The following is a 57,671-nucleotide window of genomic DNA, read 5'->3' on the forward strand; positions in this document are numbered from 1 at the left end:
ACCGTCAGCGTGGGCAGCGAGACGCTGACACTGGGCGACGCCGACACCGACGTCGTGACCTTCAATACCGCCGAAGGCGTGTTGACCGTTGGTCGCGATGGCAGCTGGACCTTCGAGGCGAACAACAACCTCGACCAGGCAGAGAGCCCGTCGGTCAACTTCACCATCGAGACCGTCGATAGCGATGGTGACACCGCTTCCGACAGCCACACCGTTACCATCACCGACGGCACTGGCCCGACAGTCACTGTCACCAGTGGCGACGATGATCCGGCAACCGAGAGCCTGGATCTTACGCTGGACGAAGTGGGTACCATCGGCGGCGCAGAGCAGGACTCTGGTGTGCTGACCTTCACTGCAGGCAGCGACAACCTGACCAGTTTCAGGTTTGCCAATATTGCAACAGACGGCAGCGTGTCAGGCATTACCACCGCTGGGCTGGAGCCAGGGCAGACGCTGGTATGGACAGCGAATGCGAATGGCCAGCTCGAAGGCCGCCTGGGTGGTAGCACTGCTGTCGCGGTGACCCTGTCCCTTGCTGCTCCAGCGTCAGTGGAAGCGGGTGAGAACGGTATCGTGCGGGTTACCGCTGAACTCAGCGAGGCCCTCCCGCATGAGGTGGCCGATGCGCTGGCGAACTCGCTTTCTATTAGCGGCATCGGAGTTGTTGCGACCGAGGCTGACGGTGACAGTGCCACGGCCCAGGTGACCGTCAACGTCGTTGATTCTGCACCGCAGGCCGTAGCAGACGTTAACGCCATTACCGAAGACACGGCCTCCGTCTCTGGCAACGTCATTGACGGTGCTGCAGATGATGCCGGTGCCGACACCCTGGGTGCTGACAGCACCACGGTCACCGCGGTGACCAGCAACAACGCCAGCGGCAACACCGCCACCACCAATGCGGCTGGTGAGCTGGTGATCCAGGGCGAGTACGGCACCCTGACCATCGCACCCGATGGCAGCTACAGCTACGCCCTGGACAACACCAACCCGGCAGTCCAAGGGCTGGACGGCAGCGAGTCGGTCACCGAGGTGTTCACCTACACCCTGACCGACGCCGACAGCGATGCCAGCAGCACCACTCTGACCCTGACCATCAACGGCCAGGAAGATGACCTGCCCACCATCACCGTGACCGACAGCGACGGGAACGTGACCGGCGCCGACAACAGCGTGGAGGAGGACAGCGGTGAGACCGTCACCGGCACCTTCACCGTGGGCGGCAGTGCAGGCATTGCGGGTGTGACCGTGGCTGGCATTGATGTCACCGGCGCCACCCAGGCGAACCCTGTGGTCATCACCACGGGCACCCAGGGAACCCTGAGCATCACTGGCTTTAACGCCGCGACGGGCGAGTTCAGCTACAGCTACACCGAGACCGGAGGCCCTGCAGAGCACAACGCGGCCAACGACAATATCGTCGACAGCTTCGCGATCGTGGTGACTGACAACGAAGGCGACACCGCCAGCGACAGCCTGGATATCCAGATCCTGGATACCGCGCCGCAGGCCGTAGCCGACGTGAACGCCATCACCGAAGACACCGCCTCCGTCTCTGGCAACGTCATTGACGGTGCTGCAGATGATGCGGGTGCCGACACCCTGGGCGCCGATGCCACCACGGTCACCGCGGTGACCAGCGACAACGCCACCGGCAACACCGCCACCACCAATGCGGCTGGTGAGCTGGTGATCCAGGGCGAGTACGGCACCCTGACCATCGCACCGGATGGCAGCTACAGCTACGCGCTGGATAACACCAACCCGGCCGTCCAGGGGCTGGACGGCAGCGAGTCGGTCACCGAGGTGTTCACCTACACCCTGACCGACGCCGACAGCGACGCCAGCAGCACCACTCTGACCCTGACCATCAACGGCCAGGAAGATGACCTGCCCACCATCACCGTGACCGACAGCGACGGTGACGTGACCGGCGCCGATAACAGCGTGGAAGAGGATAGCGGTGAGACCGTCACCGGCACCTTCACCGTGGGCGGCAGCGCGGGCATTGCGGGTGTAACGGTGGCAGGCGTTGATGTCACTGGTGCCTCCCAGGCGAACCCTGTGGTCATCACCACGGGCACCCAGGGAACCCTGACCATCACCGGCTTTAACGCCGCGACGGGCGAGTTCAGCTACAGCTACACCGAGACCGGCGGCCCTGCAGAGCACAACGCGGCCAACGACAATATCGTCGATAGCTTCGCGATCGTGGTGACCGACAACGAAGGCGACACTGTCAGCGATAGCCTGGATATCCAGATCCTGGATACCGCACCGCAGGCCGTAGCTGACGTGAACGCCATTACCGAAGACACCGCGTCCGTCTCTGGCAACGTCATTGACGGTGCTGCAGATGATGCCGGTGCCGACACCCTGGGCGCCGATGCCACCACGGTCACCGCGGTGACCAGCGACAACGCCACCGGCAACACCGCCACCACCAATGCGGCTGGTGAGCTGGTGATCCAGGGCGAGTACGGCACCCTGACCATCGCACCGGATGGCAGCTACAGCTACGCGTTGGACAACACCAACCCGACCGTCCAGGGGCTGGACGGCAGCGAGTCGGTCACCGAGGTGTTTACCTACACCCTGACCGACGCCGACAGCGACGCCAGCAGCACCACCCTGACCCTGACCATCAACGGCCAGGAAGATGACCTGCCCACCATCACCGTGACCGACAGCGACGGTGACGTGACCGGCGCCGACAACAGCGTGGAGGAGGACAGCGGTGAGACCGTGTCCGGCACCTTCACCGTGGGCGGCAGTGCGGGGGTGGCCAGCGTGACCATCGGCGGTGTGGAGCTGGTGGGAGCGGACTTCACCACTCCGGTGAGCATCCCCAACAACGGTGGACAGGGCAGCCTGACTATCACTGGCTTTAACGCCGCGACGGGCGAGTTCAGCTACAGCTACACCGAGACCGGCGGCCCGGCCGAGCACAACGCGGCCAACGACAATATCGTCGACAGCTTCGCGATTGTGGTGACCGACAACGAAGGCGACACCGCCAGCGACAGCCTGGATATCCAGATCCTGGATACCGCACCGCAGGCCGTAGCCGACGTGAACGCCATTACCGAAGACACCGCGTCCGTGTCGGGCAATGTCATTGACGGTGCTGCAGATGATGCCGGTGCTGACACCCTGGGAGCCGATACCACCACGGTCACCGCGGTGACCAGCGACAACGCCAGCGGCAACGCCGCCACCACCAATGCGGATGGTCAGCTGGTGATTCAGGGCGAGTACGGCACCCTGACCATCGCGCCCGATGGCAGCTACAGCTACGCGCTGGATAACACCAACCCGGCGGTACAGGGGCTGGACGGCAGCGAGTCGGTGACCGAGGTGTTTACCTACACGCTGACCGACGCTGACAGTGACGCCAGCAGCACCACTCTGACCCTGACCATCAACGGCCAGGAAGATGACCTGCCCACCATCACCGTGACCGACAGCGACGGGAACGTGACCGGCGCCGACAACAGCGTGGAAGAGGATAGCGGTGAGACCGTCACCGGCACCTTCACCGTGGGCGGCAGCGCGGGCATTGCGGGTGTAACGGTGGCAGGCGTTGATGTCACCGGTGCCACCCAGGCGAACCCTGTGGTCATCACCACGGGTACCCAGGGAACGCTGACCATCACCGGCTTCGATGCCGCGACGGGCGAGTTCAGCTACAGCTATACCGAGACCGGGGGTCCGGCAGAGCACAACGCGGCCAACGACAATATCGTCGACAGCTTCGCGATCGTGGTGACCGACAACGAAGGTGATACCGCCAGCGATAGCCTGGATATCCAGATTCTGGATACCGCGCCGCAGACCGTAGCCGACGTTAACGCCATTACCGAAGACACGGCCTCCGTCTCTGGCAACGTCATTGACGGTGCTACAGATGATGCCGGTGCCGACACCCTGGGAGCCGATGCCACCACGGTCACCGCGGTGACCAGCGACAACGCCAGCGGCAACACCGCCACCACCAATGCGGCTGGCGAGCTGGTGATCCAGGGCGAGTACGGCACCCTGACCATCGCACCCGATGGCAGCTATAGCTACGCGTTGGATAACACCAATCCGGCCGTTCAGGGGCTGGACGGCAGCGAGTCGGTCACCGAGGTATTCACCTACACCCTGACCGACGCCGACAGTGACGCCAGCAGCACCACTCTGACCCTGACCATCAACGGCCAGGAAGATGACCTGCCCACCATCACCGTGACCGACAGCGACGGTGACGTGACCGGCGCCGATAACAGCGTGGAAGAGGATAGCGGTGAGACCGTCACCGGCACCTTCACCGTGGGCGGCAGCGCGGGTGTGGCCAGCGTGACTATCGGTGGTGTGGAGCTGGTGGGAGCGGACTTCACCACTCCGGTGAGCATCCCCAACACCGGTGGACAGGGCAGCCTGACTATCACCGGCTTTAACGCCGCGACGGGCGAGTTCAGCTACAGCTACACCGAGACCGGCGGCCCGGCCGAGCACAACGCGGCCAACGACAATATCGTCGACAGCTTCGCGATCGTGGTGACTGACAACGAAGGCGACACCGCCAGCGACAGCCTGGATATCCAGATCCTGGATACCGCACCGCAGGCCGTGGCTGACGTTAACGCCATCACCGAAGACACGGCGTCCGTCTCTGGCAACGTGGTGTCTGACGGAACTGGTGCTGACACCCTGGGAGCCGATGCCACCACGGTCACCGCGGTGACCAGCGACAACGCCAACGGCAACACCGCCACCACCAATGCGGATGGTGAACTGGTGATTCAGGGCGAGTACGGCACCCTGACCATCGCAGCCGATGGCAGCTACAGCTACGCGTTGGATAACGCCAACCCGGCGGTACAGGGGCTGGACGGCAGCGAGTCGGTCACCGAGGTGTTCACCTACACCCTGACCGACGCCGACAGCGACGCTAGCAGCACCACTCTGACCCTGACCATCAACGGCCAGGAAGATGACCTGCCCACCATCACCGTGACCGACAGCGACGGGAACGTGACCGGCGCCGACAACAGCGTGGAAGAGGATAGCGGTGAGACCGTCACCGGCACCTTCACCGTGGGCGGCAGCGCGGGCATTGCGGGTGTAACGGTGGCAGGCGTTGATGTCACCGGTGCCACCCAGGCGAACCCTGTGGTCATCACCACGGGCACCCAGGGAACCCTGAGCATCACTGGCTTTAACGCCGCGACGGGCGAGTTCAGCTACAGCTACACCGAGACCGGAGGCCCTGCAGAGCACAACGCGGCCAACGACAATATCGTCGACAGCTTCGCGATTGTGGTGACCGACAACGAAGGCGATACCGCCAGCGATAGCCTGGATATCCAGATCCTGGATACCGCGCCTGTTGCTGCCGATGATCGCGTCGACGGTGTGCAGTCCTCGCAGGTTGTGTCGAAAGACGCCACCGAAGGACTGCTGTCCAATGATGATCAGGGAGCGGATGGCGCCAGAGTGACGGCGGTAGACCTTTCCTCGCTGCAAGGTAGCCTCGAGTGGAACGCCGACGGCAGCTTCGTCTACACCGCGACGGAGTCCGGCAGCTACACCGAAGTGGTGCGCTACACCATTACGGATGCAGATGGTGATACCAGCGAGGCTACGCTGACCATCCAGGTTGAGAATGGCGTGCCGAGCACCCAGCCCAGCAACGTGCAGGTCAATGAAGCAGGCCTGGATGGCGGCTCCCAGGCGGGGAATGGCTCGGCGACGGTCACCGGGCAGCTGGTCGCGACGGATCCCCAGAGCGACACCCTGACCTTCAAGGCGGAGACCATCAAAGGGGAGTACGGAGACATCGTGATCCGTGCCGATGGCTCATTCACCTACACCTTGACCAAGCCAGTGACGTCCTCCGACAACCCGGTGGACGATGCAGAGAGCTTCACCTACACCGTCACCGACAGCCAGGGCAACTCGGCAACCGGCACCATCACCGTAGATGTGATTGATGACGTACCGCAGGCCGTCAATGACACACCGGCCGCGCTGCAGTCAGGCACATCGCTGACGACCACGGCCGACAATGGGCTGCTGGCCAACGACGTGCAGGGCGCAGATGGTGCCGAGGTGGTGTCGATCGATACCAGCGGGCTGCGTGGCCAGCTGACGTGGAATGCCGACGGTAGCTATACCTACACTGCGGAAGCCAACGCCAGCTATGAAGAAGTGGTGACCTACGTGATTCGTGACGCAGACGGCGACACGAGTCAGACCAACGTCAAGTTTGTGGTGACGGACGGTTCCCCGACCGCCAATCAAGCGACAGCAACGGTCAGCGAGGCCGGTCTCGCCGCTGGTAGCGACGCCGGCAGCGGTAGTCACAGCGTGTCCGGGCAGCTGAGTGCAACCGATGCCCAGGGAGATGGCCTGAGCTACACCGAAGCGCGGATCGAGGGGGATCATGGCGTACTGGTGATCAGTAGCGATGGTTCCTTTACCTATACGTTGATCAGTGCTGTGACCGGGAGCCAGGCGGACAATGGCGGCAACACGCTGACCGCCCAGGAGACCTTCAACTACAGCGTGACCGATGCCCACGGCAATACGGCCAGTGCCAGCATCAGCATCAATATTGTGGATGACGTGCCGCAGGCGGTGGATGACACGGCCGCCACGGCTGAGGACACCGCGGTCACCGTTGATGTGCTGGCCAATGACATTGGCGGAGCAGATGGTGCTGTGCTGCAGTCGGCTGCACTGGCGCCTGGACACGAGTCTGCCGGTCGGGTGACGGTGAACAGTAGCACCGGAGAACTGACCTTCACGCCAGGACCTGGGGTAGAGGGAACCGTCGTCATTCGCTACACCATCGTCGACGCCGATGGAGATACCAGCGAGGCCACCTTGACGGTCAATGTGGCTGCGGATTCTCGACCCGAGGGGGCTATCGACAAGGCGCTGCTCGATGAAGACGGATTGCCGGGCGGTATCGCTGGCGGCGTCGGTGACCTGGCGGGTGAGGCCACCGTGGTCAGCGGTACACTGGGCTACTCCTTCGGCGCGGACGGTGCTGCCAGCCAGAACGCCTTTGCCTGGAGCCTGTCGGGACTGCCGAACGTATCCTCTGGCGGGGAACCGGTCAGCTATGGCCTGAGCAACGATGGACGTACGCTCACAGGCCGTGATGCCTCCGGGGCGCTGGTGCTGAGCGTGGCGCTGACGGATGTCGCCAGCGGTGCCTACGAAGTGACCCTGCATCAGCCGCTGGATCACCCTGACAGTGAGAGTGAGGATGTCCTGGCGTTCAAGATCGGCTACAGCGTCACCGACGGTGACGGCAGCTCTGCCGATGGGGCGCTCCAGGTGCTGATCAATGACGACAGCCCTGAGGCGTTCTCGGCGCAGACCGCTACCCTGAGGGATGGCGGCGGTGGCAGCATCGACTTTGCCGACGCCGCAGGGGCAGATGGCGTATCCAATGTGGTGTTTGCCGGCATGGATGGCCAGGTCGCCACGGACACCGATGGTCAGCCGCTGTACTTCGAAGGTGAAGCCTTGACCTATCGCATGTCCGCTGACGGTTCTCAGCTTGACGCTGTGACGGCGGATGGCACCATCGGCTTCAGCGTGGTGCTGGACGCTGCGGGCGACAGCTACCGTCTTGAGGTCAGCGATGGCGACGTCAGCAACGGGCGCACCGAACATGTGGAAGTGTCGGATCTGGACCTTCAGGGTGACGTTCGCTACCACGGTGCCAACTACAAACATGATGAAACTGATAACGATGTTCTGTATTCCACCCCCAATGAACTCGGCATCGTGCCACTTGATGGCGGTATCGGCGTGGCGGGTGGCACGAGTTCAGGTATCGAGCGCAATGAAGCCATTCGCATCAGCTTCCTGGACAGCCTGGCATTCTCGGATGCGGGAGAGCCGAGCTGGCAAGGGCATGAGCGCGTAGCTGAAGTGCGCCAGACCATCCACGTCGATGGGGATAATGCGAAGGCCGTGGTGACCGTCGCTGCCATCGACTATGTGGCAGACGGTGCGGGCGGTGGCTCACCGGCCCAAGGGGCGAGCAGTGACTTCCGTCTGACTGTGGACGATGTGCGCATTCTCGATCAGACCGGCATCGACGTTACCAACAAGGTGACCATAAGCGTCGATGGGGCTGGTCGCCTGATCCTGGACGGCATGAAGGATGGTTGGTCGTTTGAACTCAGCCCGGATGGCGGGCTTGAGGGGATCGAGGTGGTGGGGGGTAGCGATACACCCTTTACCCTGGGAGATATGGACTATCGGCTTGGTGACAGCAGCTCGGGCTTCGAGGTTGAGCTTGCCTTGACCGGTGTCGATGGAGATGGCGACAGCGCCACGGGTTCCCTCATTGTCTCGGGAGCGCCTCCGTCGCAGCTATTTGTCGGCACCAACGACGGTGATACTCATACCGGGTCTGCCGGTGACGATGTGATCGTTGGTGACAAGGGCGGGACCTACACGGAAATCGAGCCGGCGACCAACTATAACGTCGCAATAATGCTGGATATTTCTGGAAGCATGCAGTCAGGCAAGGCGGAGGATGGCAGCACCCGGATTTCGGTCGCCAAGGCGGCAATCGAAAGGCTGATCAACCAGTTGGCCGAGTACGAAGGGGCGGTAAATATTGCAATCATTCCCTTTGCCTATGGTGCCGATCTGGAAGATGTCGACGATCTTGGACTGGATGCCAATGAGGTTCAGCAACTGATCGACTACGTCAATAACCTGAGCGCCACTGGTGCCACCAATTATGAGGTGGCATTCGACGCAGCACGTGGCTGGTTCCTCAATCAGGACAATGACTACGAAAATGTCAGCTACTTCGTGACCGATGGCAATCCTACCGTCTATGGGACAAGTACCAGTTCGGGAGGAACCACTAACGAAATCGACGTGATACGTGCCCTGGAGGCCTATGAAGGCCTGTCCGATATCAGCCAGGTCAAGGCGATCGGCATTGGCAATGGCATCAATGAAGAGTTGTTGAGGTTGTTCGACAACACCAATGTGGTTGAGCAAAGCGACATCCCGGTGGTGTCCGGAGAGGTGGCACTTCAGTATCGTCTGGCGGACTTCGATAGCCCCGATGGCGAGGCGTCTCATCTTCTCGATGACGTCGAAGATGCCTGGACATACTCCGGTGTTGCGACCGGCAAAGCCAGCGAAGTAACAAACTCCGGCGGCGTGGATTATCTGCGTCTGGAAACAGGTAGTGTACCTGGCGAAGCCGTGGTGACGAGCGATAGTTTCATCCTCGATGGATTCAGCAACTACGCTCAGATCCAGTTTGTCTATGCCAACTCTAGCTATACTGCCGGTGAGAGTGCGCGCTTCACGCTGCAGCGTCTTGATGGCTCCGGTAACTGGGTCGATGTGGAGACCGAAACGCTTGCCTCAAGCCGTGGCTGGGCCCTTAAGGGGACTTCCTGGATCCGGGAGGCCGGGACTTATCGCCTCGAGTTTGGTGTGACCAACGCTGACTTCTCAAATACGGCTCTCGGTATTTCCGACATCTACGTCAACCTTAGGACCAGCGAAGCCAAGAAGGGGCAAGTGAATATCGTCAATTCGGCCGATGAGCTGAATGCGGTTCTGGATGGGAGTGATACCTTTACCGGTCTCCAGACGCTGGGGAGTGACACCATCGACGGGACGTCCCGTGATGACCTCATATTCGGGGATACCGTCAATAGTGACCATTTGAGTTGGGTCAATGGCGATACCGGAGAGCGCTTCGATGCCGGTGAGCATGACGGTCTTGGCTACCAGGGCCTCTATGAGTTCCTGACGTGGGGCACTTCGGATGTGCGCCTGCAGGACGATGGTAGTCTGGCTGAGACCGGTGAGCCGCCTATCGCCGGAAAGCCCTCGGGTGAGGCGCCTAGCAAGGATGAGGTGCTGAACTATATTCGTGATCATTATCGCGAACTTCTGGACACCGAGCGCAAGGATGGTGGCGCCGACACCCTGAAAGGCGGTGAGGGTGATGACGTGCTGATCGGCGGGGGCGGCAATGACACCCTGCACGGTGAGGATGGCGATGACCTGCTGCTGGGTGGTGCGGGTGACGATCTGCTGCTGGGTGGACTCGGTGCCGACACCTTCGCCTGGGTGCTGGGTGACCAGGGCGAGGCAGGCGCTGCCGCCGATGACGTGATCGCGGACTTCCATGTCGCGGCAGCGGGCACGGCGCCTGGCACCGATCCGGAGGCCGATGTGCTGGATCTGAGCGATCTGTTGCAAGGCTTCGATGCAAGTGATGATCAGCAGTCGCTGAACGACTTCATCCACGCTGAGCAGGACGGTGATGACGTGGTGCTGTACATCAAGAGCGACGGTGGGCTGGCTGGCGATAATGCCAATGCCGATCAGTTGATTACCCTGGAAGGGGCGAGCATGTCAGGGCAGTCGGGCGAAGACTTCTTGACCCAGCTGCTGAACCAGGGACAGCTGGACGTCTGATTACGCTAGTTGGCGGGAGACGACGGGACAGTCAACAGTCGTCAGTAGTTGCAGGTCGAGGGGGCCCCATCCGTGGGGCCCTAACGAGAATCGAGCAGCGCCCCTGAAGAGTGAGGTCAGAAGCTGGGGCACAAGAGAAAGTTGATATATGCTCGATCAACGAAGAACAGGGAGAAAGCGGCATGTACGTCCAGCGTGACGGGGAAGGTAAGCTTGTCTGCGTGAGCCGAGAGCCAACGGCTATCTGCGACGAGTTCATGGCACCGGATGACCAGGAGTTGCTGGCATTCCTGTCTGACGGCAGCCCGCGCCATGAGCAGTCGCAGTTTCACGCGTCTGATCTGGCGTTTGTGCGGGTACTTGAGGATGTGTTGGACCTGCTGATGGACAAGGGGGTGATCAGCTTTACCGATCTCCCTGAGGCGGCGCGTCGCAAGATCATGGATCGCCAGTCACTGCGTCGTCGCTACAACGACGTGGATCTGGTGGGCGGCGATGACGACCCTCTGATCTAACAGCGCGGTACGCAACAACAAGGCCACCTTTTCAGGTGGCCTTGTTGTTGCTGCCTAGTGGTGTGTTGCGCTCTGGTGGCTTCGTGCGGACCGTTTGTCAGAGCAAGGCCTGCGTGTAGTCAGGCCTTCGATGGCACTGCGACGAGCCGTCTAGCGCCCTGACGCTGCATCTGCACGGGCCGAGACGGCGGGACCGGTCACGCCGTCGAGGCCTAGCTCGAACAGGGTCTCGATGTCCTCATCTTCATCGATACCTTCGGCAATCGCCTTGATCGCCAGCGAATGACACAGCGTTGCCATGCCCCTGAGGATGGTCTGCTGCTCTGGCCGGTGGGAAACACCCCGACACAGGGTGGCATCGATCTTGATGTAGGACAGGCCAAGATCGCGCAGGTCACCGAGCTGGCGGAAGGCGGCACCGACGTGCTCCATGCCCAGGTGGCAGCCGAAGGGCGCCAGCGACTGGCACAGGTAGCGGAAGCTCTCCAGATCAGCCCTGGCAATGGATTCTGGCACCTCGATCCATAGGAAGGGGGCCGAGTCTGGGCGTGCACTCAGTCGTTGCTGCAGGGCAATGACCACGTTGGGTTGGGTGATGGCAGCGTGGGACAGGTTGATGCCGAGCGGCTGACGGTGGTGGTGAATGGTCTCAAGCGCAGTATCGATGACCCGGATGTCCAGGCTGTCATGCAGGCGCAGACGTGCGATCCAGGGCATGAAGGTGCCCGCCTGGCGCCACTCGCCCTTGATATTGAGGCGTGCCGGCGCTTCGTGGTGAAGCAGGCTGCCCTGGCGATCCAGTACCGGGTACTGGCCCAGCAGGACGCCGTGCTCCATGGCCTCGACCAGGGCGGAACGCCATTCGGCGCGGCTATGGTAGAGAGCGGCCTGCTCGGCGTGGCGGCAGGTTTCAATGGCCTGGCCGGGGCGTGTTTCGGCCATGGACAAGGCGCCGTCCAATGCCGACATCAGCGTGGTGCGGCTTTGACCATGATGATAGGTGCCCAGAGCAGCGGGCAGACGCAGCACCGGTGCATTCTGTTCGGCAAGGGCGGAGAGGTTGTCGCTCAGGCGCTCGCGTGCCCAGGCTTCATCGACGTTGCCGCACAGCAGTAGGGCAAAGTCGCTGCCATTGAGGCGGCCCACATAACCTTCACCATGGGCATCGGCGATGGCCGTCAGGCGCTGGCACAGGTCGCTGAGCACGGCGTTGGTGTGCAGGTGGCCGCGGCGCTCGTTGAGCGCGGCCAGGTCGGTGGCTCGAATCAGTGCAATGATGCCGTAGCTGGACTCGCCGTCCTGCTCCAGGCTGTAGCTGAGCCGGTCGATAAAGGCGTCGCGGGTCAGGGCGCCGGTGATGGCATCGTGCAGCAGTTGCCGCCGCAGTCGATCGATCTGTTCACTTTCACGCTCCAGCATCTCACGCACGCTTTCCGACAGCCGGTTCATCGCTTCCGACACCTCGCGCAGTTCCAGCGTGCGCGGTAGCGGAGCAATAGTGAAGCGGCGCTCGCCAATGTCGTGAGCCTGACGCGTGACGGTCTTGAGCGGTCGGCTGATGTGACGCACCAGCATATAGGCGATCAGTAGACTCAGTGCACCGGCCGCGACGAACCAGCCGGCCATGCGCAGCGTGCTTTGCCACAGCGATTGATAGGCGAAGGCGTGGGTGCTGTCCACCTCCAGGGTGCCGAGCAGGGTCCAGCCGTCCTGAACCGCGGCGGTGCCGCTGGGCACATCGAAGGAGATCAGCTGGCGGAACCAGCCGGGAACGCTATGGTCTTCCGCCACTTCCGAGACGCGCTGAATGATCGGCCGTCCTTCGCCGTCGACCAGCTGCAGCTTGCGGTAGTAACCGGTATCGAACTGCGCCGAGATCATCAGTTCAATGCCCACAAGATCCTGATTGGGAGCATTGCTCATGGCCTGCGCCAGCACATTGGCATTGTCGGTATTCTTGATCTCGAGCTCTTGTTCGATATAGGCACGACTGCCGGTCACCGCCACCAGCAGGCTGCCGCCCAGAGCGATCAGCAGGATGACGATGATGGCGAGCCAGAGTTGTTTGATCAACGACATGGCGGCGTCTCTAGATAAGCGTGAAGCGGAAGATAGGGCATGGGGTTATTGAATCCCTTGTCGGCGCATGCGATCAATCGCATTACGCCAGCGCGAAAGTCGGGCCAGGGGGTCGGCGCGCGACTGCGTGGAGCCTCCTGCCCACAGGCCACTACTATTGAAGCTGAATAGCGGGTCCAGGTCGGTTCGCAGGCTGGCGCGAGAAACGCTGGCGGCGATGTTGTCGAGGATAAGCGGCTCGGCGCTTGGTGTCTCGTAGTACCCCAGGACCATATGGGCCTGGGTAATCTGGCTACGTCCTAGCCTGGCACGTACGTAGATCATGCGCAGTTTGCTGACCGGGATGCCCAGCTCCTTGAGCGTGACGTACTTGGCGATCGAATAGTCTTCGCAGTCGCCGGCACCGCGTCCAAGCGACTCGAGCGGGGTGGCCCAGTAGTCACTCTGGCGCCAGATGGTGCGGTCCTCGAGCCAGCGAACCTTGCGATTGAAGAAGTCGTTGACCTCGCGCAGCTGAGTCGCGATATCGGCACCCCTGAGTCGGTTGATCAGGCTTAGCCACTCCTCCAGCACCTGCACCCCTTGAGCACCAAATTCTGCGCTCATGGCCGAGCGCATTCTGGCGTGGTCCAGAGCGGCACCCGCCGGCTCAGGTGTCGACAGCAGGCCGCCGCCGAGCAGGCTCGCAGTGCCCAGTCCCAGCCAGCGCAGCACGCTGCGGCGGGAGACAGAGGCGTCGGTCGACGCGGGTGAGGTCATGACAGGGTCCGGGCCGTGGTCAGGCCTTTCCTGGGCCTTGCCACAGCGTCAGCTGTCCCACCCAGGGGAGAGGGGCTAGGTCTCGGCATAATTCGTGAGCTAACTCATCAAGGTCGTCATGATGGATCTGAGAGTCAACGTACAACGAAATATCTACCCGGTCATCCAAATAGTGCAGGTTCAGCGCGAGACGTCGGCGCCAGGCGGGATGTTTTGCCCATCTTTGATCAAGGATTTGCTCGATCTCTGCCCGTAGCGGCAGGCCTGGTCGCAAACTGTGCGCAATCAGGCCTTCATCGTCCTCTGGGTCAATATGGAAGGTCACGTCCTTCAATCGGCGCGAGGACTGGCGCAGCTCACGGCTGACGGCGTTACCGATCTCATGGGCCTCCGACACCGTGACCCTGGGCGCCACGACAATGTGCAGGTCGAGCACCACGTCGCTGCCCAGTCGGCGAGTGCGCAGGTCGTGAACGCTCGTGACCCCTGGCACAGATTCGGCCAGTCGACGCAGCTGCCGTTCATCTTCTGCTGGAAGTGCGGTATCGATCAATTCCCGGGAGGATTGCCACATCAGTCGTCCCCCCACCCAGCCGACCATCAGGCCCACCAGGATGGCGGCTGCGGCGTCCATCCAGCCCACACCAAACTGTCCGCCAATCAGACCGACCAGCACGACCAGGGTGGAGAGGGCATCGGTGCGCGAGTGCCAGGCGTTGGCCTCGAGCAGTGCCGAGTCCAGCCGCCGTGCCGCGTGCAGCGAATAGTGGAAGATTGCTTCCTTGGCGAGCAGCGATACCACCGCGATACCAATGGCGGTGGCCCCTGGTGCGGTGGCGAGCTGGTCGTCGAGGAGACGCTCGACGCTGGAGGCGGCAATCGCACCGGCGACGAAGATCAGCACGCCGCCCAGCCATAGCGTCGCCAGTGTCTCGATGCGGCCGTGGCCATAGGGGTGATCACGGTCCGGCGCCTGCCGCCCGTAGTGGGTGGCGGCCAGCACGAAGACATCGGTCACGATATCGGAGAAGGAGTGGATGCCGTCAGCAATCAGCGCGGCAGAGCCGACGATCATCCCGGTGATCAGCTTCATGACGCCGACCACCAGGTCCACGCCGGCGCCAATCAGGGTGACGCCCTGAGCCGTCCAGTAAAAACGACGGGGTGCCGGCGAGGAGGGGGTGCTCACGGCGCGATCTCTCGCCCCGCGCAGTTGATGACCGGATTGGCGTACTGTGCCAGCCACCAGGGTTTGAGGTCGTCGGGCACCTGCGCCAATCGCTGTGCAAAGCGCTCCCGGTCGGCGTCGGTGACCTCAGAGAAGTCGAGCAGGTCCGGGTGCGTGCCCAGGGCCTCGAGCGCCAGGTAATGACTGGGAAACAGGTGGTAGTCGCCCAGCACCTGGCGATCGATCTCGGCTGCCACGGCCTCGGGGGTGTCGAAGCTGCGGTCGATGGGCGTCCCGAAGCGCAGGTGAACGCGGCCTTTGTGACCAGTGATGCCCGCCACGATCGAGCTGATATCCTCGAATTCGCTCTTGTTGTAGCCGCCATCCTCGCTGACGGCTTTCAGTTCTCTGGCCTTCTGGATATCGCAAGGGTCGTATTCGTAGCTGATGGCCACCGGGACCAGGCGCAGCGCCTCGACGCCTTCGCCCAGGGGGGCGTGACGGTTGTCGGCACGATGGGCCATGGTCATCATCTTGATAATGGCCGGATCGGTACGGTCGATACCGTCCTTGGCGCGGCCCTCGCGCTGGGCCATCCAGATCGAGTGGTTGTCGTCCTGAATCGAGTGGCGAATGTAGCTCGAGAGCTGAAGGTAGGCCTGCAGCATGGCGCGCTTGCCGCGGGCGCTGCGAGGCACGATGAAGCTCTTGTTCAGGCGCATCAGGTCGGTGACATAAGGCTTCTTGAGCAGGTTGTCACCGATGGCGATGCGCACCGTATTGCGGTTTGCCAGGTACAGGGCATAGTTGACGAAGGCCGGATCCAGCGAGATGTCGCGATGGTTGCCGATGAACAGATAGGCCGTGTCGGCATCCAGCGCGTCGAGGCCATCCACTCGGAAGTCGTCGGTGGAGGTGCGCAGCATGCGCTGCATGTAGCTGGCGATGCGCTGCTGGAATTGCGCGACGCTGGTCACATCGCGGGTCTCACGCTTGATCGCCCAGCTGGCCAGGGCGCGGGAGACGCGAGGCATCAGCCGCGAGAGACGCGGCAGGCGATAACGCGTCAACGCGGTCAACAGCTCAGGGTCTTCTGACAGGCGTGCAAGCGTCGCCGCCACCTCGTCATCCTGATAAGGGCGTATGTCGTGCCAGGGATCCTGCCCGGCCTCAGCATTCGAAGTCATGTTGTCGTCGCAGTCAGGTCAGTAGCCGTAACGGAGTTGCTCTGGGCTTCACCGCCCAGCCAGTCAATCAGGCGATCCACGCTGTCACCCAGTGTTTGTGCCATCAGAATAAAGTCGGTTTCCATCCGCAGAACGGCATCGTCGCCGTCATCGGCCTGGTTGGCTTCATCAATCAAGGCATCATCAAAGGCCAGCGACTTGACGGCCAGGTCGTCATGCAGCACGAAGCGCAGACGTCCCTCCATGGCCAGTGCCAGCTTGCTGGCCTGGCGTCCACCTTCCAGCAACTGCTGGATGTCGTCACCGTCCAGGTCCACCTGGCGTGCCTTGAGTACGCCATCGTCGCCCTTGGCTTTCAGCTCCACCTGATCACCCAACAGCATATCAGCGGGACGCGATGAGGCGTCATTGAGCCAGGTGGTCATGGCGCGAATCGGCAGGGTCTGGGCCGCCAGCGGCGTCACCTTGAGGCTTCCCAGGGTTTCGCGCAACAGGTCCAACAGCTCTTCTGCACGCTTGCGGCTGGAGCTGTTGACCGCAATCAGGTTGCGCCGGGTGTCCCACCAAAGGTCAGTCTTCTGGCTGCGGACGAAGGCGCGGGGCAGCAGCTCTTCGTAGACCTGCTCCTTGATCGCCTGTTTTTCCTGGCGGCGCAGCTTGCGGCTCTCCTGGCCTTCGATGACCTCGACCCGCTCCTCGACCTCTTCCTTCACGACCGAGGCCGGCAGAATGCGCTCCTGGCGCAGGGCGGTCATCAGCCGCTGGCCTTGCAATTCGTGCAGGTAGCGATCACTGCCACGACCGGCGGGGGCTGTCCAGCCGCTGCGGCGAGCCTCGCTGCTGCCGAGCGGACGAAAAGCCTGTTCAGCGAGGGCTGTTTCCAGCTGCTCGCTGTCCAGTGTGCTGGCGTCGTGCAGACGATAGAGGTGCAAGTGCTTGAACCACATGAAGCAATTCTCGGGTCGAAAAGGAGGCACATTATGGCGAATGGTGTTCTCGGGTGCCAGTGACCCGCTCAGGTCGGTCGCGATTGCGCCAACGCTGGCGGCCTAGGGTGAAAATGATGCAGCGGTGAGGCCTGTATCGAAGGCAAGCGTAGCAGCGAAGCGCCGCTTCGCCTCTGCCTCTTTGGGGGCGGTATTGCCAGCAGGCTCGACAGCGCTCAGTATCAAACAGTAGTTTGAATGTTGGGTGTCGGCGTCTTGTTATCGACGTTGAGGTATCGACACCCTCTTTGAGCGGAACATCGACAAGGAGAGCAGCATGCAGGACAAGATCGGCAAGGTGACGGTGGCCGTGCGTGGCTACCACCTGGACGGCTATGGCCACGTCAATCACGCCCGTTACCTGGAGTTCATGGAGGAGGGGCGCTGGGACTATTTCGACCGTCATCCGGCGTTGATGTCGCGCCTGGCGACCGGTGACATCGCCTTCGTTGCGGTGAATCTGAACGTCGACTACCGCGAAGCGGCGGTGACGGGGGATCGCCTCGAGGTGGCAACCCGTCTGTCGGTGCTGGGTGGGCGCAGTGCCAAGATGCACCATGAGATCCTGCGACAGCGGGATGGTGCCACGGTGGTCCGCGCTGAGCTGACCTTTGTTCTGCTCGATGTCGCCAGCAACAAGGCAATGACCATCGATGGAGAGCTGCGTGATGCCTTGGCGGCGCTGGTGGTAGTGGACTGACGCTGCCTGCTGCGCCATTGGCGTCTGCGAGCCGCTGAAGAAATGACGACAAGTGCCTGGAAGCAATGACAGACGCTGCGCTATAGCCACCAAGGGTGGTATGCTACGTGGCTGTATTTGTGCGCCTTGTCACGGCTGCGTGACGCGCCTACCTGTTGCTGTGCAAAGGACTTGACGACCCATGGGTGACATCGCCAGAGAGATTCTGCCAGTCAATATCGAGGACGAGCTGAAGCAGTCGTACCTCGATTACGCGATGAGCGTGATCATCGGCCGAGCGCTGCCGGACGTGCGCGATGGCCTGAAGCCGGTTCATCGGCGTGTGCTGTTTGCGATGCACGAGCTGGGTAACGACTGGAACAAGCCGTACAAGAAGTCTGCCCGTGTGGTGGGTGACGTCATCGGTAAATACCACCCCCACGGCGACAGTGCGGTGTACGACACCATCGTGCGCATGGCGCAGGACTTTTCCATGCGCCATGTGCTCGTCGATGGCCAGGGCAACTTCGGTTCCATCGATGGCGACAATGCCGCCGCGATGCGTTACACCGAGGTTCGCATGGCCAAGCTGGCCCATGAGCTGCTGGCTGACCTCGAGAAGGATACCGTCGACTGGGTCGACAACTACGACGGCACCGAGCGTATTCCCGACGTGCTGCCGACCAAGGTGCCCAACCTGCTGGTCAACGGTTCGTCCGGTATCGCGGTGGGCATGGCGACCAACATCCCGCCCCACAACATGAACGAGATCATCAACGCCTGTCTGGCGCTGGTCGACGACTACACCCTGAGCGTCGATGATCTGATGGAGCATGTGCCGGGGCCCGATTTCCCTACCGGCGGCATCATCAATGGCCGCGCCGGTATTCTCGAGGCCTATCGTACCGGCCGCGGGCGCATCTATATCCGTGCCAAGCACACCATCGAGCATGACGACAAGAGTGGTCGTGACCACATCATCGTCACCGAACTGCCTTACCAGGTGAACAAGGCGCGTCTGATCGAAAAGATCGCCGAGCTGGTCAAGGACAAGAAGATCGACGGTATCGCCGAGCTGCGTGACGAGTCCGACAAGGACGGCTTGCGCGTGGTGATCGAGGTCAAGCGTGGCGAGAGCGGCGAGGTAGTGGTGAACAACCTGTTCGCCCAGACTCAGCTGCAGAACGTTTTCGGCATCAACATGGTGGCGTTGGAAGACGGCGAGCCGAAGACCATGAACCTCAAGAAGGTTCTGGAAGCCTTCATTCGTCATCGGCGTGAAGTGGTCACCCGCCGGACCCTGTTCGAGCTGAAGAAGGCCCGCGAGCGCGGCCACATCCTCGAAGGCCTGGCGGTCGCCATCTCCAACATCGATGAAGTGATCGAGCTGATCAAGGCCTCGCCCAATGCGGCCGAAGCCAAGGAAAAGCTGCTGTCGAAATCCTGGCAGCCCGGCCAGGTGACCGGCATGCTCGAGCGCGCCGGCGCCACGTCGTGCAAGCCCGAGGATCTGGAAGAAGGCTTTGGTCTCAACACGGTGGGTACCGAGTACCGCCTGTCGCCGGCTCAGGCCCAGGCGATTCTCGAGCTGCGTCTGCATCGCCTGACCGGACTCGAGACGGAAAAGCTGCTGGACGAGTACCTGTCGATCCTCGAGAAGATTGCCGAGCTGATGGCCATTCTGGCCTCCGCGGACCGTCTGCTGGAGGTGATTCGCGAAGAACTGATCGCCGTGCGTGACCAGTTCGGCGATGAGCGTCGCACCGACATCCAGGCCAGCCACCTTGATCTGTCGATCGAGGACCTGATTGCCGAGGAAGACATGGTGGTGACCGTGTCTCGTTCGGGCTACGCCAAGACCCAGCCGTTGTCCGACTACCAGGCCCAGCGTCGCGGCGGGCGCGGCAAGTCGGCCACGGCCATGAAGGACGAAGACGTCATCGAGCACCTGCTGGTGGCGTCGACCCATGACACGGTGCTGCTGTTCTCCAACCGCGGCAAGGTGTACTGGCTCAAGGTCTACGAAATGCCGGCCGCCAGCCGAGGCTCCCGTGGCAAGCCGTTGGTCAATCTGCTGCCGCTGGACGAGGGCGAGGCGATCAACGCCATCATGCCGGTGAAGGATTACGATCCGAACTGCTACATCTTCTTCGCCACGGCTCGCGGTACGGTCAAGCGCACCAGCCTGGAGCAGTTCTCGCGCCCGCGCAGCGTCGGTTTGATTGCCATCGACCTCGAGGAGGGCGATCGTCTGGTCGGCGCCGCCATTACCTCGGGCAGTGACCATGCCATGCTGCTGTCGTCCAACGGCAAGGCGATCCGCTTCGAGGAGTCCCAGGTGCGTGCCATGGGACGTACCGCACGAGGGGTGCGCGGCATGCGCCTGCTCGATGATGCGGAAGTGATCAGCCTGATCATTCCCCAGAGCCTGGAAATCGATGCGGACGCCGAAGGCGGAGAGCACGGTGAGGCCAGCGACGTCGAGAGCGTGGGTGATGATGGTCAGATCTATATCCTGACCGCCAGTGAAAACGGTTACGGCAAGCGCACCCGTCTCGAGGAGTTCCCCCTGCGCGGTCGCGGTGGTCAGGGCGTTATCGCCATGCAGACCAGCGCACGTAACGGCGCCATGGTAGCCGCCATGCAGGTGCTGTCCTCCGACGAGATGATGCTGATCACCGACCGCGGCACGCTGGTGCGTACTCGGGTCGAGGAAGTCTCGATCAGCTCACGTAACACGCAAGGGGTGACGCTGATTCGTCTCGGCGATGCCGAATCCCTGGTCAAGACCGTGCGTATTCAAGAGCTCGAGGGCGAGGACGCCGAAGACCTCGATGACGAGTCTGCGACCCCCGAGAGCACTGCAGAAGAGGGCGCTGCTGAGGGAAGCACTTCAGAGGAAGGTTCTGGAGAGGACGGCCCCTCTGACGGCAGCGCTGCCGATAACAATAACGACTGATCCCGGGATGGCGCGGCGCCCATAGCGGGTGCCGCCCCCCCGCCCTGTGACAGGTCGGCGCCTGCGGGCGCCTCCCCATGACGATCGATCGCCAGGACACCATGACACGCCACTATAATTTCTGTGCGGGCCCAGCCGCCCTGCCTACCGCGGTACTTGAGCGCGCTCAGCGCGAGATGCTGGACTATCAGGGGCGCGGCCTCTCGGTGATGGAGATGAGTCACCGTTCCAGCGAGTACGTTGCCATCGCTGAGCAGGCCGAGGCGGACCTGCGCGAGCTGCTGGCCGTCCCCGACAACTACCGCGTGCTGTTTACTCAGGGCGGAGCGACCCAGCAGTTTGCCGCGGTACCTTACAACCTGCTGGGCCACGGCGGTCAGGCCAACTTCCTCGAGACCGGTATCTGGGGCAAGAAGGCCATCAAGGAGGCGCAACACCTGTTCGGTCGCGCCCACATCGCCGCCTCCAGCGCGTCGAATGGGCATGTGGAGGCGCCTCGCGATAGTGATATTGCGCTGTCAGATGATGCCGCTTACCTGCATGTGACGCCCAACGAGACCATCGGTGGCCTGGCGCTGGACTATCTGCCCAGCGCCCGTCGCGCAGATGGGGTCGAGGTGCCGCTGGTGGCCGACCTGTCGTCCACGATCCTGTCGGGGCCTTTGGATGTGTCGCGCTACGGCGTCATCTACGCAGGCGCCCAGAAGAACATTGGGCCCGCTGGCCTGGTGCTGGTGATCGTGCGTGATGATCTGCTGGACCGGGCGGTGGACAGCATGCCAAGCCTGTTCAGCTATCGTGCCCTGGCTGAGGCCGGTTCGATGATCAACACCCCGGCCACCTACAGCTGGTATCTGGCGGGGCTGGTGTTTGACTGGCTCAAGCGGGACATCGGTGGGGTAGACGCCATGGCTGAGATCAATGCACGCAAGGCCGGCAAGCTTTACGCCGCCATCGATGCCAGTGACTTCTATTCCAATCCCATCGCCAAGCGCAACCGGTCTCAGATGAATGTGCCCTTCGTGCTGGCGGACAGCGCCCTGGAGGGCGATTTCCTGCGCGAAGCGGAGGCGGCGGGCCTGCTCAACCTGAAAGGGCACCGCAGTGTGGGTGGCATGCGTGCGAGTCTGTACAACGCCGTGCCGGAAGCCGCAGTGGATGCGCTGGTGGCCTTCATGAGCGATTTCGAGACGCGGCGCGGCTAGGCAGCAGGGCAGCGATACGACATGTGTCGCGGCCCGCGCTAGGTTGGATCAGCCGTCCTATGCCACATGCCCGTACCTGCGGCAGGGCGTGACAAGGAGACACATGATGAGTGATTCGAAAGAATCGGGACTCGCGTCGCTGCGTCAGCGCATCGACCATATCGATACTGAGATTCTGCGCCTGATCAGCGAGCGTGCCGAGTGCGCGCGCCAGGTAGCCGAGACCAAGACCGCCAGTGACCCACAGGCGGTGTTCTATCGTCCTGAGCGTGAAGCCCAGGTTCTGCGCCGGGTCATGGAGCTGAACCAGGGGCCGCTGGACAGCGAGGAAATGGCCAGACTGTTTCGCGAGATCATGTCCGCGTGCCTGGCACTGGAGCAGCCGATCAAGGTGGCCTACCTGGGTCCCGAGGGGACCTTTACCCAGCAGGCGGCGCTCAAGCACTTTGGCGACAGCGCCGTGAGTCTGCCGATGGCGGCGATTGATGAAGTCTTCCGCGAGGTGGAAGCGGGCGCGGTCAACTATGGCGTGGTGCCGGTGGAAAACTCTACCGAAGGGGTGATCAACCACACGCTGGACTCGTTCATCGACTCTGGTCTGCGTATTAGTGGTGAGGTGGTGCTGCGCATCCATCATCATCTGCTGGTCGCGGACACCACGCTGAAGGACAAGGTCTCTCGGATCTACTCCCATCCGCAGTCCTTCGCCCAGTGTCGCAAGTGGCTCGATGCCCACTATCCTCACGCCGAGCGCGTGCCGGTGTCATCGAATGCCGAGGCCGCTCGCCTGGTCAAGAGCGAGTGGCATAGTGCGGCCATTGCGGGAGACATGGCCGCCAAGCTTTACGGCCTGACGCACGTCGCCGAGAAGATCGAGGATCGCCCGGATAACTCCACGCGCTTCTTGATCATCGGCAATCAGGATGTGCCGATGTCCGGTGTCGACAAGACATCGCTGGTGGTGGCGACCCGCAACCAGCCCGGGGCATTGCACGACCTGCTGGAACCTTTCCATCGCCACCAGATCGATCTGACTCGTCTGGAGACGCGCCCCTCCCGCACTGGCGCCTGGAACTATGTGTTCTTCATCGATTTCAGCGGACATGTGGAAGAGCCGAGGGTGTCGGCGCTACTGGAGGAAGTGCGCCTGCGCGTGTCCGAGGTGAAGGTGCTGGGGTCCTACCCCCAGGGGGTTCTGTAGGCATGGGGAGTAGTGGTTCACCTTTGCCATCTTCATCGCGTATCGTCATCGTAGGTCTTGGATTGATTGGCGGCTCCCTGGCCGCCGCCCTGCGCCAGGCAGGCGTCGGTCAGGCTGACGGCAGTACCCTGTTGGCGTGTGATTGCGACGAGCGGGAGGTCGCGCTTGGCGTCAAGATGGGCTTGATTGATGCGGGAGGCCCATCTCTCGAGTCGGTGATCGACGGGGCGACCCTGGTGATCCTGGCGGTGCCGGTGATGGCCATGGGCAAGGTCATGGCGGAGCTGCAGGCGCTGCGACATCGGGCCGCGGACGACCTGGTGATCACTGACGTAGGCAGCACCAAGGGCGCCATCGCCGAGGCCGCGGTGGCGGCATTTGGCGAGTTGCCGCCGCGCTTCGTCCTGGGACACCCGATTGCGGGTTCGGAGAAGAGCGGCGTGGCGGCGGCCAACCCGGATCTGTACCAGGCCCACAAGGTGATCCTGACGCCCATGGCCGATACCGACCACGAGGCGCTGATGCGGGTTCGCAGCCTGTGGCAGCTGACGGGGGCCGAGGTGCTGGAGATGGACATCGCGCGTCACGACCAGGTGCTTGCTCGCACCAGCCATCTGCCCCATCTGCTGGCGTTCTCCCTGGTCGACACGCTGGCACGCCAGGACGAGCGCCTCGAGATCTTTCGCTATGCCGCCGGTGGCTTTCGCGATTTTACCCGGATCGCCGGCAGCGACCCTGTGATGTGGCGTGACGTCTTTCAGGCCAATCGCGGCGCCGTGCTTGAGGCGCTGGATGACTTCGAGGCCGGACTCGCACAGTTACGTGAGGCGGTGGAACGCGGTGATGGGGATCATCTGCTGGGGACCTTCGATAGGGCCAGCCACGCGCGCCACTATTTTGATACCTTGCTCAACCAGACCAGTTATCAGGCGGAATATCAGATGCAAGAAACAGCCATGCTGCGCTATCGGGTAGCCCCCGGTGGTAGCGTTACCGGTCGCATTCGCGTGCCTGGTGACAAGTCGGTGTCACATCGTTCCATCATGCTGGGTGCCCTGTCCGAAGGGGTGACCGAGGTGTCCGGTTTCCTCGAGGGCGAGGACAGCCTTGCCACCTTGCAGGCGTTCCGCGAGATGGGCGTGGCCATCGAAGGGCCCCATCATGGGCGAGTCACCATTCATGGCGTCGGCATGCACGGCCTGAAGAAGCCGGCGGGCCCTCTCTATGTGGGCAATGCCGGCACCGCCATGCGCCTGTTTGCGGGCCTCTTGGCCGGCCAGGCATTTGATACCGAGTTGACCGGCGATACCTCGCTGACACGTCGTCCGATGGGGCGTGTGGCAGACCCTCTGCGTCAGATGGGGGCCGTCATCGATACCGCCGAGGGCGGTCGTCCGCCGCTCAAGATCAAGGGTGGTCAGGCGCTCAAGGGAATCCATTACGACATGCCCATGGCCAGCGCCCAGGTCAAGTCGTGCCTGCTCTTGGCGGGGATGTTTGCCGAAGGCGAAACCCGTGTGCGTGAGCCTGCGCCGACCCGGGATCATACCGAGCGCATGCTCAACGGCTTTGGCTACGACGTGCAGCGAGACGGTGATACCTGCTGGCTGCAGGGGGGCGGTCACCTGACCGCGGGCCCCATCGACGTGCCGTCCGACATCTCTTCGGCTACCTTCTTTCTGGTAGCGGCAGCCATCACGCCGGGCTCTGACCTGGTGCTGGAACATGTCGGTATCAACCCGACCCGGATTGGCGTGATCAACATCCTGCTGGCCATGGGGGCGGACCTGCGCCTCGACAATCAGCGTGAGGTGGGCGGCGAACCGGTCGCTGATCTGCATATCCGCTATCGGCCTCTCACCGGCATCGATATTCCGGTGGACCAGGTGCCGCTGGCCATCGACGAGTTTCCTGCGCTGTTCATCGCGGCCGCCAATGCCCAGGGCGTCACGCGCCTGCGTGGGGCTGAGGAGCTGCGCGTCAAGGAGTCTGACCGCCTGCAGTCCATGGCCGACGGCATGAGCGCGCTGGGTATCGAGAATACCCTCTACGATGATGGCATCGACATCGTCGGCAAGGGCGGCGACGGCGCCAATTACGCTGGCGGCACTGTGGAGAGTCATGAAGATCACCGCATCGCCATGGCGTTCACCATCGCGGCGCTGCGGGCCAGTGCGCCGATCGAGGTCAACGACTGCGCCAACGTGGCGACGTCATTCCCCGGCTTCGTGGAGCTTGCCCGCGGTGTCGGCCTTCAGCTCGATGAGCTGCGTGAAGAGGCGCGTGAGGAGGGGGCATGAGCCAGATCGAACACGCTGACGTCCCGGTATTGACCATTGATGGTCCTGGTGGGGCGGGCAAGGGTACGATCAGCCGCCTGATCGCCGAGCGGCTGGGCTGGCATCTGCTGGACAGCGGCTGTCTGTATCGCCTGACGGCCCTGTCAGCTCTTCAGCGGGGTATTGCGCTGGATGACGAGGGTCAGCTGGAGCGGCTGGCGCGTCAGCTCGATGTGGTGTTTCGGGCGACGGATGGTGAGGTCATCGTCGAGCTGGAAGGCGTGGATGTGACCCGGGAAATTCGCACCGAGCAGGTCGGTAACAGTGCCTCTCTGGTGGCCGCTCTGCCCGCGGTGCGCCAGGCGCTGCTCAAGCGTCAGCGGGACTTCCGCAAGGCCCCTGGGCTAGTGGCCGACGGTCGCGACATGGGCACCGTGGTGTTCACCGCTGCGCCACTGAAGATTTTCCTCACCGCAAGCGCAGAGGAGAGGGCGCGACGGCGCCATCTCCAGTTGCGGGAGGCAGGCGTCGATGCTAGTCTATCGAGTCTTTTGAAGGAGATTCAGGCGCGAGACGACCGCGATACGAATCGCAGTGTCGCCCCGCTGGTGCCGGCCGATGATGCCATCGAGCTGGACACGACAAGCCTGAGCATACCGGAAGTGGTGGATCGGCTGACCCAGCTCTTGTCCCGAAAGGGTCTGTGCTGAGACTTCTGAACTCCCTTGCGGCGTCCCCGGCAAGATGTCACGACGTGCTCGAGTGCATGAAACGGAAAACTCGTTCAGGTCTAACCAGTGTCAACATCCCCGGGGGTTTTTGAATATGGCCCGCACTTGCTGGTGGTGCGGAGAAGCGGCCCTGCCGCACTCAACGTTGATCACGTAGGAACATCATGAGCGAAAGCTTTGCTGAACTGTTTGAACAGTCTCTCCAGGACATCAACATGGAGCCGGGCGCGATCGTCGCGGCGACTGTCGTCGACATCGAAGGTGACTGGGTCACCGTCAATGCCGGCCTGAAGTCCGAAGGTCAGATCCCTGCCGCGCAATTCCGCGACGACAGCGGCGAGCTGACCATTGCCGTTGGTGACGAGGTCCACGTGGCCCTCGAAGCCGTGGAAGACGGCTTCGGTGAAACCCGCCTGTCCCGCGAGAAGGCCAAGCGAGCCGAAGCGTGGAAGGTGCTGGAAGCTGCCTTCGAGAAGGAAGAGATCGTCAAGGGCGTGATCAACGGCAAGGTCAAGGGCGGCTTCACTGTCGACGTCGACTCCATCCGTGCCTTCCTGCCGGGCTCCCTGGTCGACGTTCGTCCGGTGCGCGACACCACGCACCTGGAAAACAAAGAGCTGGACTTCAAGGTCATCAAGCTCGATCCGAAGCGCAACAACGTTGTCGTTTCTCGCCGCGCCGTGCTCGAAGCCGAGAACAGTGCCGAGCGTGAAGCTCTGCTGGCGACCCTGCAGGAAGGTCAGCAGATCATCGGTATCGTCAAGAACCTGACCGACTACGGTGCCTTCGTTGATCTGGGCGGCGTTGACGGCCTGCTCCACATCACCGACATGGCGTGGAAGCGTATCAAGCATCCGAGCGAAATCGTGGCTGTTGGCGACGAGATCAGCGTCAAGGTGCTCAAGTTTGACCGTGAGCGCAACCGCGTTTCTCTGGGTCTCAAGCAGCTGGGCGAAGATCCCTGGGTCAACATCAAGGATCGTTACCCGGAAGGCACCAAGGTGCACGCTCGCGTCACCAACCTCACCGACTACGGCTGCTTCGCCGAGCTGGAAGAGGGTGTCGAAGGTCTGGTTCACGTCTCTGAAATGGACTGGACCAACAAGAACATCCATCCGTCCAAAGTGGTTCAGGTCGGTGACGATGTCGACGTCATGGTGCTGGACATCGACGAAGAGCGTCGTCGTATTTCCCTGGGTATCAAGCAGTGCACTGCCAACCCGTGGGAAACCTTCAACGCTCAGTTCAACAAGGGCGACCGCGTTGCGGGTACCATCAAGTCCATCACCGACTTCGGTATCTTCATCGGTCTGGACGGTGGCATCGACGGCCTGGTTCACCTGTCCGACATCTCCTGGACCGAGACTGGCGAAGAAGCCGTGCGCTCCTTCAAGAAGGGCGACGAAGCGGAAGCCGTTATCCTGTCTATCGATCCGGAGCGTGAGCGCATCTCCCTGGGTATCAAGCAGCTCGATACCGATCCGGTTGCCGAGTTCCTGTCTGTGAACGACAAGGGCACTGTGGTCACTGGTCGCGTTGTTGAAGTTGATGCCAAGGAAGCTCACGTCGAGCTGGCTACCGACGTCATCGCCGTGCTGAAAGCCTCTGAAATCAGCGCTGACCGCGTCGAAGACGCACGCAACGTGTTGAACGAAGGCGATAGCGTCGAGGCCCGCATCGTCGGCGTCGATCGCAAGAACCGCCAGATCGCCCTGTCCGTCAAGGCCAAGGATCAGGACGACACGCGTCGCAACATGACCAAGCTGCGCGAGCAGGAAGTCGAGACCGGTGGCCCGACCACCATCGGCGACCTCATCAAGCAGCAGATGGGTCAGGACTAAGTCGTCCCTCGACTCACGTCGAGCACGACAAGGTTCAAGGCGCCTCCTTCGGAGGCGCTTTTTTTGTCTCATCATTTTTATATGCACCGTTCGCTTGGGGCCTCGCATATAAGGTGACGGCACAATACCAAGTGCACCGACGGAGACATTGGGCGGGTGCTTAGCAACCCCGACGCGGCGAAGCGAATAGACGGAGTGATACTGGTAGTGGGTTCCAAGGCGTCAAGCCGATCTTGTTAGTTGTAAAGATATGTCAGACTGGCGGCGCCTCGGCCGGGCAAGACGCCCTTCCTGCAAAGACGCCCCTCATAGCAAGACAACCTTCATGGCGAGAAGACCGTCATGAAAAAAGACCCTTCAGGGAAAGAGAGCGCTTTATAAAAAGCGCTATCTCCTTTGAATGGGTGTCCTCCGCGGAACCCCCATGCAAACCCCATGCAAACCCCCATGCAAACCCCATGCAAACCCCCATGCAAACCGAGAGGGCAGGGCATAGCGGTCACACAACAATATGCTGAAAGAGGTTGTCAGGGAGAATGAGAGAGCCATCTCTGTGATACCGGCCACGCCTTGCTGGAGAATGCTTCTCCAGATCTTGTTCGCCGTAACAAGGAGGCGCGCTCTTCGTGGCATCTAGATGCCGAGCGTACCCGAAAATAGCGAGCGCCTGGCAATAGATCGTTCTGGGCGGTAGAGACTGCCTGGCAATAGATCATCCAGAGCCGTAGAGAGCCTTTGTCACCGGGATGCTCCAGTGCCGTGGGTAGCGTCAAGGAGGGTGGGAGAGCCGTGTGTCTGAGCATGCATGGATATGGAGGGAGCCCATAGTAGGCCCACTGCGGTATGGCGTTGCTGATGTCGTGTAGCGAGGGCGATAACGTCAGGGCAACAGTTAATACTGTTTACTTTGTGAGGCAAAGAGGTTGAATATCGCGCCTGTATCGATATGGCGACATATTGTTCCATGCACCGTTGCCAAATATGCCTCAATTATATTAGTAAAATCTTTACTGGCCATCTCCTTTTTTTGTTCACGTTGTCATATGTTCGCTCAAGCCAAGTATTCCATCCTGCTTCCCAGATAGTGGGACAGCAGGCGGGGCTAGACAAGGTAAGCGATGGGGGTTAGGTTAATTATTGTCCGATCTTGTCCCTACATTGACGCAGTGTATCTATCATTGTGGTGTCTCAATCTAGTGTGCGTTGTTAAAGATGGTTGTCACACAGAGATGCAAGAGTGATAATACCGCGGCATCCGAAAGCAACTACTACAGGTTTACGCCAATGTCTTCATTGTTGAATGACTACATGCAGATGGAGCAGCAGCTGCAGCAGCTCCAGCAGCGACTCGATCAACTGCAGAATGACGATCGTCTCAAGTCAGAGCTCGAGTTCAAGGGAAAGCTCGAAGAACTGATGAAAGAGTTCGATAAGAGTGCCTCCGACGTTATTGCTATCCTTCAGCCGAAGCCCGCTGCCGCTGGCAAGGCTGCTGCACCCGCCGCTGGTGGTCGCCGCAAGCGCAAGTTGAAGATCTACAAGAACCCGAATACCGGCGAAGTGGTGGAAACTCGTGGTGGTAACCACAAGACACTGAAAGCCTGGAAGGAAGAGCACGGCAACGATACCGTCGAATCCTGGCTGGTTCGTGTTGAAGGCTAACGCCAGCGCTTTGTGACGGAGCGGTGATACAGCAGTTGATGTAGCGTGGCTCCCGTCATGATCGCTCGCCCGGGTAGGGAACGGTGAAATGTCACCGTCATCCTGCTCGGGCGATGTCGTTTTAGCGCCTGTAGGGTGTGCAGAAACCAGGGGGTCATTACATCCTTTTGGCGTTTACTCGATATCGCCTCGCCACCGTCAGGGTGCGTAGCCCACCAGCGTCCCTTTGTTGATGCTGTCGCCGGCACCCGGGGGGGGGCTCTCACATCCCGCAGGGTTCTTGTAGAGTCTGATGACGAGGGTGGTATAGAGGGTGGTTCCCCCCGAGATGTGGCCCCTGTGGCGTCCAGGCAGGGCCGCCAAGGCTGTGTCCATTGTGTTCTTGGATGTATCGCTATATGTCATGGCGTGACATTGCGCTGACAGAATATAGGCGTGGCCGTGTAGCAGGTCAGCCTGATCGCCGTAGCACGATGCCTGCTGTCCGTTGCCTGGGGGAAAGGTCAGGGGTGCAACTGATACAGAGGGGACAGTCGCCTTGGATGTCCTGAAGGTCGTTATCTGGGCAGTCGTCCTGGCTAGCGCCAAGGCTATTGTTGGGGCAGTGGCTCGGGTTGTAGAGTGGTACACGTTGCCCCAAGCGGTCTTGTTGTCTGCTGTCCGCTGCAGCTAGAGCCTCGTGTGAAGGGGCCGGCGAGAAGGCAGCATGTCGGCCTCTGTGATGGCTGACGGTGGCAGCGACAGCGTGAAATTCTGGTATGATGACCGCAGAAAAAAGTGGCCACCGAGGTGGCCACTTCAAGGGAAGGCATGAACATTGGTTCGCGGAAGGTCAGTCTTCCTCGAGTAGCGGCAATCTCAGTTCCAGCCCATACTTGCCTTTAACCAGTTGCGGTGCCTCACCGCTGAGGTAGACCCCGTGTTCAGACAGTCCTCTGCAGGCCATGAATAGCATTGCACTGGTGAGGTGTGAACTGTCCTCAAGGGTGATGCAGGCATGACGCTGCGCCGGCAACATGACGAGTCGGAAGGGCAACGGCAGTGCCAGGCGGTGGGCATGCTCCTCGTCGACATGGACCCCAAGGTCGATACGCGGGGATTCACTGGCCAGCGGATGATCATGGAGAATGGCGATTGGCGCAGCGTTGGTGAGGCGTGCCGGCAGGTCGTAGGCACCTTCTGCATTGCGTTGCCAGTTATCCAGGTTCTCGATGATTTCCGGCGGCTGATACAGACGGGTGACCGCGGCGCGGCGCAGAGGCAGGTCTGCCATCTTGACCGAGAAGTGCGGCAGGTTGTGGCGCTGGCGGTAGAGCTCCAGGCGTTGATTTTGACGATATTCGCGGGGGGCGACGCGATAGCGACGCTGGAAGGCACGAGTAAACGCCGAGTGGTTGCGATATCCGCAGCGCCTGGCGATATCATGAACGCCGTGTGGTGTGTGGATCAGAAGCCTGGCGGCTTTTTCCAGTCGCAGCATGTCGCGATAGGCGCTAGGTGAGATGCCAAATGATTGGCGGAAGCGTCTGCGCACTTGAGATGAGGAGTATCCCATCCGTGTGGCGAGGTCTTCGATACTGAGCTGGCTATCCAAGGTTTCCTGGAGCCAGATTTCGGCGCGCATCATCTCGTTGAACATGGTCTTGCCTCCCTGAGCCATCGAGATGGACCTGACCCCTTGTTGGGTCCTCGGAGAGCGAATCCGAGCGTCTGTCCCGTGGTCGTCGTTACTGGGACATCCGTCTGTCCCGAAATATAATGATGAAAGTTTGTTGCGTTAAGATACATCTTGTTACGTAGTTATGCAGTCTAGCCACTTTGGCTGGCAAGTGCAATGTGCCGTTTTGATTGTTTGTGCACAAAGTTCGTGTGCCTTTTGAGCAGTTAAGATGCTGTTATAGCGGAAGAAATGGCGACCCATTGGCCTTTTTTTGATACGCTGGTTTGCCAGCATGCTCGATTCGGCTTATCCCTGTTGATGTTAACGACTGGTAACAAATGAAATCTCAGAGTTCCCCCAAGCCTATGGACGAACGCGAAAAACTGCGCCGCTTTCGTGAGCTGGACGATGCCTTCGCGGAAGCGCTACGCAGCCTGGACAATCCGAGCAAGGCCGCCGAGATTCCCACCGGGCCGCCTGTGCGCACCATTGACAGCGTCGAGGAAGAGGAGCGTCGGCAGCGTGAAGAAGACTTCGAGCGTCGCTTGCATGCGTTGATTCAGGAATACGCCCAGAGTCCGGAAACGGTCTCCGAACTCGTTACGTTGCTGCACTCCATGGGGCGTGTAGCCTGATAGCGCTGCCTGCCGGTGATAGCCTTAGTCGGGCCATCGTTCACCTGGTGCGTTGCGGTAGTGACGCACGAAATTACACTTTGTGACATGATGGCCTGACTGTGCTGTTTCTGCAGTCGTCCTGGGCGACGACCCCTTGCTGGATATTCCGCAAAAGAATGTCAGTGATATCGCACGCATAAGACGCGCTGACGCCGCCAAGGTGAGTATTTTCCTTTGCTGGCGTGGGGTATGTCGCGTAGCTGTCGGCTTGAGGTCGATACGGAGTGCTGGTGAGATCAGCGGTAGCGGTACGCTCTCAGACTCGGCAGAAAAGGTGTGTCTTCTAGGCGTTCATCACTGCGCCGGGCGCGCTGACGCTCCAGTGGCGGGGAAAGCGGAGGCAGGTTGTGTCGTGGAAGGTGTTGCTGCGGCAGGAAAAGCGGTAGGGCGACATTCATGGCTCGCCGCATGCGGCCGTCGGCCAACGGCTCGTGATAGAAGAGATTGGCGCGCATCAGCGGCGCCTGGCGTTGCACCTGCGCCAGCATCTCGCTTGAGGGAATGCCCGCTAAACGCTTCAGTTGTATGCGGACATGAGCCGCTTCGCTGTCGAGTGCCAGAAGTTTCTGCTCCGCCTCGGCCACACTGATGCGCTTGATCGACCTGCCGCTGCTGTACCATGCCAATCGCACGCGATCCACGGATGCCTCGGCTATGGGGGCGTGGCGCCATGCCTGTTTCAGGTGAAGGCGGGCAAGGCCCGCACCGCCTAGATGCTGGTTGAGGTCGGGATGTCGCTGGGGCAGCCGAGCCTTGATCTCGGCCACCAGCTGCGGCGAGTGCTGACGAATCTCTGCCAGTTGGTGGGACAAGTCACTCTTGGCCTCATTCAGCTGTTGTGCGGCGGTGTAGGTGGCGTCGTCGCAGCAGACCAGCCCAATGTGGCTGTGGGTGACTCGGCCATCCTGGCCGTCGACATACCATAGGTCGAGCAAGGACTCGCGAAGCCACTCAGGATCCACCTTATCTCTGCCAAACGCCCATCCGCCGAGCCCGGACGCCGCCCAGGCATCGGAGACGTGATGCGCCCTGTCTACCAGGCGATCAAAGGCCTGATCGAGTGCCGCGAGCCATTGATAGGACGGCGCTGAGGCTGACGTGTCGTGCCCATCGCGTGGCATTGGCTCAGTCCTGCTGGTGCAGGTCGCGTTCTGCTCGCGCAACCCATTCGTCAATACTGGTTTCGTCCATCGCGGGCTCTCCCGCGATACGATGGCTGCCATCGGCCCAGGCGCCCAGATCGAGCAGCCGGCAGCGTTTGCTGCAAAAAGGCCGAAACTCGTTGTCGCTGGTCCAAAGCACCTCTTTGCGGCACTGGGGGCAAGCGACCTTGAGTGGCCCCTGGGATGCCGTGTGGGACATGTTGGATCTCCTTGTGTCAGGTGATAGGGGATTGGCACCGCTTTCAGCGGTGCTCACTCGGTGTTTTGAAACGCGGCCGGGGCGCGAGTCTGGACCTGCGAATGGCTATTCGCCAGTGCTATTCACCAATGCTATTCACCAATGCTATTCACCTGTGCTATTCGCTCAGCATCAGTTGTATCAGCTACACGCCATGGCACGATAGCGTTCATCCAGCGCTTTGACCGCGTCGGCTAGTGCGTTGAGATCGCCGTCATTGACGAGGACGTCATCGGCGAGAGAGAGGCGTTTGTCCCGCGGCATTTGTGAACCCAGGATGGCCTTGGCCTGGTCGGCATCGATCTTGTCACGGGCAATGGCGCGTTCCATCTGGACGTCCTCGGCCACATCGACCACAAGCTTGCGCTTGACCATATCGGCTTGACCGGATTCAAACAGCAGCGGGGAGACCAGCACTACGTAGGGGCTGTCCTGCTGTTGCAGCAGGGCCAGTCGTGTGGTCAGCCGTTCTCTGATCCGCGGGTGCGTGGTGGTTTCGAGCCAGCGACGTTCCTTTTCGTTGGCGAAGACGATGTCACGCAGCGCGCTGCGGTCGAGACGACCTTCACGGTTGAGGATGGTGTCACCGTAACGATCGACGATGGCCTTCAATGCCGGTTCACCGGGAGCCACCACTTCACGCGCAATGTCATCGGCGTCGACCCACCTGACACCAAGCTCGCCGAACAGTCTTGCGACAGTCGATTTTCCTGAGGCGATACCGCCCGTCAATCCAATGATCATGCCGCCATTACTCCATTGTTGCCTTTATCACGACCCTCATGGATCGCATCATGCGCCAAGCATGGCCTTGTAAGCCAATAGCATCTCGTCGCCCGCCAGCAAGGCCAGGCCGCCAGCGATGACCAGGGAAGGCCCAAAGGGCAGCGCCTGTCCTTTGAGATGCGGTCTTTGCCACTGTACCAGCAAGCCCGAAATGACGCCCACTACCGCGGCGACAAGAACGACCAGAGGCAACAGTTGCCAGCCTAGCCAGGCACCGAGAGCGGCGAGCAGTTTGATGTCGCCACGCCCCATGCCTTCACGCTGGGTGATGGCGTGGAAGATCGCACCCACGGCCCACAGCACGCCATAGCCTGCCACCACCGCGATCACAGCGTCTGCCAGATGCGCGGGGCTGAAAAGTAGCTGGTAGAGCAAACCTGCCCATAGCAGCGGAAGGGTCAGTGCGTCCGGCAGTAACTGGGTGCGCAGATCTATGACCGCCAGTGCCAGCAGGGTCAGGCAAGCCGCGAAGATCCATAGCGCGCTCCATTGCAGTCCGAACAGCTTAAGGCAGGTCAGCGCCAGAATGGCGCTGGCCAGTTCGACCAGCGGATACTGGACGCTGATACGTCCCTTGCATTCAGCGCATCGACCGCGGCGCTTGATCCAGCCCAACAGGGGCAGATTGTCGTGCCATGCGATGGGGTGGCCGCAGCGGGGACAGCATGAGCCGGGGCGGGCCAGTGAGATCGGAGCCTCGATGTCATCCTCAAGCTCCAGAGCGGCACGTGCCTCGGTGCGCCACTGCTGCATCAGCATGACGGGCAGGCGGACGATGACGACGTTCAGGAAGCTGCCCAGACAAAGTCCCAGGGTGATGACGATGATGGTGGTGATGACATCCATAGGCAGCAGTGCGGCTCCAGCAGCAGGCAAATCGAGAGAACGGACCCTGAGGTCCGCGGGTGCTATTCTATCGTCGCTGCCATGGGTTGTCTGTGGTCGTGCCTGGCATTGCGCTGTCGGGGTGTCACGACGTAGCCCATTGGTCTAGAATCGTTCCCTTTTTTCCGACCAGGTAAGCGACATGACCCAGACATTCGGACCTGTGATGCTGGATCTCGATGGCCTCGAGCTGTCGGCCGAAGAGCGCGAACTGCTTCTGCATCCCGCCCTTGGCGGAGTCATCCTGTTTGGCCGCAACACCCATGATGCCGATCAAGTCAGGGCGCTGTGCCGGTCGATCCGAGAGCTGCGTCCCGGCCTTCTGCTGGGGATCGACCAAGAGGGTGGCCGCGTGCAGCGGCTCAAGGAAGGGGTGACGCGCTTGCCGCCCATGTCCCGGCTGGGTCAGGAATACCGCAGCGCGCCTGAGGTGACCTTGCGCCTGTGCCAGGATGCCGGCTGGTTGCTTGGCATGGAGATGGCGGCCTGTGGGCTGGATCTCAGCTTTGCTCCGGTGCTGGATGTCGATGTAGGCCTCTCGTCGGTGATTGGTGACCGCAGCTTCGATGCAGATCCCGAGGTGGTGGCGCGGCTCGGTGGTGCCTTTATCGAAGGGCTGCACGAGGCGGGCATGGCGGCCGTCGGCAAGCATTTTCCCGGGCACGGTGGGGTCAAGGCGGATACCCATCACGAGGTCGCCCGGGACGAGCGGAGTCTCGATCAGCTGCGTCAGCACGACCTGGTGCCCTTCGAGCGTCTGGCCGGCAAGCTGGATGGCATGATGCCGGCTCACGTGGTCTATCCGGCGTTCGACCCTCGTCCGGCGGGCTTTTCGCCCTCCTGGCTGGGGATGCTGAGGGAGACCCTGGGCTTCAAGGGCACCATCTTCTCCGATGACTTGACCATGGCAGGGGCGCAGGTCGCCGGTGGCCCCGCTGAGCGCGCCAAGGCTGCTCTGGAGGCCGGTTGCGACATGGTGCTGGTATGCAATGACCGTCCAGCTGCCACGGCGGTGCTTGATGCCTGTGTCGATCAGGCGCCGCGCAGGGCCTCGCGTCTTCGCTATGCCCGAGCCCGCCCCGACCTTGATGCCCTGTCTGCCTTGTCGCGCTGGCGCCGTGTCCACGCGCGCCTGGCGGCGATGACTTCTGATTGATGAATGAAACGAGCTGACTGATATGCCGAAACTTGATCCTGCCCATAGCGCCTCACGTGATGACATGCGTGAGGTAATGGACACCGCCGACTGCCTGATCAGTCATGATGAGGTAGAGCGTGCGTTGGACCGCATGGCGGAAGAGATCACCCGGGACCTGGGTGACAAGCTGCCGGTGTTTTACTGCGTGATGAACGGTGGCTTGATCACCACGGGACATCTGTTGCCCCGGCTCGGGTTCCCGTTGGAGGTGGACTACCTGCACGCCACGCGTTATCGCGGCAAGACCCGCGGCGGAGAGCTGTTCTGGCGAGTGTCGCCAGAGATCCCCATGGCCGGCCGTGATGTGGTGATTGTCGATGACATTCTCGACGAGGGCGCGACCCTGGCGGCCATCCTGGACTATTGCCGTGAGGCAGGGGCCAAGAGCGTGTCTACGGCCGTGCTGGTGGACAAAAGCCACGATCGCAAGGCGGTGCCGGGCCTCAAGGCAGATTACTGCAGTCTCGAAGTGGCCGACCGCTACGTGTTCGGCTTCGGCATGGACTTCAAGGGTTACTGGCGCAACGCGCCGGGGATTTTTGCTCCCAAGGGCATGTAGTCCCGCCTGCAGATATCCAGGCCAGGCCCGCCCGCCTGGCCAGACAAAAGGCGTCCCATTGATGGGGACGCCTTTTTTGCGGCTGGGTCTCAGTGCTTGAGTATCAGTGCTTGAGTATCAGTGCTTGTGTATCAGTGCTTGAGTTTCAGTGCTTGAGTTTCAGTGCTTGAGTTTCAGTGCTTGAGTTTCAGGGAATGCCCACGAGCCAGGGGGCTTACAACCCTAGTTCGTCGGTGGCTTCCTTGCGCATCTTGAACTTCTGAATCTTGCCGGTGACGGTCATCGGGAACTCGTCTACGAACTTTACGTAGCGGGGCACCTTGTAGTGGGCAATCTTGCCTTTGCAGAATGCCTTGAGAGCGTCTTCATCGAGCTGCTCGCCCTCGCTCAGCTTGACCCAGGCCATGACCTCTTCACCGTACTTGCGATCCGGCACGCCGATCACCTGCACGTCCGAAATGGCGGGGTGGGTATACAGAAAGTCCTCGATTTCGCGCGGGTAGATGTTCTCGCCGCCACGAATGATCATGTCCTTGATGCGTCCGACGATCGAGACATAGCCCTCGTCATCCATGGTCGCCAGGTCGCCGGTATGCATCCAGCCTGCCGCATCAATGGCCGAAGCTGTTGCCTCTTCATTGTTCCAGTAGCCGAGCATCACGCTGTAGCCGCGCGTACACAGTTCGCCAGGTTCACCCCTGGGCACGACGGCCCCGCTGTCAGGATGCACCAGCTTGACTTCAAGGTGAGGGTGAATGGTGCCCACGGTGGTCACGCGCTTGTCCAGCGGGGCGTCAGTGGTGGTCTGCAGGCTGACGGGGCTGGTTTCGGTCATGCCATAGCAGATGGTGACGTCCTGCATGTTCATCTGATCGATGACGCGGCGCATGACCTCGATGGGGCAGATGGAACCCGCCATGATGCCGGTGCGCAGTGACGACAGGTCATAGCGCTTGAAGTCGGGATGCTCCAGCTCCGCAATGAACATGGTGGGAACGCCGTACAGTGTTGTCGCCTTCTCCTCGGACACCGCCGCCAGAGTGGTCTCCGGGTCAAAGCCGTCGGCGGGGTAGATCATGGTGGCACCATGTGTCACGCAGCCCAGGTTCCCCATGACCATTCCGAAGCAGTGGTACAGCGGCACCGGGATGACCATCCGGTCCTGATCGGTGAGGTTCATGGCGCGTGCCACGAACATGCCGTTGTTCAGGATGTTGTGGTGGGAAAGGGTGGCACCCTTGGGGGCCCCGGTGGTGCCGGAGGTGTACTGAATATTGATCGGTTCATCGAACTGCAGGCCCGCCTGGACCTCGGCAAGCTCCGCCGCGCTGACTTCTTCCGTGCGATCGAAGATGCGCGGCCATGCCAACATTCCCGGGAGTGCCTTGTCGGCGTCGAGGCAGATGACGCGCTTCAGCTCTGGCAGGCCCTTGAGCGTCAATGGTCCCGCCCCTGGGATATCGCGAAGCTCGGGCGCCAGTTCCGCCAGGGTGGCCACATAGTCCGATGTCTTGAAACTGCCCTGCAGGATCAGGGTCGAGGTGCCGGACTGCTTGAGCGCGTAATCGAGCTCATGGGTGCGGTAGCTGGGATTGATATTGACCAGGATGGCGCCGATCTTGGCCGTGGCGAACTGGGTGATCGTCCATTCGGCGCAGTTGGGCGACCAGATCCCGACCCTGTCGCCTTTCTTTACGCCCATCGCCAGCAGCGCTCTGGCAGCCTGGTCGGTCACTTCTCTGAGCTGCTGCCAGGTGTAGCGCAGTCCCTGATGTCGACTGATGAGGGCGTCCTGGTCAGGGAAGCGAGCGACCGTCTCGTCGAAGCAATCACCAATGGTCTGGCCCTTGAGAGGCTGGTCGCTGACCCCGCTCACATAGCTGGGAGGGATCCTGGGGGCTGAATGGGCGGTCTGGCGTGTCATTGTGGGTCTCGTTATGTCGTCGGGTTGTGCTGGATGTTGTCGTTATTGATGGTCAGGTCGTCATTGGCCGACGGGTTGCTGAGGCCGGGGCGAGTCGGCTCAGGTTCGGGCTCAGGTTCAGCCTCGAAGTGAGAGCATCACTCGTCCAGCTGATCGAGAGCCTCTCTGGCGCGCCGGTCGACGTCGTCCATCTCCAGGCGCATCAGGCGGATATCCTCAAGCTGACGATCCAGTTCAGCGCGTTTTTCGGCGATGATTTCCAGAAGTCGCTTCAACTGGCGCGCATTTCCGTCGGGCATGGCGTCGTACATCATGACCACTTCGCGAATCTCGGCCAGGGAGAAGCCAAGACGCTTGCCTCTCAGGGTCAGCTTCAGCCGCACGCGATCCTTCTCGCGATAGATGCGCTTCTGTCCTTCGCGCCGAGGCGCCAGCAGCCCTTCCTGCTCATAGAAACGAATGGTGCGGGGGGTGACTTCGAACATCTTGGCCAGTTCACCGATGGTGTAATGGCGAGACGTCACGGAGACCCCAGTAGAGCCCTTCGCTGTTTGCCCGGCGCTGGCAGCCCCGGTGCGAGTGGTAGAGGGGGCGCTGGCAGGTTTGCTCATGATGCGTTGTCCTGTTGAGGGACCCGATGTACTGGAGTCCTTGGAAGAGACACTAGTCAAAGTTGACGTTAACGTAAAGTGAATGTTGCTGGGTCGGTGACGACCCTCCCCATGCAAGGCCAGGGTTCCGTACTCGCCACCCAGGCGCGGGCGGGGCGGGCGTTTGAGGCTATGGGTCGACACATGGCGTGAGCGATATCGACGGCGTGTACGACTATGGATTGATAGGTACACAACCAAGCAAGTGCTAGGTTGGGGCCGCATAAGGTGCCCGTATGCAGCGCCGTCATCGCGAACACCCCGACGAGTCTGTAGTCGCTGAGCCGCCTGTCGCGCAGTCCCCATGGCTCACGTTGCAGGGGCTTGGCGCAGGGCGTCGTCGGTAGGCTGACACGGGCCGATCCAACACGAATATCCAGGGATGTGGCGGCCACCGCCATCCTGGAGACGAGGAAGCTGTCATGGACTTTGCTCTCACCGATGACCAGAAGGCCTTGGTGGCCGCCGCAGCGGATTTTTCACGTGTCGAGCTGGCCGATCATGCGGCCGAATGGGATGCTCAATCACACTTTCCCGTGGATGTGATCCGGCGTGCTGGAGAGGCCGGTTTTCTTGGCATCTATACCCCTGAAGAACAGGGCGGGCTCGGGTTGTCGCGCCTGGACGCCTCGCTGATATTCGAGCAGCTGTCCCAAGGCTGCATCGCCACCACCGCATATCTCACCATTCACAACATGGTGACCTGGATGATCGCCAATTGGGCGGTTGACGAGGTGCGCAGTCAGTATGTGGAGGCCATGGTCAGCGGTGAGCTGCTGGGATCCTACTGCCTCACCGAGCCAGGTGCCGGTTCTGACGCGGCCAACCTGCGAACCAAGGCGGTGCGTGACGGCGATCATTATGTCATTGATGGCGCGAAGATGTTTATCTCTGGTGCCGGTGCGACTCAGGTGCTGGTGGTGATGGCACGCACCGGGGCAGCGGACAGTGGTGCCCGTGGCGTATCGGCCTTCGTCGTGCCGGCCGACGCGCCGGGCATCAGCTACGGCAAGAACGAAGACAAGATGGGCTGGAAGAGCCAGCCGACGCGGTTGGTCAGCCTTGATGGCGTGCGCGTGCCGGCCAATCATCGCCTGGGCGAGGAAGGCGAAGGGTTCCGGTTTGCCATGAAGGGGCTGGACGGCGGCCGTCTCAATATCGCCAGCTGTTCACTGGGCGCTGCGCAGCACGCGCTGACGCTGGCGCGCAATTATCTGGGTGAGCGCAAGCAATTCGGGCGTGAGCTGGCCTCCTTCCAGGCGTTGCAGTTCAAGCTGGCAGACATGGCGACCGAGCTGATGGCCGCTCGCTTGATGGTGCGCCAGGCCGCCTGGCGATTGGATCAGGCCGACCCCGAGGCCACCGCGCATTGCGCCATGGCCAAACGCTTTGCCACCGACATCGGTTTCAAGGTCTGCAACGAGGCGCTGCAGCTGCATGGGGGCTACGGTTATATCAGGGAATACCCCTTGGAGCGCCTGGTTCGTGATACCCGTGTCCATCAGATCCTTGAGGGCACCAACGAGATCATGCGGCTGATCGTCGGTCGTCGGCTGCTTGCCGATGGTGTGATCGAAGCGCTTCAGTAAGCGTCGCCGACACATCTCGCCCTACGCGGTTGGCCATGCCCAACGTCACGGTATTGCACTGCGGCAAGGCATTTCACTACCGCTAGGCATTTCACTACGAAGGCATTTCACTACGGCAAGGCATTTCACTACGGAGAGTATCTTGCATGCATCAGGATCTGGTCAGATTTCAGCGGCGACCTGCGGCGGGTGGCGGCTGTGTCGGTATCGCAACCCTTAACGCGCCCAAGGCACTCAATGCCCTGTCGCTGGAGATGATCGAGCAGCTGGATGAGCGTCTGGAAGAGTGGGCCCAGGATCCCGACGTGCACGCCGTCTGGCTGCAAGGGGAGGGTGACAAGGCATTCTGCGCCGGGGGCGACGTGGTGGCTTTGGTGCGCGAGTTGCAGCGCGAGAAAACGCAGCGGGTCCAGCCAGGTACCTACGCCACCCAGTATTTTGCCGCCGAGTACCGGCTTGACTACCGTCTGCACACCTACCCAAAACCGCTGCTGGTATGGGCCGACGGTATCGTCATGGGGGGAGGCCTGGGGCTGACCGCCGGTGGCCGCCATCGTCTGGTCACCGAGACCACGCGCATCGCCATGCCCGAAGTGACCATCGGGCTGTACCCGGATATCGGGGCCAGCTGGTTCTTGAACAAGATGCCTCCCGGCGTAGGCCTGTACCTCGGCTTGACCGGTGCCAGTATCAACGCGCGTGACGCCCTGGACCTGGGCATGGCCGATCGATTCGTGCCCAGGGAGCGCGGTGACGAACTGTTGGACGCCTTGTGTGACTGCCACTTCGCCGCCGGTCACGTGGTCGACGCTGAGGCACTGGTATGCGAGGTGCTGGCCCGCTTTGAGTCACCCGAGCAGGCTCCCGCAGCGCAGGTCTGGCCGCATCTCGATCACCTGCGTTCGCTGGTGGGCAAGGGGCGGGTCGAGGATGCCGTCGCTGCCATCACCGCCGATCACAGTGACGACGCCTGGCTCGCCGCCAATCGCAAGCGACTCACCCAGGGATGCCCGCTGACCGCGCACCTGGCGTGGCACATGCTTAAGCGACATCGCCACTCGTCCCTTGCGGATGCCTTTCGGGATGAACTGGTGGTGTCGGTGCAATGCAACGTGCTGGGAGACTTCGCCGAGGGTGTAAGGGCGCTGCTGATCGACAAGGACAAGTCACCGCAATGGCGTCACCGGGACGTATCCAGCGTGCCTGCGGCTGATCTGGCGGCCATGTTCGGCGCTCCCTGGGGCAAGGCTCCCGGCCCGCTTGATGACCTGTAGCGGCCCCCAGCAGCGCGCGCCGGCCTCATAGACATATTCTGATGAAGGGGCGGTCGAAGGTTCTGGCGCTTGTTCAAGCAAGACCAGCCGGCGGATCACCCTATCGCCAGCAACAACGAAAACAATGCAAACCGTCCTGAGCACAGTCAGGACATGTGGAGACAGCCAATGCACATTGCCTTTATCGGGTTGGGTAACATGGGGGCCCCCATGGCGGCCAATCTGGTCAACGCGGGTCACCAGGTCTGCGTGTACGATCTTGTAGAAAGCGCCATGGCCGCGCTGGAGCAGAAGGGGGCACGGCGCGGGGTGTCGGCCATTGATGCGGCCACCGGGGCCGACGTTGTGGTATCGATGCTGCCGGCTGGCGCCCACGTCAAGGCGCTGTATCTGGGGTGTGACGGAGAAGCGGGCTTGCTGGATGCCCTGGAAGGCACCCCCTTGCTGCTGGATGCCTCCACCATTTCGCCGGATGACGCACGCCTGGTGGCGGCGGAAGCGGCCAAGCGTGGGTGTACCTATCTGGATGCGCCGGTGTCCGGTGGTATCGGTGGAGCCCAGGCCGGCACCCTGACCTTTATCGTGGGCGGTGACGCAGCAGGCTTCGAGCGCGCCAGGCCGGTGCTCGAGGTGATGGGCAAGAATCTGTTTCACGCTGGCGGCAGCGGAAGCGGCCAGGTGGCCAAGATCTGCAACAACATGCTGCTGGGTATCCTGATGAGTGGCACCGCCGAGGCGCTGGCGCTGGGGGTGAAGAATGGGCTCGACCCCACGGTGCTGTCCGACATCATGAAGCAGAGCAGCGGCGGCAACTGGGCGCTCAATGTGTATAACCCCTGGCCAGGTGTCATGGAGGGATCTGCGGCCTCGCGTGACTATCAGGGTGGCTTTCTGACGGATCTGATGGCCAAGGACCTGGGGCTTGCCTGGGAACTGGCGCTGGGCTCCCGCTCCAGCGTTCCCATGGGCTCGCAAGCGCGCAATCTCTTCGCGCTGCACAGTGCCCAGGGCAACGGTGGCCTGGATTTCTCGAGCATCCAATCCCTGTATCGCGCCGGAGAGCCAGGTCAGGACTGACGCTTTGGTGTGACGGCTGGGTGATCAAGCGGCACCGCCTGCCCAGGCGGTGCCGCTTTTGTTTGGGGCGCGTTGCGCCGCTCGCGGATGTCGGCAGCGCTTGCCAAGGTTTCAGCACATTGGGGCAGCATCACGTTGGGTTCGACCAAGGTGGTGGTTGGCATCATTGGGAATTAGGTCTACATTTATCAAAAATGTAGACATTTTGGAGTTTGGCTAATGAGCAGCATTACCCCCGTCACCTGGGACGACCCCTTCCGTCTGGTCGATCAGCTGAGCGAAGAAGAGCGAATGGTCCAGCAGACCGCTCACGACTATTGCCAGGAAAAGCTGTTGCCGCGGGTGCTCGAAGCCAACCGCCACGAGCATTTCGATCGCGAGATCATGAACGAAATGGGCGAACTTGGTCTGCTGGGCGCCACCATCGACGGCTGGGGCTGCGCTGGCATGAACTACGTCAGCTACGGCTTGATAGCGCGTGAAGTGGAGCGCGTGGATTCCGGCTATCGCAGCGCCATGAGCGTGCAGTCGAGCCTGGTGATGTACCCGATTCACGCCTTTGGCAGCGACGCCCAGCGGGATCGCTACCTGCCTAAGCTTGCCAGCGGTGAGTGGGTTGGCTGCTTCGGCCTGACCGAGCCAGACCACGGGTCTGATCCGGGCAGCATGTCGACGCGGGCCTATCGCACGCAGTCGGGCTGGAGGCTGAACGGTACCAAGACCTGGATCACCAATTCCCCGATCGCCGATGTCTTCGTGGTGTGGGCCCGTGACGAGGAAGGGGTGATTCGCGGCTTCGTGCTGGAGAAAGGCATGCCGGGGCTCAGCGCGCCCAAGATCGACGGCAAGTTCAGCCTGCGTGCATCGATTACCGGTCAGATTGCGATCCAGGACGTCGAGGTCTCGGACGAGCAGCGTCTGCCTGGCGTGCAGGGACTCAAGGGGCCATTTTCCTGTCTCAACCGGGCGCGCTATGGCATCAGCTGGGGCGCCATGGGGGCGGCCGAAGCCTGCTGGCACGCGGCCCGTGACTACACTCTCGAGCGCAAGCAGTTTGGTCGACCGCTGGCGGCGAACCAGCTGATTCAAAAGAAGCTGGCGGATATGCAGACCGAGATTGCCCTGGGTCTGCAGGCCTCGCTGCGAGTGGGGCGGATGATCGACGACGGCCAGCTGGTGCCGGAAGCGATCTCCCTGATCAAGCGTAACAATTGCGGCAAGGCGCTGGATATCGCCCGCCAGTCTCGCGATATGCACGGTGGCAACGGCATCAGCGACGAGTATCACGTGATCCGTCATGTGATGAACCTGGAAGCGGTCAACACCTACGAGGGCACCCACGACGTCCACGCCCTGATCCTCGGGCGCGCCCAGACCGGCCTCCAGGCCTTCAGCGGTTGAGCGAGAGGGTCACGATGAGCGAGATGTCGACTGCTGCAGCTGCCGCTCCCGGCCTGGGGGCGAATCAACCGCTGTCCGGTGTGACGGTGCTCGACATGTCACGGGTACTGGCTGGACCCTGGTGCGGTCAGCTGCTGGCTGACATGGGGGCCAGGGTGATCAAGATCGAGCATCCAGGCCGGGGTGATGACACGCGTGGCTGGGGTCCCCCCTGGCACCAGGGGGTGGCGCAGGCTGAGCAGGACGTCGAACGTCAGGCGGCGTACTACCTGTGTGCCAATCGGGCCAAGCAGTCGCTGGCGATCGATATTGCCAGCGGTGAGGGCCAGCGTCTGGTCAAGGCGTTGGCCCGCGGCGCGGACATCGTGCTCGAGAACTTCAAGGTCGGAGGGCTGGCGCGCTACGGCCTGGACGCTGCGTCGCTGCGGGCGCTGAATCCTGCCCTGGTGGTATGTTCCATCACCGGCTTCGGTCAGACTGGCCCCTATGCCCATCGGGCGGGTTACGACTTCATGATCCAGGCCATGGGCGGCTTGATGAGCCTGACCGGCGAAGCCGATGGCATGCCGATGAAGACAGGCGTGGCCATCACGGATGTGATGACGGGACTGTACGCTGCCGTTGGCGTTCTGGCGGCACTGAATCGCCGGCGTGACACCGGGGAGGGCAGCCATGTCGACCTGGCACTGCTGGATGTCCAGGTGGCGACCTTGGCCAATCAGGCGCTGAACACGCTGGTCAGCGGTCGTGCACCAGAGCGCTATGGCAACGCCCACCCCAATATTGTTCCGTACCAGGCGTTTGCCTGTCGGGATGGGCACCTGGTACTGACAGTAGGCAATGATGGGCAGTTTGCACGCCTCGCTGAACTGCTCGGGCATCCCGAGTGGAGTCAGGGCGAGTACGCCACCAATGAAGGGCGTGTGGCCCATCGTGACGACCTGGTGGCCTTGATCCAGGGCATTCTCAGCGGCGATGAACGGGATGTGTGGCTGGCGCGCTTCGAAGCCTTGGGCATTCCCGCAGGGCCGATTCACACCCTGACGGAAGTGTTTGCCGATCCCCAGGTGCAGCACCGGGGGATGGCCCGTGAGATTGATGGCGTGCCTCAGGTCGCCAACCCGCTGCGCTTCGATGGCGAGAGTGCCACCGCCGATGTTCCACCCCCCAAGCTCGGCGAGCACAGCGAGCGTGTGCTGGCCGACATGGGGCTCAGTGCAGACGATATCGCACGCCTCAGGCGCGAGGGCATCATTCGCTGAGGCGCCTGGTCCCTGGTGTTGCTTCTCAGGTGATACGTGGATGTTGCTGCTCAGGTCAGATGGTTGTCCCAGCGCAGCGGCAGCGAGGCGACCAGGCTATGGTGACCTGACGACGCAAGGTGGTGGACATCACCGCTGCCGGTGGTGATCAGATAGCCGCCGCTGCCGTCGCAGCGAAGCCCGGCAGCATCGTCGATCGGGAGGTCTGCCTGCAGCGCGCCACTGTTTCGGTCGATCAGCAGCACGCGGTTTCCTCTGGGTGCAGATACCGCTGCAGTGGCGGCAACCTGGCTGACCGCAACACTTGCCGTGTATTGGGCAAGGCCCGCCTGGATCTGGTCGGGCAGGGTCCACTCCTCAAACCCACCATCTGCGGATCGCCTGGCGATCAGCGGGTGGTGGGTTTCCCATTCGGGGCCCTGGAATTGATAGCCGACGATGATGCTGCCATCTTCGGCAATATCCAGGTGGCGGCAGCTCAGCTGGTGGTGAGACGGGCGGTGGCGCTCCACAATGTCACCGCTCTGGCGATCGATCAGCAGCAGGGCCGGTGCCATCTCGGCCAGGTTGAGCTTGGCGCGGCCGCTTTCGGGACGGGTCAGGATGCCGCCCAGGGCGATCGCCAGGCTGGCACCGTCGGGCATCAGGCCGATCTCGTGGGGCCCGATACCGTCCAGTTCCCACTCATTCACCAGACGATAGTGATCCTCTGCATCCCGCACCTGCACCAGCCCCATGGCATCCTCGACGCGATTGGCGGTGAGGTAGAGCCAACGGCCGCTGGGGTCGAACACCCCATGTCCATAGAAGTGGCGCCCGTCACCCGCTTCAATGGTCATCAGCGTCGCTTGATGCGATGCGTCGATGACGTGGAAGCGGTAGCCGGGACGACGTGCAAACAGCACCGCCTGGTCGTGGCCTGGCCGCAGGCAGCCGCCGTGACAGCGCTCTGGCGCTGGCAGCAGAAAATGCTCGCTGCCGTCACGCCGAATACCCGCCAGGTGATGGCCGCCATGGGTGTCGTCCACTGCGCTGAAAAACCACTCACGCCGCTGCTGCTCGTCGCTGGCCCACAGCGATATGGGCACACCCGATAACGCCAGGCCGGTCAGGGCGAGTCCCGCACTGGAGCTGACCAGCAGCCGTCGGCGCAGGGGGTCCTGAACCGATGCTTGCCGAGAAGTCGACGGCTGTCTGCGGCCGATGGCTAGCCTCGATGACATGGGATCAGTCTCCGTCGCTCGAGTTGAAGCCGCGAACGATACCTAGCGCCGGGGCTATTTCATCGCCGAGTACCTGGCGTAGCTGGGCAACCTCCAGATAGAGCGTGGCCAGCTGCTGGCGCGTCTGGTCGTCTTGCAGTCCGGCGGCAATCCCTGTGTCCAGTTGACGTGCCTGATCGAGCGTATCCTTGAGCTGGTCGCTGAATGCCGCGGCAAGATCGTCCTGGTGCTGCTGCGAGAGCCACAGTGCGAGCCCCGGGACGAAGTGATCCTGCAGTCCCTCCAGGGTGGCCGTCGCCAGGGTGATCGAGGCATCACTGCGCCAGGCCTCTGCGCGGTAGCCATTGGCCGGTGCGCCCATCATCCCTAGGGGCTCGCCCAGGCGCTTGTCCTCGAGGATCTCGAGGGACTGCAGCGCGGCGTGAACGGTGGCCTCGGAGTAGCTGTCGGTGGTCAGGTAGTGGGAGCGGAAGGCTTGCCAATCGCGGTTCAGCTCGCTGGCGACCTGAGCAAGGTGCTGACTGATGGCCTGGGCCAGCGCACAGGCATTCGGCTGCTGGAGCGAGTGCTGCGTCATGGCGTCGTCAAACAGCAGGTATTCCAAGGCAGGGAAGCCCTGCTCGGCGACGCCGGCGGCGGCGATGTCAGCGGGCGTGACCGCCGTCTCCTGACCCAGTCGGCTGGCGATGCGACTGCCGACCAGGTTCTTGTTGTCAGGCCAGAACTGCAGCTGCCAGGCGCGACTGTCGACCTCGATCGGGCCAAAATCGACGAAGCGGACGGCCTGCCAGGCCTGGTAGGCGTCCAGCCAGTGCGCTGCCAGGGCGTCTTGATCGAGCGCATCGCAACCCGGCGTGAAGGCCTCCGCCAGGGACTCGGTGGTGCGGTTCAGCTGCTGGTAACCCTGCTGGATATCGTGATGCCACGTCTCACGGGGCGAAGTACCCGCCTGGTCAGCGAGGGCGGCGCTACTGTACATCGCGACGATCGACGCCAGCGTGGCGCCACCCAGTGAAAAGGCGCGAGAAAGTGACGCGAAGGGGGAACGTGAGCGGTACGTCATAGTGAATTCAGGAACTCCAGCAATTGTGCACGCTCCTGCTGCGCAAGAGCGCGATAACGATCCCGGGCGGTGAGCGCTTCTCCACCGTGCCACAGGATGGCCTCTTCAAGGGTGCGTGCCCGGCCATCGTGGAGAAAGCCTGCCTGGGGGTTGACCTGCTGGGCAAGACCGATGCCCCACAGCGGCGGGGTGCGCCATTCGTTGCCATCTGCCTGGTACTCGGGGCGGCCGTCGGCAAGCTCCGGCCCCATATCATGCAGCAGCATATCGGTGTAGGCCCACAGGGTCTGGCCCGCCAGTTCAGGACGAGCCGTGTCCTCCGGGGTGGTCAGGCTGGGGCGGTGGCAGGCGGCGCAGCCGAGTTCGTTGAACTGGCGGGCGCCGGCCTGTACCGCAGGATCCTGCATGTTCCTTCGCTGCGGAACGGCCAGGCTCGAGGCATAGAAGGTGACAAAGTCGGCCACTTCGTCGCTGACCTCCGGGTCGCCGCCGTCGGGGAAGTCCTCGCAGCTCTGGCCTGGCATGCAGTCGGTAGCGGCGGCCAGACGTGAGGTCAGCCCCATGTCGCCGGCGAAGGCATGCAGGCTCTGCTGTTCCACACTGGGTTCGCCGGCCTTCCAGCCAAATCGTCCCAGCACCGTCTCCTGCTGGCGCACGTCCCAGACACGATTGGCGCGCCCGGAGATACCGTCTGCGTCGCTATCGTCGGGATCCGCCCACTGCAGCAGCTGGTCCTCGTCCACCACTTCGAGCAGGCCCAGTCCGATCATCGGTGGCGCCACCCGGGGCGAGGTCAGCAGCGTCTCGGGCAGGGCGCCGTAGGCGGGATCCTCGATGTGGTAGGTGGGCACCGCCAGCGTGACCTGGTGGCCATCATCGAAGGTAATCTCTCGGGGCGAGAGTGAGCGAACCATGTCGGCTTCAGGCGTTGCGCCCGGAATCGCCGCGGTTTGCAGCTGGCGGCCGTAGTGGGGCACCGGCACAGCGCCGGTTCGCCTGACCAGCTCGTGGTCGTCCGCGGTGGTGGCCGGCACGGATAGCCTCAGGAACAGGGACACCGGTGGTTCACCGTCTGCCGGCGGGTGACCGCGACCGTCCTTGATATGACAGCCCTGGCAGCTGTTGGTATTGATCAGCGGACCAAGGCCGTCACGGGCATCGGTGCTAGCGGGGGCCACGACCCAGGGATTGCGAAAGAAACTGTTGCCGACGCTGAAGTCGAGCCGCTTGGTCATGCTCATGTTGCCCAGGGGCAGCGAGTAAGCGTTGTGGTCGAACTGCTTGACCGAGCCTTCGCCGCCGGAGCGAGGATCGGTCTGGAGTGATGGCTCGCCGCTGGCAAGGACCTGCGTGCCAAGGGTGAGCCCAGCCAGCAAGACTGGCAAGGTACGGTTTAAGGTGGGCATGTGACGCATCTGGCGATTCCTTGACACAGTCAAGCCGCACGCCAAGGCGTGCGGCTTCTCGAGGCGAATGAATCGCATTTCATCATTTAGTTCTTGGCCTGGATGTGATCTACATCAACAAAGCTCCGGCCAGGAGACGATCAGAAGTCGTGACCGGCATCATCCGGCTCGAGTGAGGTGACGCCAAGCTCGCCCGCAGCCTCCTCGATGGAGACAGTCTGGGTGACCAGGGCAAGAATGGCGTCGTTGACGATGGCCGCACCTTGCTCATTGCCTGGAGCGATCATCATGTCGAAGGTCATGGGCGACTCGCTCTGCTCCGCCGTCTGCTTGAGGGTGCCCAGGGCTGCCATGGAGCTCTCAAGCTGCTGCTCAAGGGTCTGCGCCAGGTCGCTGTCGGTCTGCGCCAGCAGGGCCTCTACACTGGGTCCCTCGAGAACGCTGCCATCGATGCGCTGATATTGGCCGGTGTAGACGTTCTGAATGCCCTTGCCATTGTAGTAGTGCGAGTTGTGGGTGTTGTCGCTGAAGCAGTCGTGCTCGTCTTCATAGGAATTGGCCTCCAGTGCGACCTTCATGCGCTCACCGGCCAGCTCGCCCAGTGACAGCGACCCCATGCCAAACAGAATACGGCGCAGGCCTTCTTCGCTCGGTACGCTGGTCAACTCGCGGCGATAGTTGTCTTCGTCCACCGGAGCCCATTGGGCCACCATCCACTCCAGATCCTGGATCAGTAGCTGGCTGGCGGCTTTCAAGTAGGCGCGGCGGCGATCGCAGTTACCGTTGGTGCAGTCATCGCCAAGGGCGAAGTCGCTGGCCTCACGCTCGCCGGCACCCGGCTCGTAGCCATGCAGGTCCTGTCCCCACAGCAGAAACTCAATGGCGTGATAGCCGGTGGCGACGTTGGCTTCGGAGCCGCCAATTTCATTGAGCTCTGCCAGCAGTTCCGGCGAAAGGGTGGAGACGTCGATCTCGTCGCCGCCGACGGTAATCGAGGAGGAGGCGATGATGTTGGCGGTGGCACCGGCGTTGCCGAGCTCATGCTGATAGCCGTCCTGGCTGACGTAATCGATCATGCCCTCGTCCAGCGGCCAGGCGTTGAGTTGGCCTTCCCAGTCATCGACCACCGCGTTGCCGAAGCGGAAGACCTCACTCTGCTGGTAAGGAATGCGTGCCTCGCGCCAGGCCTTCTTGGCGGCAGCCAAGGTTTCGGAGGTCGGGGCCGCCAGCAGCTCATCGATGGCGACGTCCAGCGCCTTGGCGGTCTTCAGCGCATCGCTGTAGGTGGTGTGTGCCAGGTCAGCGTAGTGCCCGACGACGGCGTCGGCGGTGACATCCTCGGCGGAAGCATGGGAAGCCACAGCGAGAGCACCGGCCGCGATAGCAAGCGCCAGAGGGCGACGCACAAGACGAGAGATCATGGAATTGTCCTTTTCACGAAGGCAGGAAGGAGGCGCTGGAACGCGTCCTTGAAATAGTAACGAGATTGACTCTCATTGCAAGCTGAGCGGCCTGCTGTCGAAGAGGTAAAGGACGTGGGCGAAGCGATAGAGACAAGCACTTGCTGCAAAGATGACGAGTGGACGTCTGTCCGTGGGCCGACAGTCAATCGTGCCGACCGTGTGGCCCAGCGGACAGGGAAAGCAGAGGTAACCGGGGACTCGGAGCACTTGCCCCGATGTCCTGAGCGCGATCAGCGAGGGGAAAAGCGGCGGTTGATGCCGGTTTCCGCAATCATGCGCGTCGAAATCTCTTCCACGGAAAAGCGCGTGGCGTCGATGAACGGAATATGCAGCTGTCGGAACATGGCTTCAGCCTGAGCCACCTCCTGCATGCATTGGTCCATGCTGCTGTAGCGGCTATTGGGCCTTCGTTCGTGGCGAATCGCTGCCAGTCGCCTGGGATCGATGGTCAGGCCAAACAGCTTGTGGCGTTGCTTGGCCAGCACGGCCGGCAGTTTCAGGGTGCCGCTGTCGTCCTGGTCGTCTTCGGTCAGCGGGTAGTTGGCGGCACGAACGCCGAACTGCAGTGCCAGGTAGAGCGACGTTGGGGTCTTGCCGCAGCGCGACACGCCGACCAGGATCACGTCCGCCTGGTCGTATTGATGGGTGCGCGCGCCGTCGTCATTGTCCAGGGCGAAGTGCACCGAGTGAATGCGGTCCATGTAGACGTCATCGCTGGAAATGGCGTGAGTGCGCCCCACGCTGTAGGACGAATGTGTTTCCAGTTCCTTTTCCAGCGGCTCCAGAAAGGTCGAGAAGATATCGACCTTGAACCCCGGCGCTTGACGAATCACGGCGCGAATCTTTTCGTCGACGATGGTGTCGATGATGATCGGCTGCACGCCGTCCCTGACCGCGGTGGCTTCGATGATCCCGACCAGCGAGCGCGCCTTCTCGATAGTGTCGATATAAGGCTTGGTCAACTTGCGTATCTCGACGTTCTCGAACTGGGCCAGCAGGCTGCGTCCAAGACTTTCGGCGGTGATGCCGGTGCCGTCGGAAATGAAGAAAGCGGTACGGGTCATGGCGGATACCTTGTAAAGAGTGCTGGCATTGTCCGCTGCATGGCGGGGACAGACAAGTTGTGCGCGATCGAAGTAAAATTAGCCGGGATTGGCCTCCCTGACTACAAGCAGATCAATCGGCTGTGCTGGCCCAATGATGGGCCGAGACCGTTGGCCCCCAGGCCAGGTGAGGGAAGGGCCGGGGGGATATCGGTCGGACGCCGCCAAGACCCTGATGGAGGCGTTGCGTAGTGGCACGCCGATGCCCCTGAAGGTGGCCAGACTACAGAAAGCAGGTTTTTTCCCCCGGTGTTGTAAAAATCCTCCAGTGACTTCGCTCTTAGACCAATGGCGAATATGGTGGGGCGCTGATAGAGTCGCCAGCATCCAGTCATGACGGCGTGTCATGGACGAGTTCGTCGACATCCAAGGGGGTCACGTGGACAAGTACATTCTGTGGTTTGATCAGTTGGGCATGAACGACGTCGAGCGCGTTGGCGGCAAGAACGCTTCTCTCGGCGAGATGATTTCCAATCTGGCGGGGGCGGGGGTCACGGTGCCCGGCGGTTTCGCTACCACCGCTGATGCCTATCGCGAGTTTCTCTCCCACGAGGGGCTCAATGATCGAATCAATCAGGAACTTGCACGCCTGGACGTCGATGACGTCAATGCCCTGGCCGAGGCCGGCAGCAAGATTCGTCAGTGGGTGATCGATACGCCCCTGCCGCCCGCCTTCGAGGCGGCGCTGCGCGAGGCCTACGAGCAGATGCTGGGCAAGCATCCGAACCTGAAGGTGGCCGTGCGCAGCTCTGCAACGGCGGAAGACTTGCCTGACGCTTCCTTCGCTGGCCAGCAGGAAACCTTCCTCAACATTGAAGGCTACGACAATATCAAGCGTGCGGTGCACGAGGTGTTTGCGTCGCTGTTCAATGACCGCGCCATCTCCTACCGCGTGCATCGTGGCTATGCCCACGAGAACGTGGCGCTGTCCGCCGGGGTGCAGAAGATGGTGCGCTCCGAGACCGGCGCCAGCGGCGTCATGTTCACCCTGGACACAGAGTCCGGCTTCCGTGATGCGGTGTTTGTCACCTCTTCCTGGGGCCTGGGGGAGACCGTGGTGCAAGGCGCGGTGAACCCCGATGAGTTCTACGTGCACAAGCACACCCTGGCGGCAGGGCGCCCTGCAGTGCTGCGCCGCAACCTGGGATCGAAGCTGATCAAGATGATCTACACCGGCGACGCCAGCGCGGGTAAGTCGGTCGAGACCGTGGACGTGCCCCTGTCCGACCGCGGTCGCTTCAGCATCAACGATGAACAGGTCATGGCACTGGCGCGCCAGGCGATGACCATCGAACAGCACTATGGCCGCCCGATGGATATCGAGTGGGCGCTGGATGGCGACGACAACCAGCTGTACATCGTGCAGGCGCGTCCTGAAACCGTGGTGTCTCAGCAGGAAGGCGGCTCGCTGGAGCGCTTCCAGCTGAAAGAGAAGGGGCGCACCCTGGTCACCGGCCGTGCCATCGGTCAGCGCATTGGCCGTGGTGCGGTCAAGGTGATCCTGAGCCCGGACGAGATGGATAAGGTCAACAGCGGCGACGTGCTGGTGACGGACATGACCGACCCGGACTGGGAGCCGATCATGAAGCGTGCCTCGGCCATCGTCACCAATCGCGGTGGACGTACCTGTCACGCGGCGATCATTGCCCGTGAGCTGGGCATCCCCGCGGTGGTTGGCTGTGGTGATGCCACTGAGGTGCTGCGTGATGGTCGCGAAGTGACCGTATCCTGTGCCGAGGGTGATACCGGCCATGTCTACGACGGTCTGCTGGAATTCGATCGTAACGTGACCAGCGTCGACGCCATGCCCGACATTCCGTTCAAGATCATGATGAACGTGGGCAACCCGGATCGTGCCTTCAGCTTCTCTACGCTGCCCAACGCGGGCGTTGGCCTGGCGCGCCTGGAGTTCATCATCAATCGGATGATCGGTGTGCACCCCAAGGCCCTGCTGGAGTACGACACCCTGCCGGGTGAGCTGCAGCAGACCATTGACCTGCGTATTGCCGGCTACGACGACCCCGTCAGCTTCTATGTCGACAAGCTGGTTGAGGGTATCTCGACCCTGGCCGCCGCTTTCTACCCCGAGCGTGTCATCGTGCGCATGTCGGACTTCAAGTCCAATGAGTACGAGAACCTGATCGGCGGCAAGCTGTACGAGCCAGGCGAAGAGAACCCGATGCTTGGCTTCCGCGGCGCGTCGCGCTATATCTCCGAGACCTTCCGGCCGTGCTTCGAGCTCGAGTGCCGTGCCATGAAGCGGGTGCGCGACGAGATGGGACTCGACAACGTCGAGCTGATGATTCCCTTCGTTCGCACCACCGAGGAAGCCAGCGAAGTGGTTGACCTGCTGGCGGCCAACGGCCTCAAGCGCGGCGACAACGGGCTCAAGGTCATCATGATGTGCGAGCTGCCTGCCAACGCCCTGCTGGCGGACGAGTTCCTCGAGTACTTCGATGGCTTCTCTATTGGCTCCAACGACCTGACCCAGCTGACGCTAGGTCTCGATCGCGACTCCGGCATTGTGGCGCACCTCTTCGATGAGCGTAATCCCGCCGTCAAGAAGCTGCTGGCCATGGCGATTCAGGCCTGCAAGGCCAAGGGCAAGTACGTGGGCATCTGCGGCCAGGGGCCGTCGGATCATCCAGAGCTGGCCAAGTGGCTGATGGAGCAGGGTATCGACTCCGTGTCCCTGAACCCTGACGCTGTACTGGAAACCTGGTTCATGCTGGCGGGCGAAACCATCGGCTAGACTAGCAGCGCCCTCTATTGAGGGCGTGTGACCAGAGCTTCTGACGAGAACTTCCGACGAAAGCGTCTGTCAGCACCCTCCGTATTCACGCCGCGGCCATGGCCGCGGCGTGTTACGTTGGTTCGGGGTGCATGACATCGCCGTATCAGGTGTAGTGGCCGATGATGCCGCGACGAGCGGCGCGTGCCGAGCAGGCAGCAAAGTGGCCTCCAGGGCTCCCCAAGGGCCATGAGAATTGGCACCATACAGGCAGTTTGTTGATAGGACGTTGTAATGGCATATCTGTTGGTCATGGGGAGCGTGCTGCTGTCCATCGGGGTGTGCCTGGGATGGATGTGCTGGTCGCTTGGGCGCTGGCTGCTGGCGGGTATCCTGCCTGAGCGGACCCCGGCGGCGAAAAAACCGACACCCAAGGCGCGCAGCAAGCGGGCTTCGGCGAGTCGCGCCAAGAAGGCGGGCAGCGACAAGGCCGCTGCGGCCAAGGCGACCACCTCTGCACCAAAGACACCGCGACCCAAGCGCGAGCCCACCCCGCCCTGGTCATTGACCAAGGCGCTTGCGCGTGTGCGCTCGGCGCTGCCGTTGGGCCTGCTGATGGCGTTGGTGTTTGGGGTGGTGCGCCTGGCGGAAAAAGGCATGGCCGAGCGCGCCGAGGATGTACCGCAGGGGTACCATCAGTTGGTTTCCACCCTTGGCGGGTTGACGCTGGTGATGCTGGCCTTGGCGCTTATCTGCGCGTTTTGCCGGCTGCGCATCCGGCGCCACGAGAAGCGAGCATGAGCGTGCGGTATCGTAGGCTGCGATAAACTATGCTGAAGCAGCAACTATGCATCAGCACACCTATGCATAAACACACCTATGCATAAACACATAAGGCATCTTTGATTTCGTCACAAAAGGAGCGGTGATGAGAGCGACGTTCTTGCGTCGGCCTGACGGCCTGGCCACGGCAGTGGCCTGGGTAATGGCAAGCAGTCTCCTGGCATCGGCAGTGGAAGCCGCGCCAGCGTTTGACTATACCCGTCCGGCCATTTCCCCAGAGGAGGGCTCCGGTTACGAGGAAAAGCCGGGTTGGGCGACGGAGCGGTTTGCGGTGGCAGCGGCCAACCCGCTGGCGACGGATGCCGGCTATCAGGTATTGAAGGCAGGTGGCAACGCCATCGACGCGGCGGTCGCCGTACAGATGGTGCTGACGCTGGTCGAGCCTCAGTCCAGTGGGATTGGCGGTGGCGCTTTCCTGATGCTGCATGACGGCGAGAAGGTCCACGCCTTCGATGGCCGAGAGAAGGCTCCGTTAGGGGCCGACGAGGCGCTGTTTCTGGATGCAGACGGCGAGCCGATCGAGTTCATGACCGCCGTGGAAAGTGGCCGCTCCGTCGGTGTGCCCGGCACCGTGCGCATGCTCGAGCTGGCCCACGACGAACATGGCAAGCTGCCATGGGCGTCCCTGTTCGTGCCCGCCATCACCCTGGCAACCGAGGGCTTCGAGGTCAGTCCACGCCTCCACCAGAGCCTGGCCGCCACGCCATCGCTGGCGGAAGATGATGTCGCGGGTGCCTACTTCTTCGATGACGAAGGGCAGCCTGTGGCGGTCGGCACCCGGCTACGCAATCCTGCGCTGGCGGCGATTCTGACCAAGATCAGCGAGGAGGGGAGCACGGCCCTGCATACCGGTGAGATTGCCGAGGATCTGGTGTCCAGGGTACAGAATCATCCGGACATGCCGGGCACCCTGAGTCTCGAGGACATGGCCGGCTACGCGGCCGTCGAGCGGGACGCACTGTGTACCCCTTGGCGGCAGTGGGAGGTCTGCGGTTTTCCGCCTCCTTCCTCGGGGCATCTGACGATGATGCAGATCCTGGGCATCATGGAGGCCAGGCCCGAGATCGAGACCGCGCTGAATGAGGGAGTGCCCACCGTGGACTGGCTGCACCCGTTCCTTGAGGCGTCGCGCCTGGCCTTTGCCGACCGCGCCCGCTTCATCGGTGACAGCGATTTTGTCGAGGCCCCAGGCGGTACCTGGAGCTCGCTGGTAGCGCCGGAGTATCTGGCCAAGCGGGCAGAGCTGATCGAAGAGCAGAGCATGGGCAGCGGTGCGGCGCGGCCGGGCAACCCAGGGGCGATGAAGACAGCCTACGCGTCGCAGCCCCATCAGCCCGAGTATGGCACCAGTCACATCAGCATCATTGATGGTGACGGGCAGGCGGTCGCCATGACCGCGAGTATCGAGCAGGCGTTTGGCTCGCGCATCATGGCCAATGGAGGGTCGGACCTGGACGGCGGTTACCTGCTCAACAATGAGCTGACCGACTTTTCCTTTACGCCTACCGATGAGCAAGGCACGCCCATTGCCAACCGGGTCGAGGCGGGCAAGCGGCCCAGGTCCAGCATGAGTCCGACGCTGGTGTTCGACCAGCAGACGGGTGACCTGGTGGCCAGCCTCGGGTCGCCGGGGGGCGCGGCCATCATCCACTACACTGCCCAGACGCTGGACGCCATGCTGGTGCGTGGGCTCGATGCCCAGCAGGCGCTCAATCTGCCCCATGCCATCACGCTGGGTGACACTGTCTATCTGGAGGAAGGGCGTTTTCCCG

Annotated in this window: 38 protein-coding genes (1 of these 38 running past the window's edge); 21 read left to right on the top strand and 17 right to left on the bottom strand. The window is 62.0% G+C overall.

From position 1 onward, the window contains the following. The first annotated feature begins 9 nt into the window (after window positions 1-9). Window positions 10-10,473: a VCBS domain-containing protein gene (locus tag KUV72_RS18400; protein WP_222239347.1), complete on the top strand. Its 10,464-nt coding sequence runs from the start codon at window positions 10-12 to the stop codon at window positions 10,471-10,473. Window positions 10,474-10,655: 182 nt separating this feature from the next. Further along, the gene (locus tag KUV72_RS18405) at window positions 10,656-10,988 is read left to right on the top strand and encodes a tryptophan synthase subunit beta like protein (RefSeq protein WP_206938103.1); all 333 of its coding nucleotides are present in this window, start codon (window positions 10,656-10,658) and stop codon (window positions 10,986-10,988) included. 150 nt (window positions 10,989-11,138) lie between these two features. Here KUV72_RS18405 and KUV72_RS18410 read toward each other — a convergent pair whose 3' ends face one another. The 5 genes from KUV72_RS18410 to KUV72_RS18430 are packed head-to-tail and all read right to left on the bottom strand — an operon-like array spanning window position 11,139 to window position 17,128. Further along, window positions 11,139-13,067 carry an EAL domain-containing protein gene (locus KUV72_RS18410; protein ID WP_222239348.1) on the bottom strand — a complete coding sequence of 643 codons (1,929 nt, stop codon included), beginning with the start codon at window positions 13,065-13,067 and terminating at the stop codon, window positions 11,139-11,141. A 45-nt stretch (window positions 13,068-13,112) separates the two neighbouring features. Beyond that, window positions 13,113-13,826, bottom strand: a complete 714-nt coding sequence (locus KUV72_RS18415) for a transglutaminase-like cysteine peptidase (protein ID WP_222239349.1) — start codon at window positions 13,824-13,826, stop codon at window positions 13,113-13,115. Between the two features lie 19 nt (window positions 13,827-13,845). Beyond that, a complete protein-coding gene (locus tag KUV72_RS18420; RefSeq protein ID WP_315857944.1) occupies window positions 13,846-15,015 on the bottom strand; it encodes a cation diffusion facilitator family transporter in 1,170 nt (389 codons plus the stop codon). Then, entirely contained in the window at window positions 15,012-16,181 is a 1,170-nt protein-coding gene (locus KUV72_RS18425; RefSeq protein ID WP_206938124.1) for a 1-acyl-sn-glycerol-3-phosphate acyltransferase, read from the bottom strand. Before KUV72_RS18425 ends, KUV72_RS18420 begins: the two co-directional genes overlap by 4 nt. Next, complete coding sequence (locus tag KUV72_RS18430) at window positions 16,178-17,128, bottom strand: recombination-associated protein RdgC (RefSeq protein WP_222239350.1); 951 nt, start codon at window positions 17,126-17,128, stop codon at window positions 16,178-16,180. The genes KUV72_RS18425 and KUV72_RS18430 overlap by 4 nt, the downstream gene beginning before the upstream one ends. 316 nt (window positions 17,129-17,444) lie before the next feature. Between KUV72_RS18430 and KUV72_RS18435 the strand changes: the two genes are divergently transcribed. From KUV72_RS18435 to KUV72_RS18470, 8 genes are all read left to right on the top strand, one after another. Beyond that, window positions 17,445-17,867: an acyl-CoA thioesterase gene (locus tag KUV72_RS18435; protein WP_206938128.1), complete on the top strand. Its 423-nt coding sequence runs from the start codon at window positions 17,445-17,447 to the stop codon at window positions 17,865-17,867. A gap of 181 nt (window positions 17,868-18,048) precedes the next feature. Beyond that, window positions 18,049-20,805 carry a DNA gyrase subunit A gene (gene gyrA, locus KUV72_RS18440; protein ID WP_222239351.1) on the top strand — a complete coding sequence of 919 codons (2,757 nt, stop codon included), beginning with the start codon at window positions 18,049-18,051 and terminating at the stop codon, window positions 20,803-20,805. Window positions 20,806-20,906: 101 nt separating this feature from the next. After that, entirely contained in the window at window positions 20,907-22,010 is a 1,104-nt protein-coding gene (serC, locus tag KUV72_RS18445; protein ID WP_222239419.1) for a 3-phosphoserine/phosphohydroxythreonine transaminase, read from the top strand. A gap of 106 nt (window positions 22,011-22,116) precedes the next feature. Continuing rightward, entirely contained in the window at window positions 22,117-23,211 is a 1,095-nt protein-coding gene (gene pheA, locus KUV72_RS18450) for a prephenate dehydratase (RefSeq protein ID WP_222239352.1), read from the top strand. Window positions 23,212-23,213: 2 nt separating this feature from the next. Further along, window positions 23,214-25,511: a bifunctional prephenate dehydrogenase/3-phosphoshikimate 1-carboxyvinyltransferase gene (locus tag KUV72_RS18455; protein ID WP_206938134.1), complete on the top strand. Its 2,298-nt coding sequence runs from the start codon at window positions 23,214-23,216 to the stop codon at window positions 25,509-25,511. Next, the gene (gene cmk / locus KUV72_RS18460) at window positions 25,508-26,200 is read left to right on the top strand and encodes a (d)CMP kinase (RefSeq protein ID WP_206938136.1); all 693 of its coding nucleotides are present in this window, start codon (window positions 25,508-25,510) and stop codon (window positions 26,198-26,200) included. The genes KUV72_RS18455 and cmk overlap by 4 nt, the downstream gene beginning before the upstream one ends. A gap of 185 nt (window positions 26,201-26,385) precedes the next feature. Then, window positions 26,386-28,062 (top strand): 30S ribosomal protein S1, encoded by a 1,677-nt coding sequence (gene rpsA / locus KUV72_RS18465; protein WP_206938138.1) that lies wholly within the window; start codon window positions 26,386-26,388, stop codon window positions 28,060-28,062. Window positions 28,063-29,346: 1,284 nt separating this feature from the next. Next, window positions 29,347-29,724, top strand: coding sequence for a histone-like nucleoid-structuring protein, MvaT/MvaU family (locus KUV72_RS18470; protein ID WP_222239353.1), 378 nt, complete (start codon window positions 29,347-29,349; stop codon window positions 29,722-29,724). An 832-nt stretch (window positions 29,725-30,556) separates the two neighbouring features. Here KUV72_RS18470 and KUV72_RS18475 read toward each other — a convergent pair. Next, on the bottom strand, window positions 30,557-31,363 hold the full coding sequence (locus tag KUV72_RS18475; protein WP_206938142.1) for a helix-turn-helix transcriptional regulator: 807 nt from the start codon (window positions 31,361-31,363) through the stop codon (window positions 30,557-30,559). Between the two features lie 359 nt (window positions 31,364-31,722). Between KUV72_RS18475 and KUV72_RS18480 the strand changes: the two genes are divergently transcribed. Further along, entirely contained in the window at window positions 31,723-32,019 is a 297-nt protein-coding gene (locus tag KUV72_RS18480; RefSeq protein WP_206938145.1) for a hypothetical protein, read from the top strand. A 278-nt stretch (window positions 32,020-32,297) separates the two neighbouring features. On the opposite strand, the gene KUV72_RS18485 is transcribed toward KUV72_RS18480, so the two are convergent. The 4 genes from KUV72_RS18485 to KUV72_RS18500 all read right to left on the bottom strand — a co-directional run bounded on the left by KUV72_RS18485 (window position 32,298) and on the right by KUV72_RS18500 (window position 35,094). After that, window positions 32,298-33,182 carry a DNA replication terminus site-binding protein gene (locus KUV72_RS18485; RefSeq protein ID WP_222239354.1) on the bottom strand — a complete coding sequence of 295 codons (885 nt, stop codon included), beginning with the start codon at window positions 33,180-33,182 and terminating at the stop codon, window positions 32,298-32,300. 4 nt (window positions 33,183-33,186) lie between these two features. Continuing rightward, window positions 33,187-33,423: a DNA gyrase inhibitor YacG gene (gene yacG / locus KUV72_RS18490; protein ID WP_222239355.1), complete on the bottom strand. Its 237-nt coding sequence runs from the start codon at window positions 33,421-33,423 to the stop codon at window positions 33,187-33,189. A 180-nt stretch (window positions 33,424-33,603) separates the two neighbouring features. Next, window positions 33,604-34,206, bottom strand: a complete 603-nt coding sequence (gene coaE, locus KUV72_RS18495) for a dephospho-CoA kinase (protein ID WP_222239356.1) — start codon at window positions 34,204-34,206, stop codon at window positions 33,604-33,606. Window positions 34,207-34,254: 48 nt separating this feature from the next. Beyond that, on the bottom strand, window positions 34,255-35,094 hold the full coding sequence (locus KUV72_RS18500) for a prepilin peptidase (RefSeq protein WP_222239357.1): 840 nt from the start codon (window positions 35,092-35,094) through the stop codon (window positions 34,255-34,257). 181 nt (window positions 35,095-35,275) lie between these two features. Here KUV72_RS18500 and nagZ point away from each other — a divergent pair, with 181 nt between their 5' ends. After that, window positions 35,276-36,289: a beta-N-acetylhexosaminidase gene (gene nagZ / locus KUV72_RS18505; RefSeq protein ID WP_206938162.1), complete on the top strand. Its 1,014-nt coding sequence runs from the start codon at window positions 35,276-35,278 to the stop codon at window positions 36,287-36,289. A 22-nt stretch (window positions 36,290-36,311) separates the two neighbouring features. Continuing rightward, the gene (locus KUV72_RS18510; protein ID WP_206938164.1) at window positions 36,312-36,890 is read left to right on the top strand and encodes a hypoxanthine-guanine phosphoribosyltransferase; all 579 of its coding nucleotides are present in this window, start codon (window positions 36,312-36,314) and stop codon (window positions 36,888-36,890) included. A gap of 214 nt (window positions 36,891-37,104) precedes the next feature. On the opposite strand, the gene KUV72_RS18515 is transcribed toward KUV72_RS18510, so the two are convergent. Beyond that, window positions 37,105-38,814, bottom strand: a complete 1,710-nt coding sequence (locus KUV72_RS18515; RefSeq protein WP_222239358.1) for an AMP-binding protein — start codon at window positions 38,812-38,814, stop codon at window positions 37,105-37,107. A 137-nt stretch (window positions 38,815-38,951) separates the two neighbouring features. After that, window positions 38,952-39,425, bottom strand: coding sequence for a MerR family transcriptional regulator (locus tag KUV72_RS18520; protein WP_222239359.1), 474 nt, complete (start codon window positions 39,423-39,425; stop codon window positions 38,952-38,954). 461 nt (window positions 39,426-39,886) lie between these two features. Here KUV72_RS18520 and KUV72_RS18525 point away from each other — a divergent pair, with 461 nt between their 5' ends. From KUV72_RS18525 to KUV72_RS18545, 5 genes are all read left to right on the top strand, one after another. Continuing rightward, window positions 39,887-41,053: an acyl-CoA dehydrogenase family protein gene (locus KUV72_RS18525; protein WP_206938179.1), complete on the top strand. Its 1,167-nt coding sequence runs from the start codon at window positions 39,887-39,889 to the stop codon at window positions 41,051-41,053. 146 nt (window positions 41,054-41,199) lie between these two features. Continuing rightward, window positions 41,200-42,327: an enoyl-CoA hydratase/isomerase family protein gene (locus KUV72_RS18530; protein WP_222239360.1), complete on the top strand. Its 1,128-nt coding sequence runs from the start codon at window positions 41,200-41,202 to the stop codon at window positions 42,325-42,327. Window positions 42,328-42,495: 168 nt separating this feature from the next. Continuing rightward, window positions 42,496-43,404: a 3-hydroxyisobutyrate dehydrogenase gene (mmsB, locus tag KUV72_RS18535; protein WP_222239361.1), complete on the top strand. Its 909-nt coding sequence runs from the start codon at window positions 42,496-42,498 to the stop codon at window positions 43,402-43,404. A gap of 219 nt (window positions 43,405-43,623) precedes the next feature. Beyond that, complete coding sequence (locus KUV72_RS18540) at window positions 43,624-44,805, top strand: acyl-CoA dehydrogenase (RefSeq protein WP_222163167.1); 1,182 nt, start codon at window positions 43,624-43,626, stop codon at window positions 44,803-44,805. 14 nt (window positions 44,806-44,819) lie between these two features. Then, a complete protein-coding gene (locus KUV72_RS18545; protein WP_261317566.1) occupies window positions 44,820-46,067 on the top strand; it encodes a CaiB/BaiF CoA transferase family protein in 1,248 nt (415 codons plus the stop codon). 50 nt (window positions 46,068-46,117) lie between these two features. On the opposite strand, the gene KUV72_RS18550 is transcribed toward KUV72_RS18545, so the two are convergent. The 5 genes from KUV72_RS18550 to KUV72_RS18570 form a co-directional block, all read right to left on the bottom strand. Further along, window positions 46,118-47,290 carry a DUF1513 domain-containing protein gene (locus KUV72_RS18550; protein WP_222239362.1) on the bottom strand — a complete coding sequence of 391 codons (1,173 nt, stop codon included), beginning with the start codon at window positions 47,288-47,290 and terminating at the stop codon, window positions 46,118-46,120. Between the two features lie 4 nt (window positions 47,291-47,294). Continuing rightward, on the bottom strand, window positions 47,295-48,353 hold the full coding sequence (locus KUV72_RS18555) for an imelysin family protein (protein WP_222239363.1): 1,059 nt from the start codon (window positions 48,351-48,353) through the stop codon (window positions 47,295-47,297). Further along, a complete protein-coding gene (locus KUV72_RS18560; RefSeq protein WP_261317567.1) occupies window positions 48,350-49,768 on the bottom strand; it encodes a di-heme oxidoredictase family protein in 1,419 nt (472 codons plus the stop codon). The genes KUV72_RS18555 and KUV72_RS18560 overlap by 4 nt, the downstream gene beginning before the upstream one ends. 131 nt (window positions 49,769-49,899) lie before the next feature. Then, window positions 49,900-51,180: an imelysin family protein gene (locus KUV72_RS18565; RefSeq protein ID WP_222239364.1), complete on the bottom strand. Its 1,281-nt coding sequence runs from the start codon at window positions 51,178-51,180 to the stop codon at window positions 49,900-49,902. A 272-nt stretch (window positions 51,181-51,452) separates the two neighbouring features. Then, entirely contained in the window at window positions 51,453-52,286 is an 834-nt protein-coding gene (locus KUV72_RS18570; protein ID WP_206938193.1) for a pyruvate, water dikinase regulatory protein, read from the bottom strand. A gap of 418 nt (window positions 52,287-52,704) precedes the next feature. On the opposite strand from KUV72_RS18570, the gene ppsA reads away from it, so the two are divergent. The 3 genes from ppsA to ggt all read left to right on the top strand — a co-directional run. Further along, window positions 52,705-55,077, top strand: a complete 2,373-nt coding sequence (gene ppsA, locus KUV72_RS18575; protein WP_206939197.1) for a phosphoenolpyruvate synthase — start codon at window positions 52,705-52,707, stop codon at window positions 55,075-55,077. Between the two features lie 273 nt (window positions 55,078-55,350). Continuing rightward, a complete protein-coding gene (locus KUV72_RS18580) occupies window positions 55,351-55,857 on the top strand; it encodes a hypothetical protein (protein WP_222239365.1) in 507 nt (168 codons plus the stop codon). Between the two features lie 184 nt (window positions 55,858-56,041). After that, window positions 56,042-57,671, top strand: the 5' portion of a protein-coding gene (ggt, locus tag KUV72_RS18585) for a gamma-glutamyltransferase (protein ID WP_222239422.1). The gene runs 146 nt beyond the window's last position; only the first 1,630 of its 1,776 coding nucleotides appear in the window; its start codon is at window positions 56,042-56,044; its stop codon lies beyond the right edge, outside the window.

It is taken from the genome of Halomonas sp. DP4Y7-1, from assembly GCF_019800705.1.
GTDB classification, from domain to species: domain Bacteria; phylum Pseudomonadota; class Gammaproteobacteria; order Pseudomonadales; family Halomonadaceae; genus Halomonas; species Halomonas litopenaei_A.

Bases quoted from the DNA above. Each gene is read 5' to 3' on its own strand.
- KUV72_RS18405 (WP_206938103.1), top strand. From the start codon at position 10,656: ATGTACGTCCAGCGTGACGGGGAAGGTAAGCTTGTCTGCGTGAGCCGA.
- KUV72_RS18410 (WP_222239348.1), bottom strand. From the start codon at position 13,067: ATGTCGTTGATCAAACAACTCTGGCTCGCCATCATCGTCATCCTGCTG.
- KUV72_RS18415 (WP_222239349.1), bottom strand. From the start codon at position 13,826: ATGACCTCACCCGCGTCGACCGACGCCTCTGTCTCCCGCCGCAGCGTG.
- KUV72_RS18425 (WP_206938124.1), bottom strand. From the start codon at position 16,181: ATGACTTCGAATGCTGAGGCCGGGCAGGATCCCTGGCACGACATACGC.
- KUV72_RS18430 (WP_222239350.1), bottom strand. From the start codon at position 17,128: ATGTGGTTCAAGCACTTGCACCTCTATCGTCTGCACGACGCCAGCACA.
- KUV72_RS18435 (WP_206938128.1), top strand. From the start codon at position 17,445: ATGCAGGACAAGATCGGCAAGGTGACGGTGGCCGTGCGTGGCTACCAC.
- gyrA (WP_222239351.1), top strand. From the start codon at position 18,049: ATGGGTGACATCGCCAGAGAGATTCTGCCAGTCAATATCGAGGACGAG.
- serC (WP_222239419.1), top strand. From the start codon at position 20,907: ATGACACGCCACTATAATTTCTGTGCGGGCCCAGCCGCCCTGCCTACC.
- pheA (WP_222239352.1), top strand. From the start codon at position 22,117: ATGAGTGATTCGAAAGAATCGGGACTCGCGTCGCTGCGTCAGCGCATC.
- KUV72_RS18455 (WP_206938134.1), top strand. From the start codon at position 23,214: ATGGGGAGTAGTGGTTCACCTTTGCCATCTTCATCGCGTATCGTCATC.
- cmk (WP_206938136.1), top strand. From the start codon at position 25,508: ATGAGCCAGATCGAACACGCTGACGTCCCGGTATTGACCATTGATGGT.
- rpsA (WP_206938138.1), top strand. From the start codon at position 26,386: ATGAGCGAAAGCTTTGCTGAACTGTTTGAACAGTCTCTCCAGGACATC.
- KUV72_RS18470 (WP_222239353.1), top strand. From the start codon at position 29,347: ATGTCTTCATTGTTGAATGACTACATGCAGATGGAGCAGCAGCTGCAG.
- KUV72_RS18475 (WP_206938142.1), bottom strand. From the start codon at position 31,363: ATGTTCAACGAGATGATGCGCGCCGAAATCTGGCTCCAGGAAACCTTG.
- KUV72_RS18480 (WP_206938145.1), top strand. From the start codon at position 31,723: ATGAAATCTCAGAGTTCCCCCAAGCCTATGGACGAACGCGAAAAACTG.
- KUV72_RS18485 (WP_222239354.1), bottom strand. From the start codon at position 33,182: ATGCCACGCGATGGGCACGACACGTCAGCCTCAGCGCCGTCCTATCAA.
- yacG (WP_222239355.1), bottom strand. From the start codon at position 33,423: ATGTCCCACACGGCATCCCAGGGGCCACTCAAGGTCGCTTGCCCCCAG.
- coaE (WP_222239356.1), bottom strand. From the start codon at position 34,206: ATGATCATTGGATTGACGGGCGGTATCGCCTCAGGAAAATCGACTGTC.
- KUV72_RS18500 (WP_222239357.1), bottom strand. From the start codon at position 35,094: ATGGATGTCATCACCACCATCATCGTCATCACCCTGGGACTTTGTCTG.
- nagZ (WP_206938162.1), top strand. From the start codon at position 35,276: ATGACCCAGACATTCGGACCTGTGATGCTGGATCTCGATGGCCTCGAG.
- KUV72_RS18510 (WP_206938164.1), top strand. From the start codon at position 36,312: ATGCCGAAACTTGATCCTGCCCATAGCGCCTCACGTGATGACATGCGT.
- KUV72_RS18515 (WP_222239358.1), bottom strand. From the start codon at position 38,814: ATGACACGCCAGACCGCCCATTCAGCCCCCAGGATCCCTCCCAGCTAT.
- KUV72_RS18520 (WP_222239359.1), bottom strand. From the start codon at position 39,425: ATGAGCAAACCTGCCAGCGCCCCCTCTACCACTCGCACCGGGGCTGCC.
- KUV72_RS18525 (WP_206938179.1), top strand. From the start codon at position 39,887: ATGGACTTTGCTCTCACCGATGACCAGAAGGCCTTGGTGGCCGCCGCA.
- KUV72_RS18530 (WP_222239360.1), top strand. From the start codon at position 41,200: ATGCATCAGGATCTGGTCAGATTTCAGCGGCGACCTGCGGCGGGTGGC.
- mmsB (WP_222239361.1), top strand. From the start codon at position 42,496: ATGCACATTGCCTTTATCGGGTTGGGTAACATGGGGGCCCCCATGGCG.
- KUV72_RS18540 (WP_222163167.1), top strand. From the start codon at position 43,624: ATGAGCAGCATTACCCCCGTCACCTGGGACGACCCCTTCCGTCTGGTC.
- KUV72_RS18545 (WP_261317566.1), top strand. From the start codon at position 44,820: ATGAGCGAGATGTCGACTGCTGCAGCTGCCGCTCCCGGCCTGGGGGCG.
- KUV72_RS18550 (WP_222239362.1), bottom strand. From the start codon at position 47,290: ATGTCATCGAGGCTAGCCATCGGCCGCAGACAGCCGTCGACTTCTCGG.
- KUV72_RS18555 (WP_222239363.1), bottom strand. From the start codon at position 48,353: ATGACGTACCGCTCACGTTCCCCCTTCGCGTCACTTTCTCGCGCCTTT.
- KUV72_RS18560 (WP_261317567.1), bottom strand. From the start codon at position 49,768: ATGCGTCACATGCCCACCTTAAACCGTACCTTGCCAGTCTTGCTGGCT.
- KUV72_RS18565 (WP_222239364.1), bottom strand. From the start codon at position 51,180: ATGATCTCTCGTCTTGTGCGTCGCCCTCTGGCGCTTGCTATCGCGGCC.
- KUV72_RS18570 (WP_206938193.1), bottom strand. From the start codon at position 52,286: ATGACCCGTACCGCTTTCTTCATTTCCGACGGCACCGGCATCACCGCC.
- KUV72_RS18580 (WP_222239365.1), top strand. From the start codon at position 55,351: ATGGCATATCTGTTGGTCATGGGGAGCGTGCTGCTGTCCATCGGGGTG.